Source organism: Bacillus carboniphilus (genome assembly GCF_020524035.2).
Taxonomy (GTDB): Bacteria; Bacillota; Bacilli; order Bacillales; family JAIVKR01; genus Bacillus_CC.
Window position 1 is genome coordinate 519,043 of sequence record NZ_CP129013.1, and the last position, 57,671, is coordinate 576,713.

The window sequence follows — 57,671 nt, forward strand, 5'->3', positions numbered from 1 at the left end:
GGCTAGAAATTAGTCTGCGGTTTCATCATTTGTGAATATTGTAAACAAGAGGTGGGTTTATGGTGAAAGATGATATAGGGAGAAAGAGGGTTTATTTTCTATTAGAGGTTGTTCAAAAAGTCCTACGATGGCCTGGATGGCCTAGCATCATCGTTAGCCACAGGACGTGGCGGTATTTAGTTGACGTTCCTTAAGTTCACCGCCTCGTTCTTCAGCGTCCTTTTTTCCCTACTTTTTGAACACGCACTATAATAAGTTCTGGAATTAAAGATATTTGCCTTTGTGCAATTAAAATTCGAGCTTGAGCAATAGTGATTCTTTGAGTAAGCTCTAAGAATCGTTGACTCACGTCATTTCCAAATAAAACTAAATTTTGATTGTGTGCGGTTGTGAGAATTCCTCGTACTTCTTGCAAAAATTCATACTCATTTGTGTCCAAGGTGATTCCTCCTTTCTCTATTAATTATTATATTATATGAAAGGAAAAGGAAATGTTCTCTAGGTATGTTCATTGTTTTTTGTCCATATACCTTAAGAGAAGGGATGGATGGCGAATGGATGCAGTGGTGTTTATAGGAATAAACGAACCCAGTAGACAAGCATGGAAAGAAGCTAACTTAATGGGCTATTATACGTTTATACTGTCTGACAAATACATAATTACTCGGCAGCGATATTTAAATCAATTCAAATGTGTTGATGTGAAAGATGAGAGTCAAATTAATGTTGCCTTATTCGAGATTCTACAGGTAGGGTTTACAATAAAAGCCATTGTGAGTCTATGTGAATCTACAATCATGATGGCTAGTAAATTACATCAAAAGTTTTGTCATTCTTTTTGGCCGGTTAAGCCTGTTTATAAAATGTCCAATAAGTATGAAACGAGAGAATGTTTAAGAGAAACAAAATACAATATAGAATATCAAAAATTGATTAAAGAGAATGATGGATTGGATGTAATTATCGGTTTTCCTCTCATCTTAAAATCAATTTACTCGAAAGGCTCTAAATATGTTCGAAAAATATTAAACCATAATCAATTATTAAAAGAAAGCGAGATTCTTTTTAAAGAAACGAGAGCAGAGGAATTACTAATTGAACAATTTGTGGAAGGAAGACAATTTTTAGTAGAGGTTATGGTATTTAATGGCTTTATTCAACTAGTGGCTATTTTCGAGCAAGAGGTCACTTATAATAGGAGGTTTATTGTAACTGGTTATGCCAGTATAAGTGAGAAAGCCGGAATATTTCAGATACTAAAAAATATAACAGAAACTATTGTTGACCGTTTTGGAATGAATTATGGTTCATGTCACCTTGAGTTGCGATATACGAAAAATGGATGGAAGCTTATTGAGATCAATCCTAGAATATCTGGTGGGGAAGTGCATAATATGATTAAAGCAGCATATGGTTTTTCTTATGTGCGAGAGATCTTAAAAGTTCATTTGAATGAGATGCCCAATTTACAAATGAAACATAATCAATTTGTCTATACTTTTTATTTTATTGCTAAAAGTGACGGTGTGATAAAGGAAATAAAAGGAGAACAAAAGGCACGATGTTGTGAAGGGGTTGTAAATGTAACATTTAAAAATAAAGTAGGGGATTATGTAAGAGAGCCTTTAAGTATGGGGGATCGATTAGGGTATGTTATGGCGGTAGGTGCTGGCAGGTCAGAAGCGAAACAACGAGCGTTACTAGCGGCAAGCTTTATTACTATTGATATTTGTTAGTTCTATTATACATCTTGAGATACATCTTAGAGGAGTGAGATGAGGTGACATTGATCGGTTTTTTACATCATAGAAAAGACCCTCAAACTGTCATAAAAGCATATGCATATGCTGTGATAGCTGCTGCTGAGGGTGCGACTATGCTTTATTTCTCACCAAATAATGTGAATGTGGTGGCAAAATCCATTCGAGGCTATGTTTATGAAAATGGCCAATGGGTTGAAAGGTTATCAAGGTATCCTGATGTGATCTATAATACGGGGAGCCCAGAGAAATTAGCCTTTTCACAATCCATTATTAATTCTTTAAAAAAAAGACATTCCTTTTACCACTCATTCCATCGGTAATAAATGGCGGGTGAATGAACGGTTAAAGAAGGCTAATGAGTTTACTCAATACTTAATTCCCTCTTATATTATTAGGACGATCGATTCGTTTTATTCTTTTTTACATGCTTTTCAAAAGTTAGTGATTAAGCCGATAGACGGTAGAAAAGGAAAAGGGATTTATTATATTGAAAAAAGAGAAGAAGAGTTTTATGTTTTACAAGATTCTTCTCTGATTCGATATCAACTTCAAGAAATGGAGGAGTTTTTAAATGAAACGATCTTAAAAGAAACCTTCATTTTACAGCCCTATATTGAATGTAAAACCCAATCTGGTCAAATATATGATTTTCGTTTACATACACAAAAAGACGGGGAGGGCAGGTGGGGAATTACCGCGATTTATCCTCGTTTAGCCCCAGACGGTTCGATCGTTGCTAATATTAATAATGGGGGCAGTACAAATTACTTAAGGCCTTTTTTAATGCAAGAATTTCAAGACCAAGCTTTTAACATAAAGAGAACTCTAGAATATTTTGCCCTCTCCCTTTCTTCTCATTTAGATGACCTGCAAATGTACTTATATGAAGAAGTGATTGATGAATTAGGAATCGATATTGCTTTAGATAAGGAAAATAAAATATGGATTTTTGAAGTAAATTGGCGTCCAGGCTGCCCGCCAACTTTTTACTTGGAAATGGATGTTGTAAAAAAAACAATCGAATATGCAAAATTTTTAGTAACGAGTCAACCCAAAATAAAGCAACATATTACAAGTGCAAAAAATAGATTGGCATCACAAAAGCCATCTATTCCCATAATTGCTATTACAGGTAGTGCAGGGAAAACAACCACAAAAGCGTTTATTGCTTCAATTTTACAAACAAGATGGAAAACATTCTCTTCTAAAGACTATTGGAACACAACTGAGCATACAAAAAAACATGCTGAACAATTAAGGCAAGAGCTTTATCAAGCGGCAGTATTAGAATATGGAATGGCCTATAAAGGGGTGATAACCGAGCATTGTTCGATTATTCAACCTAATATTAGTGTGGTAACGAATATTGGGCTAGCTCATGTAGGTAATTTTAATAGTGAAGTGAAAAATGTGGCCAAAGCAAAGTCAGAGCTGATTCATGGAATGAAACAAGACGGTGTGTTATTTATGAATAATGATGATGAAAACTCCCGGTTTTTAGAAATAGATCGCTTTAAAGGGAAGATTTACACAGTCGGTATCAAGAAGAAAGCAGATTATAGAGCCCATGACGTTCAATACGAAGAGGAAGGTATGAGCTTTAAAACCATTCTCAATGAAAAAGAGTATAAGCTATTCATACCTATTTTCGGAGAACACCACGTTTATAATGCTCTACATGCGATTGCAGTAGCTGACTACTTAGGTTTTTCCCCTGTAGAAATCATATCAGGTCTCCAATTCAAAAAGCCTCCTAGGAGATTAACAATCTATCATTGCAATAAAGATATTACCCTTATTGATGATACAGTTCATTCTCACCCACAAGGGGTAAAAGCGGCTATCGATGTGTTAGTCAATATTGCATATGAAAGAAAAATTGTCATCTTAGGCCAAATGCGCGAACTAGGCGACTTAAGGGACCAAGAATATCGTAAAGTCGGGCAGTATGTGGCTGAGATGAAGCTTGATTTGTTAATAACGTATGGATTTCGAACAGATATGATTGGCATAGGGGCAAAAGAAGCGAATTATCCTTCAACAAAGATTTTTCATTTCAAAAATAAAGGCCAAATGCATTCTTTTCTTGAAAAGGAGCTTGGAAATGGAGATACGGTGTTGGTGAAAGGAGCGAGTAAAACAAATATGTTTGAAACAATAAAATTTTTGGATGAAACATTTTCTTGAACAAGGTCAATTCGGTTCTTTTAACTTTTGGGCTAATTCAATCATGCTTTTACTCTTCATGGGTCCTTTTATCAATAGGATGGTGTCTTCATTTAATAAAGAAACTAATTGTTCAAATACACCTTCAGTTGTCTCGAAATGATTTACACTTCCTTTAAAACCATCCTCTATTGCTTGACTTGAAATGAATTGTGCCTTATCACCAATAGTAATTAAATAATCGACTGTGTACTCGCTAACAGCGGAGCCCACTTTTCTGTGATATTCTTCTTCATATGTTCCTAGACGATAAATATTACCTAGTAGAACGATTTTTCGTTTATGTTTGCCAAGGTTTTCAATTACTTGCAAGGCTGCTTCAATGGATAAAGGATTAATGGTCCACGTATCATCGATAATGGTACTTCCATTGATTCCATGCGATATTTCAAGGTGACGAGCCATATTTCGAAAAGATTTAAGCTGTTCAATGGCCGTATCAATACCAATTCCTAAAAGGTGTGCACAAGCAATTGAAAATAAAGCATTATATACTTGATGCTCTCCGTAACCAGGAACAAACGCATGAAATTGTCTATGATTTAGTTCAAAGTCAAACATCATCCCGTTAACGGCATATACGATATTTTTAGCATGATAGTCTGATGGCTGTTGAACTCCGATATAAAAAACGTTTCCTTTGAAATTTGAAATAGGTAACTTTTTTGTATTTTGATCATCAGCATTTAATAAGAGAATTCCAGGTTGTGTGATTCCATCTATTATCTCTCCTTTTGCCTGAATATAGCCCTCTATGCTGTTACATCCATCTAAATGGTGTTCTCTTATGTTAGTTATTATTCCGATCGTTGGTTTGAAAAGGTTACATTGGTGTTTAATATTTCCCGTATTACCTAACCCTAGTTCGAATACGGCCATATCGGTTTGTTTTGTGATACCCATTAAATATGGAAAAGAACGTCGTGGTTCGTTCTTACTACTCTCTGTTGCTTGAACATGGTGATCTTTTTGTAATATATGCTTAATCATCTCTTTTGTCGTTGACTTTCCACAAGTTCCTGTAATTGCTACAACCGGAATCTGAAATAAATTTCGGTAATAGTTTGTAAATTTCCAGTGAGCGTGAACGAGGTTGTTTACTTGAATGATTGTAACTCCTGGATAAAATTTCTTGATATCTTCTTCCTTTTTGTCTGTAACAACTAAACAAGGGGTAAACTTAGAAATATGACCCCAATAAATTTTTTGGCGCCTTCCAAGGAAGATCATCGTATGAGTATGTTCTAGTTTATGTCTTTTATGAAAGATGGCATGGTGGATAGACCAATCGTCATTCCCAAATAGGATACGTCCATTAAACAACTTGCAAAGATGATGAACAAATAGGGGCTCCATTGCAACCAATCCTCTCAATTTTTTGATTTATCATGGTGAACGGCTTGCTCCTTCATTATTTTTCTGTTCGCAAGAATACGCTTATAGATTGATTTATCTGGTAATAAACTAAAAGGTCCGACGCCAGGAACCTCGTTTACTTCAAAAATTTTTATAGTTTTCTTCTTGTTAATACCTAAATCAATACCGAATTCCTTTTTTGAAGAAACACGACTCATTATTTTAGATGTGAGAATAGATAAAGTTTCTATTGTTTTTATTGTTGTGAAGGAAGCTTGCGTATCCATTTGAAGAAGGTGAGTTAATAATGAATCAATTGAATAAACATCTGCCCCTTTATGGGTATTGACAATTCCATTTTCAACCGTTTCGCCTTTCGCCACTTTTCCATACATGCCGCTGATAGTCCAATCGTCATTCATTTTTTGCACATGAACACGAATGCTAAAGGGAACATTTTTTAGTGATTGAATTCCCTCTTGAATAATATAGGTTGGGAAATGATTTAGTTTATATTGAGGATATAGTATGGTGTGAAAACGATAAAAATCTTCTAATGAGTGAATTGTAAAAACCAACTGTTCTTTTCCTAATGTCGGGTATCCATTTACAATGATGTGGTCTTCAGAGGTCTTTTCGATTTTGAAAATCCCTCTTCCTTGTCCTGAAGTATTGTGTTTGACATAAATATAACGGAAACGTCTAGAAAAATAGATGAGTGTTGAAAGATCATAAATCGTCGTTTTTGGAATATGAGGATGAAGTGATTGATCAGATAACAACAATTGGTATTGATCCCATTTTGATAATGTCATAAATATCAGTCCTTATTTATAGAGGTTGTTCAAAAAGTCATGAAAAATTGCAGTCGAATAGCTTTGTTGTCTTGCTATTCCAAGCTCCGACGCCAGGATTGTCTAGCACGAGCGTTGTCCCTAGGATGGCGATGCACAGGATGTGCTAGCGCAGGCGTTGGTCACAGGACGTGACCGATGTTAGTTGACGTTCCTCCTTTAGCTCGTGATCCTTCCTTGACGTACACTGTGGTGCTTCGATGCCCAAGGACGGGCTAGCGCAGGCGTTGTCACAGGAAGTGACTGAACTTAGCCTGCGTTCCTTTAAGCAGTCGCCTCGTTCTTGTCTAGCTCTATCGCCTAGCCACTCGAGGTCATAAGCTACGATTTCATGAAAGGTAAAGAGCACCTTTCAAGGTAATCGCATCTTATGCTTGTCGTGGCTGATCAAGTCGATGACGCTTTTCTAATTCTCGGCCCTTTTCCCCCTCCTTTTTGAACGCCCCACTTATATAAAGAAATTGGTAGGTAAATTCTCTTAGCTATCATCATATTATGGTGTAGAGGTGAAATGGGTGAAGACGATTGTTTTTATTGAGACAAATAAATCAGGTTCTAGTCGTGAGGCACTGATAGCGGCAGAAAATTTGGGCTATTACATTGTTTTATTGACAAAAAATGAAAAGCACATATCTCAAAGAGAACAGTTTGTTGAGGTTCACTTTATGATAAAAGTGCGTTCACATACGGAAGAATTTTTGACAGTAGAGATAAAAAAGCTGCAAAGACGTGGCTGTATGATTGAGGCAGTCGTAAGTTTTATAGATTCATATGTTTCTATTGCGTCATTATTACATAATCAATTCAGCTTTAATTCCATAAATGTAAATTCCATCAAAGTGATGGAGAATAAATTATTAACGAGAGAGTATTTACAAAATACGAGGTTTTCAGTTCCTTATTCACCTATTGATAATCTAGATAGCTGGTTAAAAGAAAACCCGAAAGAGGATAGGAAATGGCCCATTTTTTTAAAATCTCCCGTTTCTACAGGTTCTAAAGATGTTGTGAAAATTCATAATTTAGGCATGTTAAGAAAAGAATATGATTCTTTAAAAAAGAAGGTGAAACAGAAAACGTTATTTGTTGAACCTTTTATAAAAGGACCACAGTACCTTGTAGAAGCCGTCATTTTTAAGGGGAACGTTTCTTGTGTAGCGGTTTTTAAGCAAGACATTTTAACAAAGCCACGAAATATCATCATTGGTTATTCCCATGTTGTAAATTTACAAACCAAGTTCATGCAACAATTAGTTCAAGCCACAGAGGAAATAGTAGACATTTTCGGGCTAGAAAATGGGGCTCTTCATCTTGAGATTCGCTATAGCAACAATAAATGGAACCTTATTGAAATCAACCCGCGAATTTCAGGAGGAGCAATGAATCAAATGGTTTTAGCAAGTACGGGAATTAATTTAGTAAAAGAGACGTTGAAGATTTTTTTAGAACAGTCTCCTGACTTGAAAATAGAAAAGCGTCGTTATGTATATACTCGATATAAGGTTGTAGACGAAGAAGGAGTGTTAGAAAAAATTACAGGGAAAACAAAAGCTTCTAAAATGAAGGGGGTGTATGAAGTTTATGTTAAGCCTAAGAAGGGTACAGTGCTTCGTCTTCCTTATTCAATGGGAAATCGTTATGCTTATGTTATTGCAATAGGTAATTCTGAACAAGAAGCAAAACAGAGAGCACTAGAAGCGATTAATACAATACAATTTCATATAAAAAAACAATAGTCTAAAAGTCAATGAATATAAAAAACTCATACTTTTAGGCTATTTTTAATCGCTTTAATTGACAATGATTATCATTAATAGTTATGATGTTAATAGTGGTTGAAAATGATAATTGTTATCATTTGTTATAGACAAGGGAAATTACATGGAACATATTAAAAATGTCTGATGGGAAGGGAGAATGGCATGTTAGAAACAACAGATCACCATGATATAGTCATTTATGATCATGAACTAGGGAAGGTTATCTCTTTTAGACCGGTGGACTATAACCGTGATTTACATACATTGCATGAATGGATGCATCAAAGACATATTGCACCCTTTTGGAAATTAGATGTTCCTCTAGAAGAGTTCAAAGAATATTTACAAAAGTCTCTTCAAGCAGAACATAAGAGGATTTTTATGGGCTTTATTAATGACGAACCTGTTTGTTATGTCATTGCTTATTCGGTAATGAAAGATCCAATAAAGGATTATTATGATGCAAGAGGAACGGATCTAGGGATGCATTTACTTGTTGGTTCTAGAAAGCACTTGAACCGTTTAGAAGCACCAGTGATTATTAGGTCAATGATTTTGTTTTTATTGGAAAGATTTTCTTGTGAGCGAATTATTGGGGAACCAGACATAAGAAATCGAATTGTCATTCCAATCTTAACTCAATATGGGGGGAGAGGTTGTGAAAGAAATTGAAATGCCACATAAAAAAGCAGCTTTGATATTAGGAAATCGAGAGACGTTTTTTGAAAAGTATCAAGCGCTAAACATAAAATATGAAACAAGAATGGAAAAAAGAAACAAGTTTGAACTTTTGGAGACGATTGGAGGCAAGTAAAACGTTGCTAGATCAAGAGCTTTTACTCTATTTTTGAAGCGTATTTCTAAACGAATGCAGGAATTAAACCATCCACCACTGGGTCAATTGAAAGCAAGTGATTCGAGGTTTTTCTTTAAAGAAGCACGTAAATTATATTCGTGTCTTTCATCAACTGGGATTGATGTGTTTGACCAAATGATACCGAAAAAGAACATTCCAATTCGAGTATATGTTCCTAAACAACGAACTGGTGAATTACCTGTAATGGTTTATTTTCATGGTGGGGGCTGGGTGTTAGGGGATTTAAATTCAAGCAACACGTTTTGTCAGTACTTAAGTGAAAAAGCCCAGTGCATCATTGTTTCAGTTGACTATCGGTTAGCCCCAGAACATAAGTACCCAGCGGCATTAGAGGATGCGATGGATGCTGTATTGTGGATTTATGAACATATTCATGAGTTTAATGGAGATAAAGAACGACTATCGATTGGCGGAGATTCCTCAGGAGCAAATATTGCAACGGTTACAGCTTATCGAATACATAAAGAGACACCTATATCGATAAACCATCAACTATTATTAGTACCGGTTACGTATTATAAATATCAATCTCCCTCTTACCTTGCAGATTATTCTTTTGGATTATCAAAGGAAACGATGGATTGGTTTTGGCAACATTATTTAAATGACGAAGAGGAAGGCTTAGATCCGTTTGTTTCGCCACTTTTAATAGAAGAGTTAGAAAAAATGCCTTCAACAACTATCGTAACCGCAGAATTTGATATTTTACGAGATGAAGGAAAAGCCTTCGCAAAAAAGCTAGAAGACAATGGGGTGCCAGTTCAATATCTTTATTATGAAGGGTTAGTTCACAATTTTCCCTTTATGATTGGTAATGTGAAATTGGCAAAAGAAGCAGTCGATGACTTAATAGGAAAATTGATTCCTTATTTCTAAGAATAAAAGAAGAAAGGTGATAAAAGGCATGCCAAACACAATGACACGAAACATCCAATATTTAGAGAGTCAAAATAAAAGAGAATCGAACGCAAGAAGTTACCCACGTAGAATTCCAATTGCAATCCAAAAAGCTAAAGGGGCCTATATAACGGATGTTGATGGAAAAGAATATTTAGATTGTTTAGCAGGGGCAGGAACGTTAGCGTTAGGACATAACCACCCTGTTGTTATTGAAGCCATTCAAAAGGCTCTTTCCGATGAATTACCTCTTCATACGTTAGATATTACCACTCCAGTTAAAGAAGAATTTATTGAAGAGCTTTATAGCATTCTTCCGAAAGAATTTTCTTCTCGTGCCAAAATTCAGTTTTGTGGACCATCTGGTTCCGATGCGATAGAAGCAGCCATTAAACTTGTAAAGACAGCCACGGGAAGAAAAAGCATGATTTCTTTCCCAAGGTGGCTATCATGGAATGACAAATGGAAGTTTAAGCTTGATGGGGAATCTTGGACCGAAAGAGAAAGTATCCAACTTAATGCCAGATGTTCACTTTATGCCTTATCCTTATTCTTACCGCTGTCCTTTCGGGTTAGGTGGAGAACAGACAGAGCAGGTAAGTAGTACCTATTTAAAGAGAACATTATTAGATCCAGAAAGCGGAATTGTTAAGCCGGCAGGACTGGTGATGGAAGTTCTTCAAGGAGAAGGGGGAGCGATTCCGGCACCAAACTCATTTGTACAAAATGTTCGTGAAATTACAAAAAGTGAAGATATTCCGTTTATTATTGATGAAGTACAATCAGGGTTTGCAAGAACTGGAAAAATGTTCGCTTTTGAACATGCCAATATTACTCCTGATGTTCTTGTTTTGTCTAAAGCAATTGGTGGAAGCTTACCGTTAGCTGTAGTTGTTTATGACGAGAAGCTCGATCAATGGTCTCCTGGTGCTCATACGGGTACATTTAGAGGGAATCAGTTAGCAATGGCAGCAGGTACTGCGACGATTCGCTATATTAAAGACAATCAACTAGATACCCATGCGAAGCAAATGGGCCAAAAGCTGATGTCGATGTTGAAAAATATTCAAGCAGAATCAAATGCAATAGGAGAAGTAAGAGGAAAAGGATTAATGATTGGAGTCGAAATTGTCAACAAGCAATTGCAGTCCGATCTTATTGGAAGCTATCCTAGCCATCCTGACCTTGCGAAAAAAATTCAACAAGAATGCTTTAAACGTGGATTAATTCTTGAATTAGGTGGACGTCATGGTAGTGTCATTCGTTTATTACCGCCTTTAATTATCACAGAACAGCAAATTGATGCAGTTGCGACCATATTCCATGAAGCTGTGAGAACAGCCGAAGCGCAAATCAATCGTTAGAGGACATTATTATGAATAAAAAATCATTTGACCATTTATTTATTAATCATGGAAGTATAAAAGATTATGAAAGCTATTTAAAAGAAACGGTTTCAAGGTTAGCCGAGGCTTTATCAATGCAACAAGGACCATTCAATGGAGCAAAACCTGCTGAGCTTATAAAGAAGATCGAGAAGGCGAGTACCTTTACGAATGAAAGTGAAGATTGGCTTGGAAAGGTAATGAAGACGGTGACAGAAGTTGTTGTTCCTTCTAGTTTTCAAGTTCATCATTCTAGATGCATGGCTCACCTCCATTGTCCCCCTTTAATTCCAGCGATTGCAGCGGAAATTATCTTATCGAGTTTGAATCAATCAATGGATTCGTGGGATCAAAGTGGTGTAGCAACTTTAATAGAAGAAGAAATGATTAGCTGGCTCACCGAACTATTTCACTTTCCAAATGGTGATGGGACGTTCACAAGTGGGGGAACACAATCAAATTTGATGGGAATTCTTCTTGCTCGTGAACATTTCTCTGCGAAAAACTGGAACTGGAACACGAGAAAACAAGGGATGCACCCAGAGGCTCATAAATTAAAGATCATATGTTCAGAACATGCGCACTTTACGGTCAAACAATCTGCAGCTCTTCTAGGAGTAGGAGAGGATGCAGTTGTCACCGTTCCAGTTGATGAAAACCAAAAAATGTCCCTAACCGATTTAGATGAAACAATTGCTCAATTAAAGGAAAGTGGTTCACTTCCTTTCGTAATCGTGGCAACCGCAGGTACGACCGATTATGGAAGTATTGATCCTATAGAGGACATTTCAAAACGAGCATCAAAAGAAGGGATTTGGCTACATGTCGATGCGCATACGGAGGGGCTCTTCAATTAAGTGAACAGCATAAAAATAAATTAACAGGAATAGATTTGGCGGACTCTGTAACCATTGATTTTCATAAACTGTTTTACCAACCCATTAGCTGCGGAGCATTTTTAGTAAAGGATCAAGAATCGTTTCAATACCTTTCCCTTCATGCAGATTACTTAAATCCTGAAGAAGATGATGAGGCAGGAATACCAAACCTAGTCAATAAATCCATTCAGACAACAAGAAGGTTCGATGCTTTTAAACTGTATGTCTCTCTTCAAGCAATTGGGATACAAACGTTTGCCGAGATGGTTGAAGGAACGATGTCCTTGGCTAAAGATGTGGCAACAAGGCTTAAAGAGGAACATTTTGAAGTGGTCAATCCAGATCCACAAATAAATGCCGTTGTGTTCCGTTACGTTTCAAACGGTGAAAATATTGATCTTATAAATGCATCTATACGAGATCAATTGTTAAACGAAGGAATAGCTGTCATTGCTAGAACAAAAATATGTGGTCAAACTTATTTGAAACTGACGCTATTAAACCCCTTAACAACGATGGAGGATATTAACTTCATTATTGAACAAATGAAAAAAATAACTCAAGAAACAATGAAAGAGGAGATCTATGTATGAACGCCTATAGCGTAGCTGAGCGAGCGACAATGCAAAGCTTTATGAATTGTTTTTTGCGGGAGGCAAAAGCTGTTGATCGTGCTCTTTACGATGAGAAAGAATTAATCATTTCGTTACAACATCAACAAGTTAAGCTTTTTATTCCTATTAAATATTGGTCTAAAACAGGGCGTCATCTTTTTGACTTTCCCGCTTTTTATCAACTATCTGAACAAGGGGAAAAGCTAGAATTAGATTTTAATACGCTCGTTTCACTTGTGAGTAAGGAGTTATCTCATCAATTTCAATCGAATAAAGAAAATCAAGTGGAGCTGATTGCTCGTGTGATTCAAAGCTATCAACTGATTGTTCAGATCATTGAAGAACGATTTGAAGATCAAGGAGAGTTATATGATGAGGATTTCACATTTATCGAGGCTGAACAGTCGCTGATCTTTGGGCATCTGCTCCATCCAACACCGAAGAGTCGTCAAGGCTTCTCAGAAGAAGATATCGAACATTACTCTCCGGAGTTAAAGGGAAGCTTTGCGCTCCATTATTTTCGAGTTCCGCTTTCATTAATAAAGGAAAGCTCTACACTAGAGAAAAACGCCAATCAGCTAATAAAAGACATGGTTCTTGAAGATCCTTTCATTGGAGAAGACTTTAAACATTTTTATGCTAAAGAAGACGAATATGCCCTTATCCCTCTTCATCCATGGCAAGCACAATATGTTAAGAAGAACCCGTACATAAACAAACTTATAACAGAGAATGTGATAGAGGACTTAGGTCAAGCAGGACGACCATTTTTTCCCACCTCCTCGCTTAGAACGGTTTATCACCCTGAAGTTCCGTTTATGTTTAAATTCTCTTTAAATATTAAAATTACAAACTCAGTAAGAGCAAATTTACTAAAAGAGCTTGAGCGGGGTGTAGAAGTAACGAAGTTAATGGAAGGAAACTTAGGCGGAGAAATTGAGCAGCGTTTTTCGAACTTCTCCATTGTTACAGACCCAGCCTATATTACTCTAAACCTAAAAGGCATGAAAGAAACGGGCTTTGAAGTCATTTTACGAGAAAATCCTTTTATGAATGAAGCAGCTTCGAAAGTCACTCCTATCGCGGCATTATGCCAAGATAAAATAGAGGGTCGAGGCTCGAGATTATCATCAATCATTCATGGAATTGCCGAGCAGGAAAATAAATCAGTAACTGAAATAAGCGAAGCTTGGTTTGAACAATATTTAGATATATCCTTTGAACCGATGATGTGGCTATATTTGCAAAGAGGAATTGCTCTTGAAGCTCATCAGCAAAATAGTGTGGTTTCCTTAACGGATGAAGGATATCCTAAACATTTTTATTATCGAGATAACCAAGGCTACTATTACTGTGAATCGAAGAAAGAGGAGCTTAAAAAGCTATTACCAAACATTAGTACCAAAAGTGAGACAATTTGTGCAGATCGTGTTGCAGATGAGAGATTAAGATATTATTTGTTTTATAACCATTTGTTTGGAATCATCAATGCTTTTGGTACGGGAAATCTTATAGAGGAAGAAAAATTATTAGTGATTTTAAAAAATCGCTTAAGCAAAATCTCTATTAATAAAAACCATCCATCTAACCTTGTGAATAGTTTGCTAAATGATGAGGAAATAGCCTGTAAAGCAAATCTTTTAACGAGATTTCATGATATGGACGAATTAGTGGGTGCGATGGAGACGCAGTCTGTCTATGTTCCAATCAAAAATCCACTTATCATTCGTTAAAGGAGGTTGAATGAAACGATGCTTTCGTTTCGAAGAGTGGACTTTGAAAAAGATGTAAAGAGGCTGCATGGATGGCACCATCAGCCTCACGTAATTCCTTTCTGGAACCAAAATTTTACGTTTGAAAAATATGCTGATTTCTTAACTAAGCTTCTAGATGATCAACATCAGACGTTATGGATTGGAATGGTTCATGAAGAGTCGATGAGCTATTTTGAAACGTATTGGGCAAAAGATGATGTGTTAGGAAAACATTATGACTGGAATGAGTTTGATCAAGGCATTCATTTATTAATTGGTGAACCTAGCTTTTTAGGTAAAGGCTACGCTGCTCCGTTTGTTAGCAAGATGGTCGAACAATTATTTCAAGAAGAGCGCACTTCACGAATCGTGACGGAACCAGATATTCGTAATGAAAAAATGATTCATATCTTTAAAAAAGTTGGATTTAAGCCTTATAAAGAATTGCAATTACCAGATAAAAAAGCTTTGATGATGATTTGTGAACGCTCTGATTTTAAGAAGGTGGTTGAATCATGATTTATGATGTTATAGGTGTGGGTCTAGGACCCTTTAATATAGGAATGGCTGCATTAACCGAAGAGTATGGAGAGTTGAAGACACTTTTTCTTGATAAAAAAGATTCTTTTGATTGGCACCCAGGACTATTGTTAGAAGGAACGACCCTTCAAGTTCCTTTCTTTGCTGACTTTGTCACAATGGTGAATCCAAAAAGTCAGTTTAGCTTTTTAAACTACTTACATGAAATGGGTAGGTTATATCATTTTTATTTTTTAGAAAAATTTTTAATTCCGAGAAGAGAATATAATCATTATTGTCAATGGGTTGTTAATCAGTTGCAAAACACTCGTTTTCAAACAGAAGTAGTCGATGTGAGTTGGGAAGGTCAGCACTATCAAGTAACGGTTGTCGATCAAAAAACAAAAGAACAATCAACTTTACTGGCTAGACATGTCGTTTTTGGTATGGGAAGTGAACCGACCGTGCCTGAGTGGACAGCGAAAGGAAATGAAAATATCATTCATTCCGCTCAATTTAAGCAACGACTAGAAGATTGCTCCCAGTCTAGTGATGTTACAGTTTTAGGATCTGGGCAAAGTGCAGCAGAAGTATTTTTACACTTATTAGCTCAACAAAAAAGAGTCAAAATACCAATTAAGTTGGTTTACACGTTCCAATGGGTTTTTCCCAATGGAATATTCAAAACTAGGTTTGGAACACTTCTCACCAGATTATACAAACTATTTCTATTCACTTGATCAAAATAAGAAAGATCAGGTTTTACCGAATCAAGACTTACTATATAAAGGAATTAGTGCGTCAACGATTGCTGATATTTACGACCTTCTTTATGAACGAACAGTAGGTGGAGGGGAAGTTCCTGCTTCTTTAATGGCAAAAACAGAAATTAAAGAGGTTGAAGAGAAAAATGGGAAACTCATCCTCTCCTGTTATCAATGGGAGCAGAATCGTCACTTTACGCATGAAACTGATTTTGTCATTTCCGCAACAGGTTATAAAGGAGCAAGTTTATCTCGTTTTAAAGGGTTAAAAGAGTTACTTGATTGGGATGACGAAATGCGTCCAAAAATTTCATCGAACTATCAGTTGATTGAAAAGGAAAACCACCAAGGAAGTCTGTTTATTCAAAATGGAGAAAAACACACTCACGGGGTAGGGGCACCTGACTTAGGATTAGGAGCCTATCGAAATGCGGTCATTATTAATCAAATTGCTGGTAAAGAAGTTTATCGAGTTTCTGATAAAAATGTGTTCCAACAATTCGGTGCTAAACAACAAGTGAAAGAACCGATATTCAGTTAAGGGGGTTTTGCGATGAAAACGAAAGAAGATGTAATGACACATGAAAGGTGGACACTTGCCAATAAACGGCTTCTGGCAAAAATGGTTCGAGAGTTTAGCTATGAAGATATCATTGCACCTGTTCTTGAGAAAATAGAAGATCGAACAAAAAAAATGATTCTCACACTAGATGGAAATATACAGTATCGCTATCGTTGTGAAGAAAGAATGATGGATAGTATTTATGTGGATGAAAACTCCATTGAACGGTTTGATGGGAACATATGGGTTGAGGCGACAGATGCAATTCAATTTTTACTTGATATTCAAGTGACAGCAAAGATCAAACCTGATACAGCGGCTTACTTAATAAAAGAATATAATCATACTCTATTAGCAGACGTTCATATTTTATCTCAAAAAGAGAATCGTCATGCAAGTGATCTAATAGGAATGGACTATTCAGAGCTCGAAGGCGAAATGGATGGACACCCTTGGATTACTTATAATAAAGGGAGAATTGGTTTTTCTTATGATGACTATCTCAAGTATACTCCTGAAATGAAACAATTGACTACGATAAGGTGGATTGCGGTTCATCACGATGTGGCTACTTTTCATTCCATCTCTGGTTTAGATCAAAAACAGGTGATAAAACATGAGCTTTCAGAGGCTGAAATCACTTCTTTTTATGAGGTATTAGAGCGTAAAGGGGTTAATCAAGAAGATTACATGCTCTTGCCAATTCATATTTGGCAATGGAATCAAATGGTTATCCCATTGTATAGCTCTTTTGTATCAGCGAAGAAAATTATTGATTTAGGAGAAGGGAAAGATCGTTATCTTCCTCAGCAGTCAGTTCGAACGTTTGTTAATAAAGATCATCAACATAAGTATCATGTAAAGTTACCGATGAGCATATTAAATACACTTGTGTATAGAGGGCTACCGAGTGAACGAACCGTAATTGCTCCGCAAATTACCGAATTTATAAAAAGTATTTACGATCAAGATCCTTTCTTACGTGATCAATGTCGTGTAATTCTTCCTGGTGAAGTCGCTAGTATCAATGTAAACCAACCGCAATTTCATGATTTACCAGGAACCCCTTATCAATTTTTAGAAATGTTAGGCGTGATTTGGCGAGAGAGCATATACTCATATTTAGATGTGGATGAACAAGCGGTTACGTTAGCTGCTCTTTTATATGAAGATGAATATGGTTCTTCTTATATAGGTGAACTTATTGAGCGTTCAGGATTGTCTGCGAAAGAATGGGTAGCACAATTGTTTGAAGTCATTTTACCACCTTTACTCCATTTCTTATATAAATATGGGACGGTTTTCTCTCCTCATGGTCAAAATACAGTGATCGTGTTGAAAAACCATCGCCCACATAGGTTAGCTGTAAAAGACTTTGTAGATGATGTTAATGTAAGTGATCAACCGATTCCATACTTAGATAAACTGTCTGAACCGCTTAAGAAAGTCTTACGTAGTGAACCACCTGAAGGATTGTGTCAATTTATATTCACTGGCTTATTCGTTTGTCACAATCGTTATTTAGCCGATCTTTTAGAACGATCTGGACTCCTTTCAGAGAGCGAGTTTTGGCTAGTTATAAGAGAAACAATCCTATCATATCAAGCGAAGTTCCCGGAGTTAAAAGGTCGATTTGAGCTATTTGATATGTTAAGACCTTCTTTTACAAAGCTTTGCTTAAACCGTAATCGAATGATTGATTATGGGTATGAAGATGGTGATGACAGACCACATGCTTCTGAACATGGGAAGGTAAATAACCCTCTTTATATTGTAGAACAAATGAAGGCAAAAATAAAATAGAGTCACCATAAACAACCAACTTCCCATCGGAAGTTGGTTGTTTTAATCTATATTCCCATCAATGAATTCATGTTCTGGGAGAAGTTCTGACAATAACACAGGTGTTGCCTTTTTTTTGTATTTTGGCAAGAACTGTTTTAAAACAGAAACCATGACGGGTCCAGAAATACCAACATGACCAATAGCGACCAAATCCTTCTCTGTTTGTAATCGTTTCTCTAATAGATTCGCTTGTTTCGTAATGTGGCTCTTTGTATATAAATGATCAAAGAATAGCTTATTTTCCAAGTAAGGAACCCCTAGTTCCGAGGCAACTTCTGAAATAACAGATTTGCTTGTTGTTTTGCTATCTAAATAATAGAGACCATTTTTTTTACATTCTTCCAAAACGATTCTCATAACACGCTTATTAGCTGTTGCTTTCGATCCCATATGATGATTCATCCCAACTGCATGTGGAACTTGATCGATGGCTTTTCTCACACGGGATCTTATTTCTTGGTCACTTAAACTTGTTGTAATCGCCCCAGGACCTAACCAGCTAACTTTCCCTGAATTGGGTTCCATTGGCATATGAATAATCACTTCATGACCGTACCGATGAGCTGTTTTAGCATCTTTAAGAGTAGAGGGCATAAATGGCATGATGGCGACTGTTAATGATACTGGTAACTTCAGCATTTCCTCAGTCCCTTTCATGTTATTTCCTAAATCATCAATCACAATGGCAAATTCTTTTTTTTGTTCCTCTGCGAAGATTGGACTTGAATAAAAAAAATGTAGGCAAAAACAAACGATTAAAATTCGTAGCAACAAGTTTATTTCCCTTCTTTCAATAGAATGAAAAGATGAATGTTGTTTTTATGTTGTCCAATTTGTCCAAATTATTGTATTAGAGGTTGTTCAAAAAGTCCTAAAAAAATGTCGGTTGAATAACTTTGTTGGTTTGCTTTTCCGACACTCCGACGCCAGGATTGGCTAGCACGGGCATTGTCCCTAAGATGGGGACGTTCTTAGCCCGTGAACCATACTGTACGTACACTGTGAGTGCTCAAAGCTACACCGCCTCGTTCTCCAGCGTCCTTTTTTCCCTACTTTTTGAACACGCACTATTAGAAAATAGGTAATGCCAAAAAACGTTCATAAAAATTTGTCTAGTTTTGCGATTGTATTTACAATATCAAAAAAACTTGTAATAATTCACAAGTATAGAAATCAGTTTTGTAAAAGAAAAGCGGAAGCGCCCGTTTAACGACGAAGGGGCTTGAGAACTTCGTATGAGATAAAGGAAACACGAAAAGCCGTAGGCTTCGATGTTGACTTATCATAAGGAGAAGAGCGAAAACTTACGAGTCGTTGGGAGCTGGAGCTAGACAAAAAGAAAAGCGGAAGCGCTTTGAACAGCAAGTAATATTGGGGAATTATTTAGAAAAAGTTGAACATCTTTTAGAAAAGGGGTTGCGTTATGGATCATAACGACAATGTTCAATTAGAAATTTTAATGAAGCGAGAGGAACTATTTAAGATAGCTGAAAGAAAGGGATTAACAAATGAGAAGACAGTGAAATGCTCTCAAGAATTAGACGAAATATTAAATAAATGTCAATTTCAGAATTTTACGCAGTTTAGTATGTTGTAAAGATTGTATAAATATTAACAATCTAAACAAGAATTCAATCCTCTTTTGATAGCCTTTTTATTTTGTAAATATGATATAGTATATAAGTCTAGAAATGTATCTGTATCTATTTATGGGAACTATAGGAGGATTATCCATGAAAGAAGTCATTTTAGTCATTGCTGATATTGTTAATCAGCTTCATGATGTGATTATTGAATTAAGTCAGCTATTAGGGTTGAATCTTACAGATAAAGAGCTACACTTTTGGGTAATTGGTCTAGTAGGTTTATTTCTTTTTGCACCCACGCAATATGTTTTTAAGAAACTAGCAAAATTAAGTATTACATCTATATCGTTCATTTACACATTCACGATACTGGTTGTAATTGTGTTTGCAATTGAAATTCAACAAAAAATAATGGACTCTGGAAATATGGAGTTTGACGATGCTGTTTTAGGCTTATGGGGATTTATTGTTATGTTTTTTGTTTGTTATTTCTTCGTTTTAATGACAAGAGGTGTGAAGAGATTTATTTTAAAACAAAAAAGAGGACGTCCTTCAAAAAAGAACGGTTCATCTAGAATGTCTAAACATAAAACAATGTGAGGAGAATTATTCCTCACATTGTTGGTAATGAAACAGTTACCGTTGTACCTTTATTTTCTTCACTTTCAATAAAGATGCTCCCATCATATAGTTGAACAATTCGTTTGCATACTACTAATCCAAGTCCGTTTCCTTTTTCTTTTAAAGTGAAAAAGGGTTTGAATAATTGACTTATCTGCTCCTCTGAAATCCCTTTCCCATTGTCAATTACTTTGATTTCAATATGTTTATCTGTCTTTCTAGTTAAAACTTTTACTTTTCCGCCTTCTGAAATAGCGTCTAGGGAATTTTTAACGAGGTTTAAAATTACTTGTTTAATATGTGCCTTTGTACAATAAATAGGGAGTTCGTCTGCAAATGAATGCTCAATATCGAGTTTAACATTGTACATATTGGCTTCTGAATGAAGGATAGGAGCTATTTCATCGATCATTTGTTTTAGGTCATGTTTCATATGCTGATGCACCGTAGGCTTTCCCAACATTAAAAATTCACTAACAATTTCATTAATTCTTTCTATTTCTTCATCGATAATTTTAAAATACTGCTGATCTTCATCTTTTTTGTATTTTTCCTTTAAAAGGTGAAGAAACCCTTTAATTCCCGTTAATGGATTCCTTATTTCATGAGCTGTGCTCGCTGCTAAAGTACCAATTAACTCTAGTTTTTGTGCTTCATTTTCAGCTTGCTCTTTTTTGGCTCTTCTTTTTAAACTGATATAATGGAAAAAAACATAAAAAATATTGAGCAAAAGAAAAGTTAAGAAGCTGTATAAAATGGTGCTACCGATAAAGTCTTTAATAGGAACTATTTTTGGATAAGCTTCCATTTTCCAAGAAAGGTAGTCTACAGTCTCTGATACAGGGTCTAAATATTGTTCTTTACTTCCGATCTCTCTAGTTTTGAATATTTCATCACCCTTTTCCGCACTTTTTGCGATAATAGGGTATTCTGGATGTAAAATCAAAATCTTGTTTTTTAAATAGTCCACTCGAATTGTCGCAACTAAGATGTTTTCTACGTTGTTATCATCATCTAAAATAGGAGTAGCTAATGCAACGATATGTCTATCTGTCATAGGCCCTTGAAAAGCTTCTGATATGGATGTGCTTTTTGTCTCTTTAGCCTCAATAAAGTAATCACGATGAGCAATATTTCTTTTCCTTTTTACAATAGTTTCATCGCTATGATGAATAAAGTCCCCTTCTAGGTTGACAATATAAAAGCCAGAAAGTAGTTTATTATCTTGTTTTAAAACGTCCTGTAGATATGGTTCAATGTTTTCACTAGCCATGTTACTTAAAAAGATGCTCATTGTTTCAATTTTTGTTATTGTTTTATAAACAAATTGTTCGGTATCTTTTTTGTTTGTTTCAAGCCACATAGAGGCATTGTTTCGAGCGGAATCAGTAGCTGAATCCTTTTGATAATCAACTATCATTGTTGATAATATTAAGGCAGGAATAATAACGAATAATATATAAATAAAAAAACTATTTCTTACTAGATTTCTAAACATATGGATTCCTTTCATACCTGTAAATAGTGCTGTTAGTATTATAGCATAAGTCAACATACGTGAAATAGATTATTCTCTATTGTAAGTACTCTAGTAAAGAATAGATAGAATAATAATAGAGTGGGAAGGCTAGTTGAATCGTTAATCCCGTTTTGATAATGAAAATGTAATAACTTTTACTTTCTGTAATAGAGATCAATAAAAGACCAAAACCAATAATAAAATAGTTGAATACAAAGGCAAGAGAAAAGGTAAAATGTTCAGATGAATAAATAAATCCTAGCCCACTTCCAGCGTACAATAAGCATAAGAATGAAAGATAATGATAGTATAAGGAACCTCTGTCCATGGAATCACCTCTATAAAGAATATGATGGGTAGAAATAAGATATTCATAGTCTACCTTCAAATAGAAAGGAGAGTTTTGATGGATCGAATCGCAATTATTTCCGACATCCATGGTAATTTACCTGCTTTAACAAGTGTACTCAATGATATACGAGCAAAAGATATCGAGACAATCTATTGCTTAGGAGATATAGTTGGAAAAGGGCCAAATCCAAAACAAGCGATAAAAGAAGTGCAAAAAAATGCTTCGAAAATTGTTCAAGGAAATTGGGATGACATGATGACAATGGATATTGAAGATACAGCTATTAAATGGCAACAATCACAACTTTCTATAGAAGAAAGACAATGGTTGAAAAGTTTACCATTTTCAATTGAGCTATGGATCAGTGGGAACTTGATGCGTCTGTTTCACGCTTCTCCCTTTAGTGTGCATAAGAGAATACAACCTTGGGATTCAATAGAAAAAAGATTATCAATGTTTAATCAAACAGACAAAACGGTTAATCATTTTGGGGTTCCAAATGTAATTGGATATGGTGACGTTCATAATGCATATTTACAAAACTTTTCTCATAAGTCATTATTTAATGTAGGGAGCGTTGGAAACCCTCTTGAAATCCCTCAAGCATCCTATTGTATTGTAGAGGGAGCATACCAATCTAGGAAGAATGATTCTTTTTCAATACAATTCATTCGTGTTCCTTATCCAATAGAGGAAACGATCCAATTAACAAAGGCATCAGACATGCCGGAAAAAGAAAAAGAGGCTTTTATTAAAGAGTTGAAGACTGCAAAGTATCGAGGATTAAAATGATTTTACAAAGGGTATGGTGGAGAAGACATGAAGCGAAACTATATATTGTTAGGGATATTTTTAATTCTTATCGGGGGTATTTTTTTTAGCTGATGGTTGGGGATGGATCGATCGTTTTTGGATTTTCTCTTGGCCAGTTATTGTGCTCTTAATAGGAGTGGTATTTCATCTAGCCTATTTTTTTTCTTCAAAGGAACAAAGAAATGCGGGTTTACTTGTTCCAGGTGGAATCTTAACTTCCATCGGATTCATTCTTTTATTTGAAGAATGGAGCCATTGGTCATACGCAGCGGTAACTGAACCGTTATATATATTTGCTGTTGTGATTGGTTTATTTGAGTTGTGGTTTTTTGGTGAACGAAATAAAGGACTATTAGTCCCGATATTTATTTTAAGTTTAATAGGATTTTATTTGTTTTTTTCTGCATTTTTTACACTTGGTGAAGAGCAAATATGGCCTGTCATATTGATTATTATTGGAATTTTTGTCTTTTTCAAAGGATTGAAGAAAAATTCACATAAAACAACGAAAGAAAAGAAGAATACTTATTGAATGACCTATTTAAGAAAAGCGCAAGCGCCCGTCTAGCAACGAAGGTGAAAAGGAACGTCAACTAAGTACAGTCACGTCCTGTGACTAACGTTGACGCTAGAACCTCCTGTTCATCGCCGTATGAGATAAAGGAAACACGAAAAGCCCTAAAGCAGAGGATCTACTAACTACTGCCACGTCCTGTGGCAACGTAGATCCACCTCCATCCTGGAGGCGTCTCCGTTGACTTATGGAACATCATCTACACAAAGGATCATCAACTAAGTTCAGCCACATCCTGTGACTAACGTTGACGCTAGCACATCGTGTGCGTCGGAGTTGCTGGGCGCTGGAGCTAGACAACGATGAAAGCACTTTCTTATAAAAGACAAAGTTTATACATTCTTATCTTTTAAGAAAGGAGTGAAACAGGTGTCCCAATCAAAACATGAAAAAGAGCGTCAGTGGAATGTTAGAAAAGGGGCTCAACATGAGCACGGAAAAGTGAAGAGCTTTGACCAGATTGAAAAGGAAACAAGTAAGAAGCAAAAATAGTAAATATCCTCTAACAAGCTAATTCCTCTTATAAATGAGGTGTTAGCTTTTTAATTAGTGCTTTATAAATTTATTTAGGAATAATTGTTGATATTTTTCACATATTAAAACAAAATGATTGCAGTCGAAAGGAACGAAATAAAAAATGAAAGAAGCTGAAAATTACCAAGCATTTATGAGTAACTTTTCCATCAATATGGTCCATTTAAGATCTCCGTGGATCGTAGCTTGGTGGTCAGCCGCTTTCCCTGGATTTGGTCATCTTTTACTTGGTAATTATGTGATAGGGTTCTTTTTGATGATATGGGAATTACTAGTTAACAACTTATCCCATTTAAACACGGCCATTACGCTTAGTTTAATTGGTGACTTCGAGAAGGCAAAAGCAATATTAAGTATAGAATGGATGTGGCTTTACGTTACGGTTTACGTTTTTACTATTTGGGATAGTTATCAAAAAACCATTCAATATAATCAGCATTATTCGTTGGTTCAAAAGGGGACCATAAAAGTCAGCACGGATTCGGCTTTAACTCTCAACCTTTTAGAAAAAAGAAAACCGATTATGTCAATTATTTGGTCATTGTTTACACCTGGATTAGGAAATTTTTACTTAAATAGAATTCCTGCTACAATAATAGGAATTGTTTTATGGGTTTCAGTTGGATATTATTCAAATCTATTTGAAGGCTTATACTATACTATGACTGGAAATTTCAAAGAAGTGACAAAGGTATTGGATGCACAGTGGATTTTGTTTGTGCCATCCATTTATATTTTTAGTGTGTATGATGCTTATATTCACTGTATTGAATATAATAAACTATTCGATCAAGCTCAAAAAAATAAACTAATGGAATCGTATCATTGCCCTACATTTAAAATGCCACTTAAGAGGGTTTAACCAATGTACATTCTTTCACTTTTTCCGTATTCAACCTCATTGGAAATTGCCCTTGCCGAACTCGAAGAAATAGGGATACATAACGATCAGGTGTTAGTTGTTCCATTACATAATAAAAAAGCTAGAATGGTTACGTTTGATTCTATTCATTATTCAGATGGTGTTAGTCATGTAGACCTTGCTTCGGTTCTTGGAACGGTTGGAATGATCTTAGGGACGATTTATGGTTTTGTTCTATCTCTTGGTCCTATTATAGGGGGAACAATAGGGTTAGCAAGTGGACTTTTTCTAGGCTATAGTATTAGTGTATTTTTGATGAAAAGAAAAGTATCTTTATTTAATCGTATTCAAGGGTGTGATGTCATCGTGATGGTTTCATTTGAAGAGAGTAAGCAGAAGAAAGTAGAAAAAATACTACTTAAAAATCATGCTCAAAAGATTGGCTATTATTATGAAACACAAGGTTGTGAATAACCTGTAAAAATAAAAAGATTGGCAAGAAAACTCGAAAATGATATAGTAAGAAACGTGAAACGTCAGACAACATAATGATTCCCGACTTTTCGGGAGAGGTTCTAGCGAAACCCTCTATAAAAAACTAGGTATACTTCTTATTTCGCTAGACACCTCATATAGGTGTCTTTTTTGTGTCTTAAATGGATAACTTTTATATATTGAAAGAAGGAATTAGTATTATGAGTAATTTCCAATCAAAAGCAATTGTTGTCTTCAGCGGAGGGCAAGATAGTACAACATGTTTGTTTTGGGCGAAAAAGATGTTTGATGAAGTTGAAGCTGTGACATTTAATTATCAACAACGTCATAGCCTTGAAATTGATGTAGCGAAAAAAATTGCTAAAGAACTGGACATAAAACATCACCTCCTTGATATGTCTTTGTTAAACCAACTTGCCCCTACTGCATTAACGCGGGAAAATATTGATATAGAGTTAAAGGAAGGGGGGCTGCCTTCCACATTTGTTCCAGGAAGAAACTTATTGTTTTTAACCTTTGCTTCTGTTTTAGCAAAGCAATTAAATGCCAAACATATTGTTACGGGTGTTTGTGAAACAGACTTTAGCGGTTATCCGGATTGTCGAGATGTTTTTATAAAGTCAGCTAATGTGACTATTAATTTAGCACTGGATGAGGAAATGGTCATTCATACGCCATTGATGTGGCTTAATAAAATGGAAACATGGAAGCTTGCTGACGAATTAAATGGATTTGATTTTATTAAAAATAAGACGTTAACGTGCTATAACGGAATTCTTGCTGAGGGTTGTGGAGTTTGCCCAGCTTGTGAGCTCAGAAAAAAAAGGCCTAGACGACTATTTGAAAGTTAGGAAAGGAAAATAATTATGCTTCAACAGTTTTATCCACAAGTACATCATTCTTATCAATATGAATTAAATAAAGATATGCAATTTGCTGCTGCTCATTTCGTTCCAAACGAAAAAGCAGGAAAATGTAAAAACGTGCACGGTCATACTTATTTTGTTAACGTTACGATTGCTGGGGACGAGCTCGATGATTGTGGTTTTTTAGTTGATTTCTCTTTAATAAAAAAAATGGTACATGATGAATTCGATCATTCACTATTAAATTGATTATCATAGCTTTAGTCAAATTAATCCAAATGATTATCCCACAACAGAAGTTGTTGCAAGAAAAATATATGAAATGATTCAAGGGAATTTAGATCAATTACAGAATTATCCTCATTGTCTTCAAGTACTGGTAAGGGAAACACCTACTAGTTATGTTGTTTATCGCCCTAAAAAGGTGGGGGAAAATGAGTAAAAACAAGATTCCTGTTTTAGAGATTTTTGGTCCAACCATACAAGGAGAAGGGATGGTCGTTGGACAAAAAACAATGTTTGTGCGAACCGCTGGATGCGACTACTCATGCTCTTGGTGTGATTCTGCATTCACATGGGATGGATCAGCTAAAAATGATATTAAAAGGATGGACCCTTCTGAAATAGTGGAAAGGCTTATTGAAATAGGAGGAAAGAATTTTACCCACGTAACCATTTCAGGAGGGAATCCAGCTCTTCTCTCTCAATTAGATTTGTTAATAGATCTACTCCATCAAAATGATTTGCAAGTAGCTGTAGAAACACAAGGAACGAAATATCAAGAATGGTTTTTGAAAATTGACCAATTAACGATATCACCTAAACCCCCTAGTTCAAACATGGAAACAAACTATGAAAAACTAGACATTATTATAGAAAAGTTAATAAAAAAAAATAGGCTATTATCGACCAGTTTAAAAGTTGTTATTTTTAATCAAGAAGATTTACAGTATGCAACAATGATCCATGAGCGATATCCAACTGTCCCCTTTTATTTGCAAGTTGGAAATCCAATTATAATTGAGGAAGATAGGGAACTACTTGTCTCAAAATTGTTAGTGAAGTATGAGTGGTTAATTAATGAAGTTTTATCAAACCCAAAGTTAAATAACGCAAAGGTTCTTCCTCAACTTCATACACTTGTGTGGGGAAATAAGCGAGGAGTGTAAAATGAATAGTTTTGCGTGAAATTCATGTATTGGAGTTGAAATGAAGTGTCAGGACGAAAAGAACGAGAACTAAATGGGGTTACTTTATTAGGTAATCAAGGAACTGAGTATCCTACAGATTACTCTTCTAATATATTGGAAGCATTTGATAACAAGCATAGAGCTAGGGATTATTTTGTTAAATTTAATTGTCCTGAATTTACAAGTCTATGTCCGAAAACAGGTCAACCGGATTTTGCAACCATTTATATTAGTTATATTCCTGATGAAAAGATGGTTGAAAGTAAGTCCTTAAAGTTATATTTGTTTAGTTTTCGAAATCATGGAGATTTTCATGAGGATTGCATGAATATTATCATGAACGATTTAATCGAATTGATGAATCCTCGCTATATTGAGGTTTGGGGAAAGTTTACTCCAAGAGGTGGAATTTCGATCGATCCATACGTTAATTACGGAATACCTGGAACAAAATATGAAAAGATGGCTGAACATCGTTTGTTGAATCATGATTTATATCCAGAGAAAATCGATAATCGTTAATAAAAAGTATTACTTTTGTAGCCGTCCATGAACGAAAGTTGTTCATAGACGGCTTATTTTTACAGAGTAAGAAAGTATAAAAATCTGTCCTTATTCGGATGGTGCTTTTCTTATTGTCTAGCTCCAGCGCCTAGCCAGGAGACGCCTCAGGAGGGAGGTGGATCTACGTTTGCCACAGGACGTGGCTGTTTTTAGTAGATCTTCCGCTTTCAGGCTTTTCGTGTTTCCTTTATCTCATGCGGCGATGAACAGGAGGTTCTAGCGTCAACGTTAGTCACAGGACGTGACTGTACTTAGTTGACGTTCCTTTGCATCTGCGTCGCTAGAGGGGCGCCCTAAGCTTTTCTTATTCCGAAATGATTTTGTAGTTTTTATGATTCACTACTGTTTTTCTTTCTAGTTCTAATTCTTGAAAGTTTTCCATGTAAGTTAAATCGACAATGACGGAGTTTTCATTTACTTTTTCAACAATTCCTTTGTATCCACCTTTAAATTCGATTACATTACCAACTTCAGCAATTTTCATATCAAATATCTCCTTTAAAACCTTTATGTCTTTTCTTTGCGTAGCCATACTGCTTTCGCTTTTCTTCTTATTCTGCCGTATTTTTACCAAAATGTAAAGTGTATTGCTGAGTATTGCCGTATGGTTAAGAAAGTGTTCTTAGTTTCATTAAGGCACGTTTTCTCCAACTTTTTACGGCAGCTTCTGTCGTATTTAATAATTTGGCAATATCTTTAGGTCCTTTTCCTTCTAACACATAAAAATGAAGCCACAAATACTGATTCTCTGTTAAAAGAGGCTTCACGGAGCATAAATAATTTTCAAGCTCAACCATGTAGGTATCATACATGGTTACTTCATTTACAACCGTTTGCTGAGAACATTCTACCTGCATCTTATTTTGTCTAGTCAATTCATTTAGAAGTTCCCCTTTTATCGTTTTATATGCAAAGCTTGAAAACTTTCCTTTACGTTCATCAAATCTATTATAAGCTTTCCATAAAGCAATATAGCCTATCTGTATATAATCCTCTCTATTTTTGTATATATTTAACTCATTCACAATTGATAGGACAAGAGGAAAATTGAGATCGTATACCTTATCGAAATCTTTCAACTTCGTTTCCTTTCCAAAAGCATGCTTTCTTAGTAATTCCGCGGTATTTAAACTATATATGTAAAAAAACATAGGGTAAAAAAGGAAAGTAAGCCATTCCTGTCACATTTCAAGGGAAAAATACCCATGTTTATTAATAATACTTTTCAATTCTATTACTCAAATATTTCTAAAAACAACTATTCTATTACAATTAAAGAAATTATACGCAAATGGAAAGAGAGGAAAAAATATAGTAGTGAGAGAGTGCTAGATACTTGTTACAGTGGTATTAGGTTAGATAAAAGGAGGACATCAAAAATGAAAAATTGCTTAAAAGTTGTCGGAGCTCTATGTTTTGGTTTTGTCGCTGCCAGCTTGTTTCCTAATTCTACTGAAGCAGCTCAGACCCACACAATTGAAGAAGGGGACACACTTTATCAATTAGGAATTCAATATGGTGTTCCTACTAATGATATTATTGAAGAAAACAACTTAACTAGTGATGTAATTTATATTGGTGATACTCTAGTAATCCCTGGTTCTATTATTTCTCAAAGTGAGAAACAGCTACTGGCTCAACTAATTCATGCTGAAGCCGAAAGTGAACCGTATGCAGGAAAGGTTGCGGTTGGGACAGTAGTATTAAACCGAGTAGACAGTTCTGAGTTCCCAAATTCGATTTCAGATGTAATCTATGATAAATCTTATGGTTACTATGCATTTTCACCTGTAGAAAATGGTCGTATTAATAACTCACCAAATAGTGATTCCGTAAAAGCAGCAGAGGAAGCAATCTCATTCCGTGGACAAGGAAGTGGCTCACTATACTTCTATAATCCAGATACGGCTACGAATAATTGGATTGCAAATAATAAGCAACAAACAATTAAAATTGGAAGCCATGTTTTTGCTAAATAAGAAATAAAAAAGACCCTGTGAATGATATCTCAGGGTCTTTTTTATTTCTTAGGAAAGGTTTGTCCTTTTTTCTCATATAGTGATATGAACACTAGAAGAGGAGAATATAGATGAAAACTTTTTTAAGAGGAACACTTCTATTAACAATAGCCGCATTTATAGGAGAATGTATTGAATTTTTTATCAACATGATTTTGGCTAGAGAGCTTCAAGAGTCAGGAATGGGCCATTACATGTCGATATTACCGATTATATATTTCTTAGCTATAATCGCTAGCTTTGAGTTACCCATTTCTATTTCAAAATATGTAGCAGAGAATAAGTCTGTCTATCATAAGCAATTCCTTACCTATTCTCTAAAAATTGCCTTCATGGTTTCTGTAATCATTAGCGGTTTAGCTATGGTTGTTTTATCTAATCTTTCCTTTATGACATTTTATCATCCTCACACGATATGGTTATTAATTGTTATGATTCCGCTTTTATCATTTTCTTCTGTGGCGAGAGGTTATTTTATGGGAACTCATCAAATGGGGAAGATTGCTTTTGCTAATGGCAGTAGAAAAGCGTTTCAATTGATTCTCTTGCTCCTTTTATTCCAAACGCTTATAAAGAATCAACAACACGCGCTATTAATGGCTTTAGCTGCCTTTGTTGTCAGTGAAGTGATGATGGTGGTTTATTTAATGGTCGCATTTTATTTACAAATGAAAGGGTTAAAACAAAAACAAAGTCATTCTCATTCGTCCTCGTTTATACAAAAACAATTGTTCAGCATCTCTATTCCAACAACTGGTTTGCGTTTGTTTCATTCATTTACACATGTGCTACAACCGTTTCTTATTAAAATATCATTAGTGAATGCTGGTTATACGAAGATAGCTGCTAATGAACATTTCGGGTTATTAAGTGGTGTAGCCATATCTATAGGCTTTTTTCCTGCTTTTATCGCTCATTCTTTGTTAGTCGCCTTAATTCCTTCAGTCTCAGAAGCTAAAGCTAAAAATGATCAAGTGATGCTAATCAATTTGTTAAGAAGAGTTTGTGTCATCACGCTAGGGTATGGGATTCCGGCTATCTTCATCATTTATTGGTTTGCTGAACCTTTAACTTATTTATTCTTTGACTCTACCTCCGCCGTTCAATATTTAATTCTTTTACTTCCCTATTTCTTTTTTCATTACTTAGTGGTTCCTTTGCAAGCTTATTTAATCGGCCTTCATTTAATAAAACCCGCTTTCATGCAAACAGTGTGGTCCCATCTCGTTATGTTTATTTTGATGTATTTATTAGGGTCTCAATCAGAATGGCATATGACAGGGGTTATTCTTTCGATGAATATAGGTGCGGTAGTACAATTTCTTCTCCATTACTTCACCATTTGTAAAAAGATTGGTTTTAGTTTTCGGAAGCACATCCTAATTAACTGAGTGAGGATGACTAAAATTAACTAAGCTAGAGTATTTATTACTGTTTTGCTTGAATTCCTCCACAAGAGACGTTCTGCGTTTAGAGATTTTCCATTACTATGTGATAACAATTGGAAAAGCGGGAACCATAAAGAAAAATAAGCTTAATTTGTAGGTGAAGAAATGTTTCTGCGTCGAAAGAAAATCAAGCTTAAAACTCAAGAGCGTTGGGAAGAGTTAACATCTTCAAAGGAACAAGAAAAAACATTACCAACAACTAGTGCCGAGGAATTAACGAAACTGTTGAAAGATGAGCTAGGCAACTACGAGGACTTTGTTTCTCGAAAGGTCGAGACCCAAGGTCAAGTCATTATGGTGTATTATCTTTCTCTTTTAGTTGAGACCGATATTGTGAATGAAGATATTCTTAGGTCCATTATTCGATCGGAAAAAGTAATAGAAGAGGTCTCTGATTTATTTAGTGTCATTACTTCTAATAAGCTGAGCGTAGAAAAAGATTATAAAAAGATTGTTTCTTCCATAAGAAAAGGATTTTCGTTTGTTTTTTTGTGATGGACAAGAAGCCGGGATGCTTGTTAATACTGCCAAAAGGGATAGTCGTTCAGTAGAAACGGCGGAAATCGAATCAACTGTTTATGGACCGAAGATCGCGTTCACCGAACATATTGATACAAACTTGAACATTATTAAACATCGTATCGATGATGATAAACTTCGAATCGATTCGCTTTCTGTGGGGGATCGAGTTCATACGGATGTGAAAATCGTTTATATTGAAGATGTGACGGATAAAAAACTTGTCGATACAATTAAAAAACGTCTCAATGACTTAACAGTGGATGATGTCTTGGATAGTTCCCTTTTAGTACAGATGATTGAAGATAACTCGTGGACCATTTTTCCTCAGTTTTTAATAACCGAGTTGCCTGACCGCTTCAGTATGTCTTTATTGAGAGGGAAAATTGGCATTTTAGTTGATAAAAGCTCGATGTCGATTATTTGTCCCTCTTCCTTCCTCAGTTTTTTTGAATCGATGGAAGACCTGTATATGCACTGGAGTATGGCAACGTTTATTCGATGGGTTAGAATTGTTTTCAATGTTTATTTCTGTCATTTTAACTCCTGCCTATGTGGCTGCCTTAACGTATCATTACGAGGTAATTCCGCAAGCGCTATTAATTTCTTTAGGACAGTCAAGAGCAAATGTCCCCTTTCCCCCCGTTTTTGAGGCGATTTTATTAGAGTTTACGATTGAACTCTTAAGGGAGTCGGGAGCAAGACTACCCACTAAGGTAGGTCAAACGTTAGGTATTGTTGGGGGGATTGTTGTTGGAACTGCTGCGGTACAAGCTGGCTTTACAAGCAACATTTTAATTATCATCATCGCACTAAGTGCTTTAGGTTCATTTACTGCACCTAGCTATATGATGGGAACAGCCATCAGGATTATCCGGTTTCCAATGATCCTTTTAGCAGGCTTTTTAGGCATCATCGGGATTATGTTTGGAGTATGTTTTTTTTATGATTCATTTGTTAAGAATTACGAGTCTGGATACCCCCTATATGGCACCTATATATCCCTTTCGATGGGAAGACTTAAAATATTCATTATTTCGTCTTCCAGAGCAACTGAATCAAAAGCGGCCAATTAGTAATCGACCATTGGATAAACAGAAAGAACAAGTGAAAAATTGATTTCATCATAGTGAGTAGGGAATCGTTATGGAAAATAAGGATCAAAACAACCTATTTAATGCACCTATGCTTATTTTTATTGTGATCTCTACGCAAGTGGGTGTTGGAGTAGCCGGTTTTCAAAGAATTATCTTTCAGGAGGCTAAACAAGACTCTTGGATATCGATCGTAATAGCCGGAATCACCATCAATTTAATTATCTGGGTTATTGTCCGCACAGTTCAAGCATATGATGGGAAAGATTTGTTTGAAATCCATCACCATGTTTTTGGAAAGATAATTGGCCGCATTTTCAATATCATTTTTTGTATTTACTTATTGTCAGCCTACTTAGTGATCGTTTTAGACTATATTTTGATTGTGAGGGTATGGGTTTTCCCCACATTACAAAACTGGATTATTGGTCTTCTGTTGTTGTTTTTAACAATCTATGGTCTACTGGGTGGTTTGAGATTGATTGTTGGAATTGCCTTTACTGTTTTTTTTAGTACGATATGGATGCTGTTTTTGTTATTAGAACCAGTTAATTATATTGATGTCCGTAATTTATTGCCTGTTTTTGAAGCGAGTCCAAAGCAACTAATAATAGGTACTTATCGTATGACCTTAACGGTTTTAGGATTTGAAATTCTTTATTTTGTTTTACCCTATGTGAAAGAAAAAAATAAGTCTATGTGGTTCGCCCAAATTGGAGCAGTCGTAACCACCCTTATTTACATCATTGTCATGGTGATTTCCATCGCTTATTTTTCACCAAAGCAGTTAGATCGAACTGTTTGGGCTACGTTAACAATGTTTAAGATTGTTCGTTTTCCCAACTTAGAAAGGTTTGAAATTGTGGCTGTTTCTATGTGGATGATTGTAATTCTACCCAATTTATTAATTTACATGTGGTCGGCTATCAAGGGGTTAAAAAGAGTGTTTACGTTTTCGACAAGAAAGGCAATTTATTTAACGTTTCCAATCATATTTATGGGTATTTTATCTTTTACGACGACGGAAGAAATTATTATGATAACCGATAAGGTCAGTCATCTCGGGTTCGCTCTTGCATTTGTCTATCCATTATTTTTAGGAATGATTACTTTATTAAAAATAAGATATAAAGAAAAGGTTGTTAAAAAATGAAGAAAATATGTCTCCTGTTATTTATTTGCTTGCTTCTTCTAACCTCATGTTTACAAGTAAGCTATATAGAGAAAGTAGGCGTCGTTACGACTTTTGGATATGATCTGATGGAAGATGGGGAAAGGCTTAGAGGGACGGCTGTTACTTTTCAATTTGATCCCACAAGGCAAGACATATCTCAAACACTTTTTGGAATGGCGAACACAAGTAAAGGTGTTAGGGAAATGATGAATGCGAGTACAAGCTACCGTTTAGTACCAGGTCAATTACAAGTTGTTATCTTTGGTCAGCCGCTTGCAGAGGAAGGAGTATTTGAACTAGTAGATACTGAAATAAGAGATGCGAAGGTAGGTACAACAATTCATTTATCAGTGAGTGAGACCAGTGCAGAAAACATATTAACAACAAAGGTCATGGGTAGTTCAATTAATATTGGTGAATATATTAATCGACTACTCGAGCAAAATATAAAAATTGAAAATGTCATTTCTTCAACTTTACATGAATTTTTACAAAACTATTACACTGTCGGTATTGATCCTACTATGCCTATTCTGTCAACTGATAAAGAGGTTATTAAGTTTGTTGGAACCGCTCTTTTTAAAAAAGATCAATTCGTTAGTAGTATTGATTCAAGACAAAGCTTGTATTTGAAAATGTTAAAAAAGCCATTGAAATCTGGCACGATCGAAGTCGTCATTCCTAGAGAAAAACTTAAATCGATTATAACGAGTCAAGGAGAGGAAGAAGAAAATGTGAATATTACCCTTGCGAATGAAAAGAGTAAAACAAAAATAAAGGTGAAAAAACAACAAACGCCTGCATTTGAACTCCAAACATCATTAAGGGCAAGGTTAATTGAAATATCGGCTGAATTAGACGTTTCAAACCCCAAGACCATTCCAACTCTTCAAAAAGAGATTTCGAAAGCTGTTAAAAAACAATTAACTGAAACGATAAAAATTGTTCAGGAATCGAATACCGATCCTGTTGGATTTGGTATTCACTATAAAAGTGATACGCGTAATGTTAATTTAACAGAAAAAGAATGGAGAAGCCTTTATGAAGACGCTTCTTTCTCTACTTCAGTGAAGCTTGAGATAGATAGTACAGGGGTTATCGATTAATAATAAGGAGAGGAACAAAAGTGAGAAAAAAAATCTCTATCATTTTAGTGTTTTTGTTTAGTGGTTCGTTTCTCATCTTACTTGGTCAATTGAATAGTGAAGGACCAAATAATGATATCTTCCTAAGTGATCAACGCGGGAAACAAACAAATCTTTTGGAAAATAGTGGAGGGAAAAGAGTGATCAATTTGTGGACCAGTTGGTGTGAGTATTGTCAAGAAGAGCTCATGGAAATACAACATTTTGTTGAAAATAATAAGGTTTATAGTGAACAAGTATTTTCCATTAATTTAACAAAAAACGAGAAAAGTGAAAAGGTAGTGGTTGAATTTTTACAAAACAATCCAGTTTCATACCCAGTTTTATTCGATAAAAAAGGGGAAGCTGAAAAATACTTTGATGTATTTGTTATTCCAACAACCGTAATACTTGATGAGAACGGAGATATTATAAATAGAGTGGAAGGACCTGTATCAGAAGATCAACTTAAAGATTTTTTAGAGGTGGAAAACTAAATTTTTGGGCGAAGCAAATTCACTGTTTAAATTTTTGAATACTTTTCGTTTTAAATGTTTTACTAGCAACTTTACCAACTCCTTTACATGCTTCGCATTTTATAGAAAATGGTAATAATGATAAAGCTTTTATTTTTCCGCTACCACTACATTTTTTACATACGATATAAATAGCCATCCAATCACTCCCTACTTAATTTATATGTCAACTCTTATTATACAGAATATTTAGAAATTTTAACACTAGTTGAGAATGAGAATCCTTATTAATAATAATTATAAAATTAAAATTATTTTAATTTATTACTTCCTTTTTATATGAAATAATTATATAATAAGAATATATAAGATCTTCTTCATACTAGTGTTGAAGTTGTTTTGCTGCCTAATGGCAGCTTTTCGTATTTTAATAATCTTATTGATTTGTATTCTCAATTAGATTAGAGGAGAGTGTTGGTAATGGAATTACAATTGAGAAAAGATAAAATTAGTAGCGAAAGTGAAAATGAAAAATTTCGTTTTTTAGAGAAAATAAAACCACATGGTGAATTAATAGCAGCCTTATTCTCTGGAGTGATGATTTTAGTAGCTTTTCTAGTTGAAAGACAAGATATAACAACTCTTTCATCCGTTTTGTTTTTAATTGCGTTTTTAATTGGTGGCTTTGCTAAAGCGAAAGAAGGCATTGAGGAAACGATCCAAGAGAAAACGTTAAATGTAGAGTTGTTAATGGTATTTGCTTGCTATAGGCTCTGCATTGATTGGATATTGGATGGAGGGCGCTATCCTTATTTTTATATTCTCGTTAAGTGGTGCACTTGAAACATATACAATGAATAAAAGTAAAAAAGAACTGTCTTCACTCTTGCAGTTACAACCTGAAAAGGCGGTTCTTTATCGAGATGGACATGAAACGATTGTTCACATTTCTGAACTTGAAAAAGGAGATCATATTATTGTTCGTGCGGGTGAAAGAATGCCTGCTGATGGAACTTTATTAAAGGGTCAAACAACTGTTGACGAATCCGCCATAACTGGTGAATCCATTCCTGTTGAAAAGGTGAAAGGAGAGCCTATATTTGCAGGTACGGTTAATATAAATGGATCTATCACCGTAGAAGTTACAAAAAAGTCAGATCAATCTCTTTTTCAAAAGATTGTAAACCTTGTTCAGTCTGCTCAAGCAGAAACATCACCTTCTCAGCAGTTTATCGAAAAATTTGAAGGGACTTATGTAAAAGGGGTGCTTGTTGCAACAGGGTTAATGATGTTCTTACCCCATTTTACATTAGGGTGGAGTTGGAGTGAGACCTTTTATCGTGCAATGGTATTAATGGTTGTTGCCTCTCCTTGTGCTCTTGTAGCTTCGATCATGCCTGCTACACTTTCAGCTATTTCAAACGGTGCTAAAAATGGATTGCTTTTTAAAGGTGGAGTTCATTTAGAACGTTTGAATAAAACGAAGGTCTTAGCATTTGATAAGACAGGGACGTTAACAAAAGGTGAACCAGAAGTGACTAGAGTTGTCATGCGCGATGGCTTGAATAGAGTGGATTTCTTACAAATGGTGTACATGATTGAAAAACAGTCTAATCATCCTTTAGCAAAAGCAATTGTAGAATTCATTGAAAAGGAAGACATTGAAATAAAAGACTGGGTATCCGTAAATGAGCGCTCAGGTTATGGGGTTGAAGCAAATATCAACGGAAAAGAGTGGCTAGTTGGAAAAGCAGAACTTGTAGGTAAAGACGAGGCTATCAGTTTTCAAGGTGGAATTAGTCTGGAATTAGCAAAACAAGGGAACACCATTGTTTATGTTAAAGATGACAGTGGAGTCATAGGCTTATTTGCATTAAAAGATGTGTTGAGAAAAGAATCGATAGAGGCTATATCTAACCTACGTAAGCAAGGAATTTACACGGTCATGATAACTGGCGATAGTGAACAAACGGCATTAGCTATAGCTAATGAAGTGAACGTTGATGAATTCATTAGTGAGTGTTTGCCAGAAGAAAAGGTTAAACAAATTAAAAAACTAAAAGAAAAGTACGGAGAAGTAACGATGATAGGCGATGGGATCAATGATGCTCCTGCACTTGCAACAGCAGACGTTGGAATTGCAATGGGAGAAGGAACAGATGTAGCATTAGAAACGGCGGAAATCGTTTTAATGAAAAATGATCTATTAAAAGTAACCAAAGCTATGGATATATCAACTAAAATGAATCGAATTGTTAAACAAAACATCGCTTTCTCATTGTCAGTTATATGTTTATTAATTTGTAGCAATTTTTTGCAAATTCTTGACTTGCCTTTAGGTGTTATTGGACATGAAGGAAGTACAATATTAGTTATCTTAAATGGACTAAGATTGTTAAAAGGGTAAAAAGAAAAGCGAAAGCTCCCGTCTTAAAGAATGTAAATAAAAAACCAGGTGGGATTTTCCTTACACCTGGTTTTTTATATGTGATTTACTGACTGTTTTTTCTTTGTCTGGTCGAGAAAGAACAACGAATTCAGCCATAATGATAAATCCTAAGCCAACAAACCAACTGATTACCGAACTATAGTAGTAATAATCAATTAGCAGCATTCCGACAATCGGACACATTAAACCTATAAGACTTAAGATTAAGATGATGTGTTTTTTTATGAAAGACATTTAATGTGCCTCCTGATTTTCCATAAACTTAATGATAATAGAATTTTAACAGTAAAAATTGTTTTTTAAAAGTGCACTTTATATAAATTCGTCTTAATAATATTTTGTTTTTTATGTTATAGTATGTTCTACATATTATAGAACAGAGGTGTAAAATATGAAACAACGTATATTAAATGTACAACAATGGTTATCTACAAACCATTTAGATTTAGCCTTTATTTCTTCGTCTGAAAATGTTTTTTATTTATCAGGGTTTCTTTGTGAACCGCATGAACGTTTGCTAGGTATCTTTGTTTTTTCGTCAGGCGATCCTTTTCTAGTGTGTCCAACGATGGAAGTATCACAAGCCAAAGAGGCTGGTTGGGACTTTTCGATCGTTTCTTATACAGATCATCAAGATCCATGGGAGCTTATTCGACTTAAAATGAGTGAAAAAGAGATAAACAGCCCTACAAAAATGGCTATAGAGAAAGAGTTTCTTACATACAAAAGAACAGAAGAAATATCTGCAATTTTTAATGAAGTGTCAATCTCATCTATTGACGAGAAGATGAATGAACTAAGAGTAATAAAAAGTGAAGAAGAGCTAACCATATTACGAAAGGCTGCTTATTTTGCTGACTTAGGGATAAAAATCGGACAAGATGCCCTTAAAGAAAATATAACAGAATTAGAGGTGATCGCCTCTATAGAGTATGAGCTAAAAAAACAAGGTATTCGTGAAATGTCTTTTTCTACCTTAGTTCTTTTTGGTGAAAAGTCAGGTCAACCACATGGAAATCCTGGGAACCGTAAGCTAAGAAAAGGAGATTTTGTTTTATTTGATTTAGGTGTCGTCTATCAAGGGTATTGCTCAGATATTTCTAGAACGGTTGTATTTGATGAAGCAAATGATCAGCAAAAAAAGATTTATGATACTGTTTATAAGGCACAACTTGAAGCGTTAAATGTCTGTAAACCAGGTGCTAAAATTGGTGATATTGACCGTGCAGCAAGAAAATTCATTGGTAATGCTGGTTTTGGAGAATTATTTCCTCACCGTATTGGTCATGGTTTAGGGTTAAATGTACATGAGTTCCCATCCTTAAATGAAAGTAATCTTGATGTCCTTAAAGAAGGAATGGTGTTTACCGTCGAACCAGGAATTTATGATGAGCAGCTCGGCGGCGTTCGCATTGAAGACGATGTAGTGATAACAGCGAACGGAAATGAGTTGTTAACAAAATCGTCCAAGGAATTTCAAGTGATTAAGAAGTAAACCAATAAGAAAATAATTTATCGTGTTTTTGGTTGGTTGTGGATTCCTTGGGTAATCTATTAACAGAAAGAAAGTATCATGTTTTGAGGTGAAATAGTGAATAATATAGCTGTGTTAACAAGTGGTGGAGATTCACCAGGAATGAATGCTGCCATAAGAGCAGTCGTTAGAAAAGGGATTTATGAAGGACTGAATGTTTGGGGTGTCTATCAAGGTTATAATGGATTAATGGAAGGAAAGATGGAGCCTTTACAGTTAGGTTCGGTAGCAGATATCATTCAACGGGGAGGTACATTTTTACGTTCCGCACGCTCAGAAAAATTTAAAACAAATGAAGGACAAAACCAAGCGATCGCACAAATGAGAAATAAAGGGATCGACGGTTTAGTAGTCATCGGGGGCGACGGCTCGTACCAAGGAGCGCTAAATTAACAGAAAAGGGTTACCCTTGTATAGGTTTACCTGGAACGATCGATAATGATATACCTGGAACGGATTATACAATTGGCTTTGACACGGCCTTTAATACGGTTGTGAGAGCGATTGACCAAATTAGAGACACGGCTACTTCTCATGATCGAACATTTATAATCGAAGTGATGGGAAGGCATGCAGGAGATATTGCTTTATGGTCAGGAGTGGCTGCAGGTGCTGAAACGATTATGATACCAGAAAAGAGATACAACATAAATGAGATCGTTGATCGGTTAAATCATGGGGTTAGGCGAGGAAAAAAAACACTCGATCATCGTTTTAGCTGAGGGGGTTAGAAAGGCAGACGATTTAGCGAAAGAGTTAAAAGATTCCTTTCAATTAGAAACTCGAATATCCGTTTTAGGGCACATTCAACGGGGAGGATCACCTACAGGGTTTGATCGTGTGCTTGCTTCTCGACTAGGAGCGAGGGCTATTGAATTGCTTTTAGAAGGAAAAGGTGGAAGAGCAGTAGGGATGATCAAGGGACAATTGGTTGATCATGATATAATTGAAATTTTAAAGAATAAAGATCGAATGGTTGATGATCTTTATGATTTGTCTCAACAATTGTCTATATAAGTTTTGAAGAGTCTTTTTTGAAAAGGCTCTTTTTTTAAGGAAATTAGCTGAGGTAGTTAATATGTTCTTTATTTTAATATGGAATTGTGCACTTTTTAAGTGTAAGATAATATCAAAACGTATGTTGTAAGGGCGGAATAGCAGTGGTTAATTTTAAAAGGGTGTTCAATAGGTTAGGTTCTTTTTTGAACACAAGGATGAAGATAGGGGTTTTATTTGGATGCATATTATTTCTGACAGGTTGTTTCTTAAGAGAAGCTCCCACCTCTTTAATCCAAGAACCAACAATACCTGAAGAACAACAACGAATGATTACGCAAATTAAAAAAGGATTACCTGAAGGTGTAGAACTTTTAACAGCTAATAAAGACCCATACCCGAAAACGTACTATTCCTTTGATCTTAATGGAGATAAACGTAACGAAGTACTGGTGTTCTATAGGGTGAATAAGCCTGATGAACCTTCCATTAATATGGCGATTTTTGAAAATTCTTTAGAGCGCCGTTGGGTTATGAAAGAAAAAATAACATTTAAGGGAACAGATTTAGATTATGTAGAAGTAAAACAGCTTAAACCAAGCAATAGTGGGCAAAATATCCCTCAACTAATTATTGGTACAAAAAAAGCTGGTCTTGGAAGCTTGTATATTTTTAAGTCTGTTGATGGTGTACTTAAAAATATTGTGATTAACCAATCATATGATCATTTTTTAGTGGATGATCTTAATCGAGATAATGTGCTAGAGCTACATGTGGTGGAAGGTCAAAAATTAAAGATGTATCAATTAAACGATCAAAATCAGTTAGTCGTTTTGTCGGAAGTTTTTTTAGACCCTAATGTCATTTATGAAAAAATGACAATTGGACAAGTGGTTAAGGGTGTAAAAGCAATCTTTTTGGATGTGAAAGATAGTGAAAAGAGGTTTTACACACAAGTAGTGACTTTAACAGATCAACAACTTGTAAAAAGAATACCTGAGAGTCATAAAAAAAACACTTATAAGGATAGATTAATTACTTCAAAGGATATAGATAATGATGGAATAATTGAAATTGCCTCGACCAAACCATTTAAAAGCGAACAAGAAGGTTTGGAAGGTCATTACTATGAAACATATATGAAATTAACCCCTGAATACTCATCATTTGAAGAAGTGGATAGACGTTACCTAAATTTAAATAAAGGATTTTACATAATAATAAATGATGAATGGGTAGGTGAATTAAAAATAACCGAAAAGTCTAATTTTGTTGTAATTGAAAATCAAGAGGGATGGAAAACTTCGATTGAATGGAGAAGTAATAAATTAGAAGGTGCTCAACTTCCTGGTACTTTAATCGGGGAGTCAGAAGAATGGCGCTTTTATATTCAAAAGGACGCTGGAGTTCCTGATTTAATGGAAAGTTTCCATTTAATGTCGGAAGATATATGAGGTGTAGAAAATGTGTAGGGTCTTAGTAGTTGAAGATGAACTATCTATTAGAAGTTTTATTTCTTTAAATATAAAAAAACAAGGGATCACAGTTTTGGAAGCTGAAACGGGCGAAAAGGCTCTGGATTTGATTACAAGAGAATCCATCGATATTATTCTTTTAGACTTAATGCTTCCAGGAATAAGCGGAATAGAGGTTTGTGAGCACATTCGTCAATATAATTCTAGTATCGGGATTATTATGTTGACAGCAAAAGGACAAGAGCAAGATAAAATTATCGGTCTTTCGAGTGGTGCTGACGATTATTTAGTTAAACCATTTAGTGTGGGAGAATTAATAGCAAGAATTCAGTCGTTATGGCGAAGGATATCAGCAATTAAAGATACTGGTCAAGGGATGAATCAATTTGAACAACAACAAAGGATTATTCTTGACCTCGATGAGGAAGTGGTTAAAAAAGATGGCGAAACGATTTCCTTAACACCGACGGAATTTTTAATTATGAAGTATTTTTATGAATATCCTAACTCACTTGTAACAAGAGATGAGCTATTGAACTTTGTATGGGGAAAAGAGTATGTTGGAGACTATAAAGTTGTCGATGTTAATATAAGAAGGCTTAGACAAAAATTAGAGGAAAATCCATCAAAACCAGAACACCTACAGACTGTATGGGGAAGAGGATATATATGGAAAGGTGAGAGCTATGAATCGTCGAGTCGTCTTTCAATTCATGTTTGTCATATTTTTAATGCTCTTTTTAATCGTTAGTATATTTCAACTAACGGCCAAGCAATATTATTATAATGGCATTTCACAAACAATTATTACTCATTCTCAATCAGTTATAAAATACACAAGCTTTCATGACTATTCTTTAGAAGATGGTCTTAGTAGTGAAACGATCAGTGAACTGACTTCAAAGATGCAATATGAAGGAGCAATTCTTCATATAGTAAATAAAGATGGTCAAATTATTCAATCTTCAACAGGTCTTCCTCAAGATGGGAGGGAAGAAGACTTAATATTAGTAGAACAAGGAATACCATATGACCCTTTTTATCAAGTTGAGAGAAGGAAAGACGAGAAAGTACTCATTGTCTATTCCCCATTAAAACTAGATGGACAAACGGTCGCTTATTTAAGGTATACTACTTCTCTAGAAGGAGTAAATCAAGTCTTGTTTTCCTTAAATATAGCCGCATTTATTATTGGAGTATTAGTGTCGGTCATTGTATTCTTTGTTAGTTTAAAGCTTGCTAATTCAATCACACAACCTATTAAAGAGATTATTCATGTATCTTCAAAAATGGCTCAAGGACAATTTAATGTTAGGGTAAAAGAATCGTATAAAGATGAACTAGGGACATTAGCACGGACGCTAAATTATTTAGCTGAAGAAATTGTTCGTACAGAAGAGATGAAAAATCAATTTATTTCCTCTATTTCTCATGAACTACGAACACCACTTACTGGAATTAAAGGGTGGTCTGAAACGTTGCTTCCTTCCAATGACATATCTAAGGAAGAATTAAAACAGGGATTGCAGTTGATCTCTTCTGAAACGGATCGGCTAATATTGCTAGTCGAAGAGTTACTTGACTTTTCACGCTTTCAAAATGATAAGATCGCTTTACATAAAGAGGAAATTGATATTGAAGAATTGTTAAATGACGTCCTACTGCAAACGACTTCAAAGGCGGAGAACAAACAGCTCTCTCTTGTTTTCGAGGTGCCATCGTATAAGGTAGAAGTGGATGTTAATAGAATGAAGCAAGTGTTTCTAAATTTGATTGACAACGCGATTAAGTTTTCTCATGAAAAAGGAACAATTTATATTAAAAGTAAGCAAGGAAGTCGTTTTTTTCATTTATTTATTCAAGATGAAGGGATTGGAATAAATGAAAAGCATATTCCTTATTTAACGAGGCCTTTCTACCAAGTATCCCATCAACAAGGAACTGGATTAGGATTGGCGATTTCTGCTAAAATCATAGAATTACATGGTGGACATTTGATTATAAATAGTCAACAAGGTAGGGGAACGGTGGTTACCATTACACTTCCTAAGTAAAAAGTCTTTTGGAGTAATCTCCAAAAGACTTTTTATTTTTTTTCAGAAGGCTACTTCTAGACGCTATAGTCTTATAGTTAAAGTGAAGGAGGTGATAAACATGGCAAATTCAACAATAACAAGTAGCCAGCTAAGATTGATTTTTGAAGAGGGATTAGATGAGCAAGGGAAAACAGTTTTTTCGTATAAAAGCTACAACAATGTCAAAGCTGAGGCAACTGCTGAACAGTTGTTTGCTGTTGCGAACAAGCTAGTATCCCTACAAACAAAACCATTATTTGAAGTAGAAAGGAACGACTCATCATTAATTGAAGAATAAGAAAGGAGTGGACTAAATGTCAAAAAAATTAGAAATGAAATTTTTAAACGAAACTGGGAAAACGATTACCATTACTGTAGATGAACCTAAGGGAGCCCTACCAGTTGAAGAGGTTGATGATGCGATGGATACCATCCTAACAAATGATATCTTCTTCGCAAATGGAGGGAAGTTAGTGAGTAAGAAGGAAGCGAGAATTGTTGAGAGAAATGTGAATACCATTTTTAGTGAATAGTTGAGGTAAGGAGGTTAGCAAATGTATCGCTAACCTCTTTTGATAGCGAAATTGAAAAAATATGTGAAAGGGGGGCATGATGATGGCTGGTTGGATACAACTAATAAGCGAGGTTGGATTTCCTATTGTAGTCACTTTATATTTGCTACAAAGAATTGAAACGAAGCTTGATCAACTGAATCAATCCATTAAAATGCTGCCTGAACAACTGAAAAATTAAAGGTGAATAATTTTTACAGGGCTGTCGCTAAAATATTGTGGACAAAAAAATGACGATAATTCTTTCGTTTGAAGCAATAGGCGGAAATATACGGAGAGTCTATTGACTTAACAACAATAGTTCTTTTTGTTATGGATCCGCTTTTGCTTTGATAAATAATTTTAATTGGCTTTTGTTCTTCAAAACTTAAACGAAGGAGATAATCCACAATAAGCCTCCTAAACAAACGTATGTTTTCTTTTGCATCTTATTCAAAACAGTTGAATTTTATACTAAAAGGGAGGTTTTATTGTATAACGAAGAGAATACCTATAGTGTATGAGGCAATAAAATCTATTCGTAAGGTGGTAATGATGATGGACAAATATGAAAATGCTCACCTTATAAGAAAATTATCTAACGAAATTACGAAAGCAATCATTCACGATGATTTTAAATCTTCAAATGAACAGTTGAAAAGAAGTATCGAATTACTTTCGCAAACCATTTACGATTTTACAATATTATATGACGATGAAACGAAAAATGATGAGGAAACCATAAAAGGAATTCAAGCGAAAATGACCATAGCTTTAAATGCACTGAAACAAAACTCAAGCCAGTAACATATCCATTAGTGTATTTGTTGCATACAAATCAAAGATGAAAGACTCCATTACCTTGATGAGTTAATGAAATCAAGACTCACGCTAGCTAAGTAAGATAATCAATATGAGGGACGTATGAGAAGGCTTACTAGTTTTTCTGCGAGTTTCCCTTTAAAATTACTTTCACAGAAAAGCTCAGTAAGGACATCAGAATTAGGACAAAGCTTATATTTTTTTAAAAAAAGGGGTATCCAGTAAAATTGCCTGGATACCCCTTATATGTAGTGCTTATTTAGGTTTCTTAGTTTTCGTTTTTGATTCGCTCATCTCTTTAGCGAATTCTGTATCTTGCTTTTGTTCAGATGGACTTTTCATTCCTTTTTTCTTAGCCACTTCTATTCAGCCCCCTTTCTATTTAACCTAGGATTAGTTTATACATTTTAAAAAGATTTAAACAAAAAATAAGGAAGAAAAAAATAATTGACGAATAATGTCGATTTATGTACGATGTTGAGTGAGTAATGAAAAAGGAGACTGCGGTTGTGAATGAAAATGTGATCGTTAAAAAAGTTTTAAACAACAATGTAATAATAGCTGAACATCAACTACTTTCAGAAGTCGTTTTAATAGGGAAAGGAATAGGGTTTGGAAAAAAGAAAGATGATCTTATTGCAGATGAAGCCATTGAGAAAATGTTCGTTTTGAAAAATAAACAACAACAAGAACAGTACAAACTACTACTTCCTTTTGTTGACGAAGAAATGATTGAAGTAATCTATGATATTATTACTTACATATCTGTAAAAATGTCACTACCGTTAAATGATCATATACACATTTCGTTAACGGATCACATTTCTTTTGCGATAAAGAGATTACAAAAAGGAATGGATATAAAAAATCCTTTTTTAAAAGAAACAAAGCTTCTATATCCTAAAGAGTATGAAGTAGCAACAGATGTTGTAGAGTTATTAAATGAACGGTTAAATATTTATTTACCTGAAGGGGAAATCGGCTTTATCGCTCTACATATTCATAGTGCCACCTCAAACACAACTATTTCCGAGATTAATCAATTTTCACAATTAATAAATAAATTGATCGTTGTCATCGAAGATAGTATGGGGATTTCCATCGACAGAAATAGCATTCATTACTCCAGATTAATACGTCATCTTCGCTATACAATTGATCGAGTAAAAAACGGGGAAACAGTGGAAGAACCAAAAAAGTTGAAAAGTTTATTGAAAGAAGAATATCCATTATGCTATAATACTGCATGGAAGATGGTTAAAGTATTAGAAAAATCATTACAATTAAACGTATTCGATGCGGAAGTTGTTTATTTAACGATGCATCTGTATCGAATTAACAATAAAACATTATAACGTTAAGTACATACGTGTTACTGATACGATCAGGCATGAGTATAGATAAGGTGCATTAGTTGCATCCTATTTTACTCATGCCTTTTTGTTTTTTTATTCGTTTGTTGTAAGCGATATCTTGAATGATGTTTGAAATACTTTTCCTTATTTCCCCATGTACTTTAACTTTCTTTGAGTATCTTTTCATTTAGGAGACAAACTAACAAAAAAAGGAGGGTTTAAAGATGTTTAAACAATCATTTGGAGTCCTGCAAAAAATCGGTAAGTCGTTAATGTTACCTGTAGCATTATTACCTGCTGCAGGAATCTTATTGGCTTTCGGTAATGCGATGCAAAATCCAGATCTAATCGAATATTTACCGTTCCTAGAGAATAATGTATTTATTTTAGTGGCAAGTGTAATGGAGCAATCCGGTGGAATCATTTTTTCAAACCTTCCATTACTTTTTGCTGTAGGGGTTGCGATTGGTCTAGCAAAAGGGGATGGAGTGGCTGGATTAGCTGGAATCGTAGGGTTCTTAATTATGAATGCGACCATCAGTCAAATCTTAATCTACAATAATGATCTTCCAAGTGATTCTGTTGAATTAGCTGAATTTTTAAAGGCAGGCCATCCAGAGTTTGCCCAAGTTTTAGGGATCCCTACTCTTCAAACAGGGGTGTTTGGCGGTATCATCGTTGGTATTTTAGCAGCTTACATGTACAATAAGTTTTTTGATATTGAATTACCTCAATACTTAGGATTTTTTGCAGGAAAACGGTTTGTGCCGATTGTCACAGCTGCATCAGCCGTTTTACTAGGGATTATAATGTACTTTATTTGGCCGCCTGTTCAAGGAGTTTAAATAGCTTTTCAGAAGGATTGTTACAACAAAATTTAACTTTGGCAGCCTTCGTCTTTGGTGTCATTGAAAGAGCGCTCATACCATTTGGTTTACATCATATTTTTTACGCACCGTTTTGGTTCGAATTTGGCTCTTATACGAATGTCGCTGGGGAAATCGTCCGAGGCGATCAAAGGATTTTTATGGAACAAATAAAAGATGGGGTAGAATTAACTGCGGGAACGTTCATGACAGGAAAATTCCCATTTATGATGTTTGGCTTACCAGCAGCTGCTCTAGCTATTTATCAAGAAGCGAAACCAGAGAATAAAAAATATGTAGCGGGTATTATGGGTTCTGCAGCCATTAACTTCTTTCTTAACAGGAATTACGGAACCAATTGAGTTTAGCTTCTTATTCGTTGCACCCGTGTTATTCGGTATTCATACGATATTTGCTGGCTTATCCTTTATGACAATGCATTTACTCAATGTTAAAATAGGTATGACCTTCTCAGGTGGTGTCATTGACTATCTCCTATTCGGAGTTCTTCCAAACCGAACAGCATGGTGGCTTGTGATTCCAGTTGGTCTTGTCATAGCTATGATCTACTATTTTGGTTTTAGATTTGCCATTCGAAAGTTTAACTTAAAAACTCCAGGTCGTGAAGATGAAACGCAAGAAGAAACGAGCTCAGCAACAAGTAAATCAGAATTGCCAATGAATATTTTAAAAGCGCTAGGGGGAAAAGATAATATTTCACACCTAGATGCCTGTATTACACGTTTGCGAGTTTCTGTAGTTGAAGTTAAACAAGTAGATAAGAACCGTTTGAAAAAACTAGGGGCTTCGGGAGTCTTGGAAGTAGGAAACAACATACAAGCCATTTTTGGTCCGAGATCAGATGGATTAAAAACACAAATTCAAGCCATTATGGATGATGAACCTGTTCCTACTGTTGAGGGGCAGTCAATGGAAGAAGAAGTAGAGCAACAAATAGAAGAGGTTATGCCGAAATCTATCCAAAAAGAAAGTGATATTGATATTGATTTTGTTTCACCAATAAAAGGAGAAATAAAATCAATTACGGAAGTGCCCGATCAAGTATTCTCATCAAAAATGATGGGAGATGGATTTGCCATATTACCTGAAGAAGGAACTGTTGTCTCGCCAGTTGATGGTGAAATCATCAATATATTTAAAACAAAGCATGCAGTTGCCATAAAATCAAAAGATGGAAAAGAAATCTTAATTCATATTGGGATTGATACGGTACAACTTGATGGAAAAGGGTTTGAAACGTTTGTAACAGACGGTGATAAAGTTAAACAAGGACAGCGTTTATTGGAAGTGGATCTTGATTATGTAAAAGAACATGCCCCGTCCATCATGACGCCAATTATTTTTACGAACTTAGATGAACGTGTAAAAGTGAATGTAAGCGAGGGGAAAGTTGAACGACAAGATAAGCTTGACTTGTTTTAGAAAAAGACAAACGTATTTAATAAATAAATATTAAAAAAATTGTAGGAGTGAATATAATGGTAGAAAAAACATTTGAAATTATAGCAGATACTGGAGTTCACGCAAGACCAGCAGCAATCTTAGTAAAGAAAGCATCCACTTTTAATTCAGATATAAACTTAGAACATAACGGCAAAACCGTTAATCTTAAGTCCATTATGGGTGTTATGTCTCTTGGAATCTCTAAAGGAGCAACGATAAAAGTGACTGCCGATGGTTCGGATGAGCAAGAAGCGATCACTGGAATAGAGACCACTATGAAAGAAGAAGGCTTAAGCAAATGATCACGTTAAGCGGGATCGGTGCCTCTAGTGGTATCGTGATGGCAAAAGCATACTTACTAGAAGAACCTAACTTAGAAATTGAAGAAAAAACAATTAAGGATACTAAGGAAGAAATATTTAGATTGGAAGAAGCTATTCGTTCTTCTAAAAAAGAATTAGAAAAAATTCGTGACCATGCGAAAAAAGAGCTTGGTGACGAAAAGGCAGAAATCTTTGAAGCCCATTTATTAGTGCTTGAGGATCCTGAACTAATCAATCCAATAAAAGAAGCAATCGAAAATCAAAAACAAAATGCTGAATTCGCTTTGAAAGAAACGGCAACTATGTTTATAAACATGTTTGAATCTATGGATAATGATTATATGAAAGAGCGGGCTGCTGATATAAAAGATGTGACAAAAAGAGTGACAGGTCACTTGTTAGGCGTTTCGCTTCCGAATCCTAGCTTAATATCAGATGAAGTGATTATCGTGGCAGATGATTTAACACCTTCTGATACGGCTCAGCTGAATCGTCAATATGTTCAAGGATTTACGACGAACATTGGTGGACGCACATCTCACTCAGCTATTATGGCTCGTTCAATGGAAATACCAGCCGTAGTTGGAACAAAAGAAGCAACGGAAAAAATAGAAAATGGAATGATGGTTATTGTTGATGGACTTGATGGAACAGTTATTGCTAATCCAACAAATGAGCAATTGTCTTCTTATAAAAATAAACAACAACAATACATTGAACAGCGAGCAGAATGGGCTAAACTTGTTGATAAAGCGACTGTGACAGAAGATGGACATCATGTAGAATTAGCTGCTAACATAGGAACGCCTCAAGATATAGAAAGAGTTTTAGAAAATGGCGGTGAGGGAGTAGGGCTATACCGTACAGAGTTTTTGTATATGGGTCGTGACGAGCTTCCTACAGAAGAAGAACAGTATGAGGCTTATAAAGCAGTTTTGGAAAGAATGGGTGAAAAGCCTGTCGTTGTCAGGACACTTGATATTGGTGGAGATAAAGAGCTTTCATACTTACAATTACCTAAGGAGTTAAATCCATTTTTAGGATTTAGAGCCATTCGCCTTTGCTTAGAAGAGCAATCGATTTTCCGTACTCAATTACGTGCTCTACTTCGTGCTAGTCCTTATGGAAATTTAAAAGTTATGTTTCCTATGATTGCAACCATTGATGAGTTTTTAAAAGCAAAACAAATGTTGTTAGATGAAAAAGAAGCTCTTCAAAATGAAGGGGTGAAAGTAGCAGATGATATTGAAGTTGGCATGATGGTTGAAATTCCTGCCGCAGCAATTATGGCAGATCAGTTTGCTAATCATGTTGATTTCTTTAGTGTAGGAACTAATGATTTAATTCAATATACGCTGGCTGCTGATCGAATGAATGAACGCGTATCCTATTTATATCAACCTTATAATCCAGCGATTCTTAAGCTCGTATCTCATGTCATTGATGGCTGCACACGCTAAAGGAAAATGGGTAGGAATGTGCGGAGAAATGGCAGGCGATTCATTAGCCATTCCTCTATTACTTGGACTAGGACTTGATGAATTTTCGATGAGCGCTACATCCATTTTGCCTGCAAGAGCACAATTAAAGAAACTATCGAAACAAAATGCAGCATCCTTTAAAGAAATGGTTTTAAAAATGAACACAAATGAAGAGGTTATCGCTTTTGTAAAGAAAACATTTGAAAGTTGATCTAAAAGGTTCTAAGTCTTTTATGGCTTAGAACCTTTTTAGAATTATTAAATCCTTGGATTGTTTTACAATTTTTTCGTTCCCGTTATCATTCATAATAAAAGGGGAATAGGTCAAAATAAAATAACGAAGAAAAGGAGTTGATCAAATGGAAAAAAAGGATGTTCAACCAGGAGATGAGGTGTATGTCATTTATAGAAACCCACATACACCTAATGTGGCGAATATACAACAAGCAGAGGTTGTTCCTCATCCAAAAAACGGCGAGGATGTCGCCTTATTTTTACACGAGTCTTATCACTTATTAAGTGAAGATGATGCCATATTCCCTTCTTATGATGAGGCTGAACAAATGTACAACTCCATTTTTGACTATAATCAAAAATAATTTTTAAAGATAATTCCTTCATATATACTCCAAAATTTAGCTGTTTAGACAACTGAGCTAGTGCACACCTTAATGGTATACAATGAATTGGAGGAAGTGTCTTCTATGGTCAAACCATTCATGCCGCAACTTGTTTATTACGAACCAAGGGCTCTTGAATATGAGTTAGGAGAAGAGCTATTAGATAAATTTACCGATTTAGGGGTTGAAATTCGTAAAACTACCTCCCATAACCAAGTAAGAAATATTCCAGGTGATACAGATTTTCAGAAATATCGTGTTTCAAAATCAACGCTAGTTATTGGTGTAAGAAAAACATTGAAATTTGATTCATCTAAACCATCTGCAGAATATGCTATTCCATTAGCGACGGGGTGTATGGGGCATTGTCATTATTGTTATTTGCAAACGACAATGGGGAGTAAGCCCTATATTCGTACCTACGTAAATGTAGATGAAATTTTAGATCAAGCAACAGATTATATGAAAGAACGTTCTCCAGATGAAACACGGTTCGAAGCTTCTTGTACTTCTGATATTGTTGGAATTGACCACTTAACGCATACGTTAAAGAAAACGATTGAATATTTTGGAGAAACCGATTTAGGAAAGCTACGGTTTGTAACAAAATTTTCTCACGTTGATCATTTACTGGACGCAAAACATAATGGAAAGACGAGGTTTCGTTTCAGCATTAACGCGGATTATGTCATAAAAAATTTTGAACCAGGAACTTCTCCTTTGAAAGAAAGAATAGAAGCAGCAAGTAAAGTGGCTAAAGCTGGTTACCCATTAGGGTTTATTGTTGCTCCTATTTATATACATGAAAATTGGCAGGAAGGGTATCGAAATTTATTTATGAAGCTAGACAAACAGCTTCCGAAAGAAGAACGTCAAGATATTACGTTTGAAATGATTCAACATCGTTTCACAAAACCTGCAAAACGGGTCATCCAAAAAAACTATCCAAAGTCAAAACTAGAAATGGATGAAGAGGAAAGAAGATATAAATGGGGAAGGTATGGAATTGGCAAATATATATATCCAAAAGATGAAGAACAGCAATTACGTGAATCGCTGGAAAGTTATGTTAATGAGTTTTTTCCTGATGCGAAAATCGAGTATTTTACTTGATTAAAAAATGGTGTCATTAAATAGGCACCATTTTTATATTGCCATATCTTACTTTGAGAAATCATCATTATTTAGTATGGTTTTGTTAAGTTGAATAATTCATATTGTCGTGCTATTTTTTATGAGAGGAGTGATTATGATGAAAAAAATCGGTTTTATTGGTACCGGAGTGATGGGGAAAAGTATGGTCTCTCATTTATTGAAGGCAGGTTATACGGTCAATATACATACGAGAACAAAGAGTAAGGCTCAAGAGCTTATTGATAAAGGAGCAATATGGAAGGATACTGTCGCTGAAATAGCACAAACAAGTGAGCTTGTCATGACGATGGTTGGCTATCCAAAAGATGTGGAAGAAATTTATTTAGGCTCAAAAGGGCTCATTGAAAATCTACTTCCTGAAGCCATCTGTATTGATTTAACGACTTCAAAGCCATCCCTTGCTAAGAAACTTTCTGAAATAGCAAAAGAGCAACATGTATCCATTTTAGACGCACCAGTATCAGGAGGAGATATAGGAGCTAAAAATGGCACATTAACCGTTATGGTTGGGGGGGAAGAAAAGGTTTTTCAAGAAGTAAAACCGATTTTAGAGTACTTTGGGGAAAATATCATTTTGCAAGGTCCACATGGTGCTGGTCAGCATACGAAGATGTGCAATCAAATTGCTATTGCTTCTGGAATGATAGGTGTTTGTGAAGCGATGGCTTATGCAGAAAAATCAGGTTTAGATCCTAAGCAAGTTCTTGAGAGCATTACTGGAGGAGCGGCAGGTAGTTGGTCACTTTCTCATTTAGCCCCCCGAATGTTGGAAGAAAACTATGATCCGGGGTTTTATATTAAACATTTTATTAAAGATATCGAAATTGCGATTGAAGAAGCAGACGCGATGGAATTATTTATTCCAGGTTTAACGTTAGCCAAGCAATTATATGAAAAGCTGAGCCATCAAGGAGATGAAGACTTAGGAACTCAAGCATTATATAAACTATTTAATTGAAGCCGTTTCATTTGAATAGCAAAAAGTAAATAACGAAAACCAAGAATGTTAAAAAACTAGCATTCTTGGTTTTTATACAATAGTATTTAAGTTTTAAACTTATTTACCGATAAATAGCTGAGTCCAATAATGACCATCTTCTACATATCCTACGCCGATATGTGTGAAATTTTCACTCAAGATATTTTGTCTATGACCCTCACTATTCATCCAAGCCTCTACTACTTGTTCAGGAGACTGTTGACCCATCGCTATATTTTCACCTGCTGCACGATAATCTATACCGAATTCATTCATCATATCAAAAGGCGATCCATAGGTAGGACTGTTGTGAGAGAAATAATTATTTTGTTGCATGTCCAACGATTTTTCTCTAGCGACCTTGTTTAGTTCTTCATCTAGTTGTAATGCTGATAATCCATACTTTGCTCTCTCTACATTGGTTAATTCAATCACTTCCTCTTCGAATGCATGAAGAGAAGTTGTGACTTTAGTATCTTCTTCTTCGATAAGATCTTCATCTACGCTATCATTTTCTTCTACGCTATCATTTTCTTCTACAGGAGTTGCTTCTTCTGAAGTCTCACTTTGTTCAGTGTTTGTATCTTCACTTGAATTACTTTCGTTTGCATCCGATTGTTTGGCTTTTTCACTATCTTCTTTATCGGGAAGACTTTGTTGCTGTTCCTTTTGTTTTTTCTGTTTTTGATTTTTAGATTGTTTTTCTTGTTCGTTTGAAGCATTTTCTTTTTCTGATTGTTGTTTTGTTTCATCTAGTCTTTCTTTAAGAGGTCCACATGAGAAAGCATCTGTATTAAAGGATTGCTTTACATTCATAAGATTACTCATCTCAAGTAGATCCATATTTTGAGCAATTTTCTTTAAAGAAAATTTTTGATTATCTTGTGTTTCTTGTGCTGAAGCGCTATTTGTAGGTTGTAAGACAAATAATGATGCAGCTATAGCCATTGTCCCTATAACAGTTTTTTTCATTTGAATAACTCCTCCTTGTTGTGATTTCAGTAAAATCATATCATATGGTTTTTGTCATATTTACGGTCCTTGTTTCCAGAAAAGGTGGTAAAGAATAGATCTTCGTTTGAATGATTTGAAAAGTCGCATTTTTAGTGGTTGTTTGTTTTTGAAGGAAAGGTAAATATATAGAAAATAAGAATATATTACTAGGAAATAGATATTGACAGAAGAGATGATGAGAAGGCTTTTTAACAAGTTTTACGTTGGTATGACAACTTTTTCATTAACAGGAGTATTTACTTCTGGATATAGAATAGATATAAAATTTTTAAGAATCTATCTAATATCCACCTCTTAGAGTAATATGATAGCCATCATCATACTACCATAATAATCTCGTCATCTAATGGGCAAAACGAACTGTTTATTTAGTAACATTTCCTCCTTAGTTAAATTTATAATATACCAAGTTTTAATAGTGAATAATTTAGGGGAAATAATTCAAATAAACGCAATTAATAGTAGAAAACTAGGTGATAGGAATGGTATAGTAGGAGAGAAATATCATCAATATAAAAAAATTCAAATTTACTAGGCATTTCATCCTTAAAAGGTGAATAAGAGTAATTTATATGAGTGAAAGTGATAAAGGAGTAGTATCGAATGACGGAACAACCATTACAACAATCAAAAAATGACTTAAAAAAGATGAAAAAGTCACGTGTTTTTAGAGTGAATTTTTTCTTCTTTATTATTTTTCTTTTATTTGTATTATTAATAATTAAGTTAGGTTATGTTCAGCTTATTGAAGGAGAGAGCTATGCGAAGGAAGTGAATCGTACAGAAAGGCAGATTTCCTCTTTCCCAGCTCCTCGAGGGAAAATGTATGATCGTTACGGACGGGTAATCGTAGACAATGAAGGAATTCCGGCCATTATGTTTACTCAAGATGGAAAAACAGATGCTGAAGACAAAATAAAAACGGCTAAAAAGCTAGGTGAAATTATTGAGTTTAATTACAGTGAGGAAGAATGGGAGAAACAGCTTAAAGACCGGGATTATAAGGATTATTGGATTGCAGCACATTTGAAAGAAGCAGAAAAACTTGTGAGTGACAAAGAAGCAAAAGGATTGGAAAACGGTGAAGTCTATCAACTTCAAGTCAATCGTGTCAAAGAAAAAGACTGGAAGGCAATAAAAGCTGATGAAAAAGAGCGTGAATTAGCCTTATTATATAAACGGTTCTCCGGCTATCGTTATCAACCTCAAATTGTTAAAACGAAGGCAGAAGCAAAAACAGAGAAAGAAAAAGAACAGTTTGAAAAAGAGTTAGCAGAAGTTTCTGAAAAACTAGAAGAATTAGAGGGGATTGATATCGCCTCCGATTGGAAACGTAGCTATCCTTATGAGGATACGTTTCGAACAATTTTAGGAAGTGTAACGGATAATGGCATATTGGAAGAGCGTGAGGATTTTTATTTAGCGAGAGACTATTCTCGAGCGGACCGTGTAGGAAAAAGTCAACTTGAATATCAATACGAAGAATACCTTCATCCAGAAAAGAGAACTTATGAGTATATTACCGATCGTGATGGAAATACAATTGAGAAGAGACTTGTCGATGAAGGCAGGAGAGGCTATGATCTTGTAACGACGGTGGATATTTTATTTCAACAAAAAGTGGATGAAATACTACTAAAAAACTTAAAAGCTGCAAGGGCTAGCGGGAATTATAATGTTGACCGCTTATATGCAGTCGTTATGGACCCAAATGATGGCAGTGTCTTGGCCATGTCGGGTGTTTATTATAATAAGGAATCGGGCGAATATGAAGATAGATCGTTTGGAACGTTTACCGAACAGTTTGAATATGGTTCTGCCGTAAAAGGGGCAACTGTATTGGCGGGATATCAAGAAGGGTTAAAAATAAATACAACTTTCATTGATAAAAAGTTGTATTTTGCTGGTAATGTAGAGAAAGCATCTTATAATCGTGGTGGTTTAGGTGCTGTAAATGATCTGGTTGCTTTGCAAAAAAGTTCAAATGTTTATATGTATCATATTGGTTTATTATATTTAGGAAAGACTTATTACCCTAATATGCCATTACCAAAAGATCAAACAGCTCTACAGAATTTTAGAAATGCATTTAGTCAGTTTGGACTTGGGGTGAAAACAGGTATTGACCTTCCTTATGAATCAAATGGATTGCAAAATGATATTGTTGACTCAGGTAATTTTCTAGATTTAACAATCGGTCAGTTTGATACCTATACACCTTTACAAATGGCTCAATATGTTTCTACTATTGCCAATGGTGGATATAGAATTAAACCACAATTAGTAAAGTCTATTCATCATTCACATACAGATAAAACAATTGGTCCAGTAGTAACACAAAATTCAAAAAAAATCATAAGTAAAGTTAATAACAATGAAATTGAGATTGATAGGGTGCAAACAGGTTTCAAAAGAGTAGTTAGTTCAGGGACAGCTGCTGGAAAATTTGAAGGTTATGATGTTGCTGGAAAAACTGGAACGGCACAAAAAGCTATAGGAAGTGGAAAGGTTAATAGTACTTTTGTAGGCTATTTTCCTAGTAATGACCCTGAAATTTCTTTCAGTGTAATTGTACCTGACCAAAATTCAAAAGGTGGAGGAGATTTTAATAAAATAATATCTAAAGAAA

Annotated in this window: 53 protein-coding genes, 10 pseudogenes and 1 riboswitch (1 of these 64 running past the window's edge); of the genes and pseudogenes, 51 read left to right on the forward strand and 12 right to left on the reverse strand. The window is 35.1% G+C overall.

The window, feature by feature from the left end:
• Nucleotides 1-211 precede the first annotated feature (211 nt).
• Nucleotides 212-439 carry a hypothetical protein gene (locus LC087_RS02640; protein WP_226538948.1) on the reverse strand — a complete coding sequence of 76 codons (228 nt, stop codon included), beginning with the start codon at nt 437-439 and terminating at the stop codon, nt 212-214.
• 115 nt (nt 440-554) lie between these two features.
• Between LC087_RS02640 and LC087_RS02645 the strand changes: the two genes are divergently transcribed.
• From LC087_RS02645 to LC087_RS02655, 3 genes are read left to right on the forward strand one after another with little or no spacing between them, the layout of a single operon-like run.
• Nucleotides 555-1,736 (forward strand): ATP-grasp domain-containing protein, encoded by a 1,182-nt coding sequence (locus LC087_RS02645; RefSeq protein WP_226538949.1) that lies wholly within the window; start codon nt 555-557, stop codon nt 1,734-1,736.
• A 44-nt stretch (nt 1,737-1,780) separates the two neighbouring features.
• Complete coding sequence (locus LC087_RS02650; protein WP_306019918.1) at nt 1,781-2,083, forward strand: hypothetical protein; 303 nt, start codon at nt 1,781-1,783, stop codon at nt 2,081-2,083.
• A gap of 10 nt (nt 2,084-2,093) precedes the next feature.
• Nucleotides 2,094-3,950, forward strand: coding sequence for a YheC/YheD family protein (locus tag LC087_RS02655; RefSeq protein WP_306019920.1), 1,857 nt, complete (start codon nt 2,094-2,096; stop codon nt 3,948-3,950).
• Between the two features lie 6 nt (nt 3,951-3,956).
• Here the strand turns inward: LC087_RS02655 and LC087_RS02660 are convergent, their stop codons facing one another.
• Both LC087_RS02660 and LC087_RS02665 read right to left on the reverse strand, forming a co-directional pair.
• On the reverse strand, nt 3,957-5,345 hold the full coding sequence (locus LC087_RS02660) for a UDP-N-acetylmuramoyl-tripeptide--D-alanyl-D-alanine ligase (protein WP_226538951.1): 1,389 nt from the start codon (nt 5,343-5,345) through the stop codon (nt 3,957-3,959).
• Between the two features lie 14 nt (nt 5,346-5,359).
• Nucleotides 5,360-6,160 (reverse strand): YheC/YheD family protein, encoded by an 801-nt coding sequence (locus LC087_RS02665; protein ID WP_226538952.1) that lies wholly within the window; start codon nt 6,158-6,160, stop codon nt 5,360-5,362.
• A 554-nt stretch (nt 6,161-6,714) separates the two neighbouring features.
• Here LC087_RS02665 and LC087_RS02670 point away from each other — a divergent pair.
• The 10 genes and pseudogenes from LC087_RS02670 (at nt 6,715) to LC087_RS02720 (ending at nt 18,012) form a co-directional block, all read left to right on the forward strand.
• Nucleotides 6,715-7,935: an ATP-grasp domain-containing protein gene (locus LC087_RS02670; protein ID WP_226538953.1), complete on the forward strand. Its 1,221-nt coding sequence runs from the start codon at nt 6,715-6,717 to the stop codon at nt 7,933-7,935.
• A 186-nt stretch (nt 7,936-8,121) separates the two neighbouring features.
• Nucleotides 8,122-8,631 (forward strand): GNAT family N-acetyltransferase, encoded by a 510-nt coding sequence (locus LC087_RS02675; protein ID WP_306019924.1) that lies wholly within the window; start codon nt 8,122-8,124, stop codon nt 8,629-8,631.
• Complete coding sequence (locus tag LC087_RS02680; protein ID WP_306019926.1) at nt 8,618-8,773, forward strand: hypothetical protein; 156 nt, start codon at nt 8,618-8,620, stop codon at nt 8,771-8,773. The genes LC087_RS02675 and LC087_RS02680 overlap by 14 nt, the downstream gene beginning before the upstream one ends.
• 54 nt (nt 8,774-8,827) lie before the next feature.
• Complete coding sequence (locus tag LC087_RS02685) at nt 8,828-9,712, forward strand: alpha/beta hydrolase fold domain-containing protein (protein WP_306019928.1); 885 nt, start codon at nt 8,828-8,830, stop codon at nt 9,710-9,712.
• Between the two features lie 28 nt (nt 9,713-9,740).
• Nucleotides 9,741-11,097, forward strand: a pseudogene (locus tag LC087_RS02690) (aspartate aminotransferase family protein).
• Between the two features lie 221 nt (nt 11,098-11,318).
• Nucleotides 11,319-12,589, forward strand: a pseudogene (locus tag LC087_RS19550) (pyridoxal phosphate-dependent decarboxylase family protein).
• Complete coding sequence (locus tag LC087_RS02705) at nt 12,586-14,343, forward strand: IucA/IucC family protein (RefSeq protein WP_226538958.1); 1,758 nt, start codon at nt 12,586-12,588, stop codon at nt 14,341-14,343. Before LC087_RS19550 ends, LC087_RS02705 begins: the two are co-directional and overlap by 4 nt.
• An 18-nt stretch (nt 14,344-14,361) precedes the next feature.
• Nucleotides 14,362-14,883, forward strand: a complete 522-nt coding sequence (locus LC087_RS02710) for a GNAT family N-acetyltransferase (RefSeq protein ID WP_226538959.1) — start codon at nt 14,362-14,364, stop codon at nt 14,881-14,883.
• Nucleotides 14,880-16,188, forward strand: a pseudogene (locus LC087_RS02715) (lysine N(6)-hydroxylase/L-ornithine N(5)-oxygenase family protein). Before LC087_RS02710 ends, LC087_RS02715 begins: the two are co-directional and overlap by 4 nt.
• A 12-nt stretch (nt 16,189-16,200) precedes the next feature.
• The gene (locus tag LC087_RS02720; protein WP_226538961.1) at nt 16,201-18,012 is read left to right on the forward strand and encodes an IucA/IucC family protein; all 1,812 of its coding nucleotides are present in this window, start codon (nt 16,201-16,203) and stop codon (nt 18,010-18,012) included.
• Nucleotides 18,013-18,054: 42 nt separating this feature from the next.
• On the opposite strand, the gene LC087_RS02725 is transcribed toward LC087_RS02720, so the two are convergent.
• Nucleotides 18,055-18,834 carry a divergent polysaccharide deacetylase family protein gene (locus LC087_RS02725; RefSeq protein WP_371932675.1) on the reverse strand — a complete coding sequence of 260 codons (780 nt, stop codon included), beginning with the start codon at nt 18,832-18,834 and terminating at the stop codon, nt 18,055-18,057.
• A 643-nt stretch (nt 18,835-19,477) separates the two neighbouring features.
• Here LC087_RS02725 and LC087_RS02730 point away from each other — a divergent pair.
• On the forward strand, nt 19,478-19,651 hold the full coding sequence (locus LC087_RS02730) for an aspartyl-phosphate phosphatase Spo0E family protein (RefSeq protein ID WP_226538962.1): 174 nt from the start codon (nt 19,478-19,480) through the stop codon (nt 19,649-19,651).
• A gap of 136 nt (nt 19,652-19,787) precedes the next feature.
• Complete coding sequence (locus LC087_RS02735) at nt 19,788-20,240, forward strand: hypothetical protein (RefSeq protein WP_226538963.1); 453 nt, start codon at nt 19,788-19,790, stop codon at nt 20,238-20,240.
• Between the two features lie 13 nt (nt 20,241-20,253).
• Here LC087_RS02735 and LC087_RS02740 read toward each other — a convergent pair whose 3' ends face one another.
• Entirely contained in the window at nt 20,254-21,759 is a 1,506-nt protein-coding gene (locus LC087_RS02740) for an ATP-binding protein (RefSeq protein WP_226538964.1), read from the reverse strand.
• 76 nt (nt 21,760-21,835) lie between these two features.
• Entirely contained in the window at nt 21,836-22,108 is a 273-nt protein-coding gene (locus tag LC087_RS02745) for a hypothetical protein (RefSeq protein WP_226538965.1), read from the reverse strand.
• A 78-nt stretch (nt 22,109-22,186) separates the two neighbouring features.
• Here LC087_RS02745 and LC087_RS02750 point away from each other — a divergent pair, with 78 nt between their 5' ends.
• The 9 genes and pseudogenes from LC087_RS02750 to queF all read left to right on the forward strand — a co-directional run bounded on the left by LC087_RS02750 (nt 22,187) and on the right by queF (nt 27,988).
• The gene (locus tag LC087_RS02750) at nt 22,187-22,924 is read left to right on the forward strand and encodes a metallophosphoesterase family protein (protein WP_226538966.1); all 738 of its coding nucleotides are present in this window, start codon (nt 22,187-22,189) and stop codon (nt 22,922-22,924) included.
• Nucleotides 22,925-23,081: 157 nt separating this feature from the next.
• Nucleotides 23,082-23,477, forward strand: coding sequence for a hypothetical protein (locus LC087_RS02755; protein WP_306019938.1), 396 nt, complete (start codon nt 23,082-23,084; stop codon nt 23,475-23,477).
• Nucleotides 23,478-23,888: 411 nt separating this feature from the next.
• Nucleotides 23,889-24,011: a DUF6254 family protein gene (locus LC087_RS02760; protein ID WP_226538968.1), complete on the forward strand. Its 123-nt coding sequence runs from the start codon at nt 23,889-23,891 to the stop codon at nt 24,009-24,011.
• A 145-nt stretch (nt 24,012-24,156) separates the two neighbouring features.
• Complete coding sequence (locus tag LC087_RS02765) at nt 24,157-24,915, forward strand: hypothetical protein (protein ID WP_226538969.1); 759 nt, start codon at nt 24,157-24,159, stop codon at nt 24,913-24,915.
• A gap of 3 nt (nt 24,916-24,918) precedes the next feature.
• Nucleotides 24,919-25,389, forward strand: a complete 471-nt coding sequence (locus LC087_RS02770) for a hypothetical protein (RefSeq protein ID WP_226538970.1) — start codon at nt 24,919-24,921, stop codon at nt 25,387-25,389.
• An 89-nt stretch (nt 25,390-25,478) separates the two neighbouring features.
• A riboswitch (PreQ1 riboswitch) is annotated at nt 25,479-25,523 on the forward strand.
• Nucleotides 25,524-25,610: 87 nt separating this feature from the next.
• Nucleotides 25,611-26,274, forward strand: a pseudogene (queC, locus tag LC087_RS02775) (7-cyano-7-deazaguanine synthase QueC).
• Nucleotides 26,275-26,276: 2 nt separating this feature from the next.
• Nucleotides 26,277-26,718, forward strand: a pseudogene (gene queD / locus LC087_RS02780) (6-carboxytetrahydropterin synthase QueD).
• Nucleotides 26,711-27,445: a 7-carboxy-7-deazaguanine synthase QueE gene (queE, locus tag LC087_RS02785; RefSeq protein WP_226538973.1), complete on the forward strand. Its 735-nt coding sequence runs from the start codon at nt 26,711-26,713 to the stop codon at nt 27,443-27,445. Before queD ends, queE begins: the two are co-directional and overlap by 8 nt.
• Nucleotides 27,446-27,490: 45 nt before the next feature.
• Nucleotides 27,491-27,988 carry a preQ(1) synthase gene (gene queF / locus LC087_RS02790; protein WP_226538974.1) on the forward strand — a complete coding sequence of 166 codons (498 nt, stop codon included), beginning with the start codon at nt 27,491-27,493 and terminating at the stop codon, nt 27,986-27,988.
• 346 nt (nt 27,989-28,334) lie between these two features.
• Here queF and LC087_RS02795 read toward each other — a convergent pair whose 3' ends face one another.
• Nucleotides 28,335-28,514 carry a YkvS family protein gene (locus LC087_RS02795; RefSeq protein WP_226538975.1) on the reverse strand — a complete coding sequence of 60 codons (180 nt, stop codon included), beginning with the start codon at nt 28,512-28,514 and terminating at the stop codon, nt 28,335-28,337.
• Nucleotides 28,515-28,638: 124 nt separating this feature from the next.
• Entirely contained in the window at nt 28,639-29,109 is a 471-nt protein-coding gene (locus tag LC087_RS02800; protein ID WP_226538976.1) for a sigma-70 family RNA polymerase sigma factor, read from the reverse strand.
• Nucleotides 29,110-29,409: 300 nt separating this feature from the next.
• Here LC087_RS02800 and LC087_RS02805 point away from each other — a divergent pair, with 300 nt between their 5' ends.
• From LC087_RS02805 to LC087_RS02845, 9 genes and pseudogenes are all read left to right on the forward strand, one after another.
• Nucleotides 29,410-30,009: a cell wall hydrolase gene (locus tag LC087_RS02805; protein ID WP_226538977.1), complete on the forward strand. Its 600-nt coding sequence runs from the start codon at nt 29,410-29,412 to the stop codon at nt 30,007-30,009.
• Between the two features lie 110 nt (nt 30,010-30,119).
• The gene (locus tag LC087_RS02810) at nt 30,120-31,439 is read left to right on the forward strand and encodes an oligosaccharide flippase family protein (protein WP_226538978.1); all 1,320 of its coding nucleotides are present in this window, start codon (nt 30,120-30,122) and stop codon (nt 31,437-31,439) included.
• Nucleotides 31,440-31,601: 162 nt separating this feature from the next.
• Entirely contained in the window at nt 31,602-31,991 is a 390-nt protein-coding gene (locus LC087_RS02815; protein WP_306019946.1) for a spore germination protein, read from the forward strand.
• Nucleotides 31,992-32,007: 16 nt separating this feature from the next.
• Nucleotides 32,008-32,667 carry a spore germination protein gene (locus LC087_RS02820; RefSeq protein ID WP_306020749.1) on the forward strand — a complete coding sequence of 220 codons (660 nt, stop codon included), beginning with the start codon at nt 32,008-32,010 and terminating at the stop codon, nt 32,665-32,667.
• Nucleotides 32,570-32,872: pseudogene (locus LC087_RS02825) on the forward strand (spore germination protein); the annotation flags it as partial. The gene LC087_RS02820 and the pseudogene LC087_RS02825, both read left to right, overlap by 98 nt.
• An 88-nt stretch (nt 32,873-32,960) precedes the next feature.
• Nucleotides 32,961-33,134 carry a spore germination protein gene (locus LC087_RS02830; protein ID WP_306019947.1) on the forward strand — a complete coding sequence of 58 codons (174 nt, stop codon included), beginning with the start codon at nt 32,961-32,963 and terminating at the stop codon, nt 33,132-33,134.
• A 27-nt stretch (nt 33,135-33,161) separates the two neighbouring features.
• Nucleotides 33,162-34,262: a GerAB/ArcD/ProY family transporter gene (locus LC087_RS02835; RefSeq protein ID WP_226538980.1), complete on the forward strand. Its 1,101-nt coding sequence runs from the start codon at nt 33,162-33,164 to the stop codon at nt 34,260-34,262.
• Nucleotides 34,259-35,389: a Ger(x)C family spore germination protein gene (locus tag LC087_RS02840; protein ID WP_226538981.1), complete on the forward strand. Its 1,131-nt coding sequence runs from the start codon at nt 34,259-34,261 to the stop codon at nt 35,387-35,389. The genes LC087_RS02835 and LC087_RS02840 overlap by 4 nt, the downstream gene beginning before the upstream one ends.
• A 20-nt stretch (nt 35,390-35,409) precedes the next feature.
• The gene (locus tag LC087_RS02845; RefSeq protein ID WP_226538982.1) at nt 35,410-35,904 is read left to right on the forward strand and encodes a TlpA family protein disulfide reductase; all 495 of its coding nucleotides are present in this window, start codon (nt 35,410-35,412) and stop codon (nt 35,902-35,904) included.
• 19 nt (nt 35,905-35,923) lie between these two features.
• On the opposite strand, the gene LC087_RS02850 is transcribed toward LC087_RS02845, so the two are convergent.
• Nucleotides 35,924-36,082 carry a hypothetical protein gene (locus LC087_RS02850; protein WP_226538983.1) on the reverse strand — a complete coding sequence of 53 codons (159 nt, stop codon included), beginning with the start codon at nt 36,080-36,082 and terminating at the stop codon, nt 35,924-35,926.
• Between the two features lie 281 nt (nt 36,083-36,363).
• On the opposite strand from LC087_RS02850, the pseudogene LC087_RS02855 reads away from it, so the two are divergent.
• Nucleotides 36,364-38,290 (forward strand): annotated as a pseudogene (locus LC087_RS02855) (heavy metal translocating P-type ATPase).
• Between the two features lie 60 nt (nt 38,291-38,350).
• On the opposite strand, the gene LC087_RS02860 reads toward LC087_RS02855, so the two are convergent.
• Nucleotides 38,351-38,566: a hypothetical protein gene (locus LC087_RS02860; RefSeq protein WP_226538985.1), complete on the reverse strand. Its 216-nt coding sequence runs from the start codon at nt 38,564-38,566 to the stop codon at nt 38,351-38,353.
• Nucleotides 38,567-38,723: 157 nt separating this feature from the next.
• Between LC087_RS02860 and LC087_RS02865 the strand changes: the two genes are divergently transcribed.
• The 8 genes and pseudogenes from LC087_RS02865 to LC087_RS02900 all read left to right on the forward strand — a co-directional run bounded on the left by LC087_RS02865 (nt 38,724) and on the right by LC087_RS02900 (nt 45,165).
• On the forward strand, nt 38,724-39,827 hold the full coding sequence (locus tag LC087_RS02865; protein ID WP_226538986.1) for a M24 family metallopeptidase: 1,104 nt from the start codon (nt 38,724-38,726) through the stop codon (nt 39,825-39,827).
• Between the two features lie 96 nt (nt 39,828-39,923).
• Nucleotides 39,924-40,883 (forward strand): annotated as a pseudogene (pfkA, locus tag LC087_RS02870) (6-phosphofructokinase).
• A 143-nt stretch (nt 40,884-41,026) separates the two neighbouring features.
• On the forward strand, nt 41,027-42,316 hold the full coding sequence (locus LC087_RS02875; protein WP_226538988.1) for a hypothetical protein: 1,290 nt from the start codon (nt 41,027-41,029) through the stop codon (nt 42,314-42,316).
• Nucleotides 42,317-42,326: 10 nt separating this feature from the next.
• A complete protein-coding gene (locus tag LC087_RS02880) occupies nt 42,327-43,088 on the forward strand; it encodes a response regulator transcription factor (protein WP_306019953.1) in 762 nt (253 codons plus the stop codon).
• Complete coding sequence (locus LC087_RS02885; protein ID WP_226538990.1) at nt 43,024-44,391, forward strand: sensor histidine kinase; 1,368 nt, start codon at nt 43,024-43,026, stop codon at nt 44,389-44,391. The genes LC087_RS02880 and LC087_RS02885 overlap by 65 nt, the downstream gene beginning before the upstream one ends.
• 100 nt (nt 44,392-44,491) lie before the next feature.
• Complete coding sequence (locus tag LC087_RS02890) at nt 44,492-44,710, forward strand: DUF1659 domain-containing protein (protein WP_226538991.1); 219 nt, start codon at nt 44,492-44,494, stop codon at nt 44,708-44,710.
• A gap of 16 nt (nt 44,711-44,726) precedes the next feature.
• Complete coding sequence (locus tag LC087_RS02895; protein ID WP_226538992.1) at nt 44,727-44,945, forward strand: DUF2922 domain-containing protein; 219 nt, start codon at nt 44,727-44,729, stop codon at nt 44,943-44,945.
• 82 nt (nt 44,946-45,027) lie between these two features.
• Nucleotides 45,028-45,165 (forward strand): YvrJ family protein, encoded by a 138-nt coding sequence (locus LC087_RS02900; protein WP_226538993.1) that lies wholly within the window; start codon nt 45,028-45,030, stop codon nt 45,163-45,165.
• Nucleotides 45,166-45,178: 13 nt separating this feature from the next.
• Here LC087_RS02900 and LC087_RS19880 read toward each other — a convergent pair whose 3' ends face one another.
• On the reverse strand, nt 45,179-45,373 hold the full coding sequence (locus LC087_RS19880; RefSeq protein ID WP_443111812.1) for a WYL domain-containing protein: 195 nt from the start codon (nt 45,371-45,373) through the stop codon (nt 45,179-45,181).
• A gap of 148 nt (nt 45,374-45,521) precedes the next feature.
• Between LC087_RS19880 and LC087_RS02905 the strand changes: the two genes are divergently transcribed.
• The 8 genes and pseudogenes from LC087_RS02905 to LC087_RS02940 all read left to right on the forward strand — a co-directional run bounded on the left by LC087_RS02905 (nt 45,522) and on the right by LC087_RS02940 (nt 54,007).
• A complete protein-coding gene (locus tag LC087_RS02905; RefSeq protein ID WP_226538994.1) occupies nt 45,522-45,770 on the forward strand; it encodes a hypothetical protein in 249 nt (82 codons plus the stop codon).
• Nucleotides 45,771-46,273: 503 nt separating this feature from the next.
• Nucleotides 46,274-47,140, forward strand: a complete 867-nt coding sequence (gene glcT / locus LC087_RS02910) for a glucose PTS transporter transcription antiterminator GlcT (protein ID WP_264189799.1) — start codon at nt 46,274-46,276, stop codon at nt 47,138-47,140.
• A 224-nt stretch (nt 47,141-47,364) separates the two neighbouring features.
• A pseudogene (gene ptsG / locus LC087_RS02915) lies at nt 47,365-49,449 on the forward strand (glucose-specific PTS transporter subunit IIBC).
• Nucleotides 49,450-49,505: 56 nt separating this feature from the next.
• Complete coding sequence (locus tag LC087_RS02920) at nt 49,506-49,772, forward strand: phosphocarrier protein HPr (RefSeq protein WP_226538996.1); 267 nt, start codon at nt 49,506-49,508, stop codon at nt 49,770-49,772.
• A pseudogene (gene ptsP, locus LC087_RS02925) lies at nt 49,769-51,485 on the forward strand (phosphoenolpyruvate--protein phosphotransferase). The gene LC087_RS02920 and the pseudogene ptsP overlap by 4 nt, the downstream one beginning before the upstream one ends.
• Before the next feature lie 148 nt (nt 51,486-51,633).
• Entirely contained in the window at nt 51,634-51,873 is a 240-nt protein-coding gene (locus LC087_RS02930) for a transcriptional regulator SplA domain-containing protein (protein ID WP_226538998.1), read from the forward strand.
• Between the two features lie 105 nt (nt 51,874-51,978).
• Nucleotides 51,979-53,007: a spore photoproduct lyase gene (gene splB / locus LC087_RS02935; protein WP_226538999.1), complete on the forward strand. Its 1,029-nt coding sequence runs from the start codon at nt 51,979-51,981 to the stop codon at nt 53,005-53,007.
• Between the two features lie 136 nt (nt 53,008-53,143).
• Nucleotides 53,144-54,007 carry an NAD(P)-dependent oxidoreductase gene (locus LC087_RS02940; protein ID WP_226539000.1) on the forward strand — a complete coding sequence of 288 codons (864 nt, stop codon included), beginning with the start codon at nt 53,144-53,146 and terminating at the stop codon, nt 54,005-54,007.
• A gap of 99 nt (nt 54,008-54,106) precedes the next feature.
• Here the strand turns inward: LC087_RS02940 and LC087_RS02945 are convergent, their stop codons facing one another.
• Nucleotides 54,107-55,000, reverse strand: a complete 894-nt coding sequence (locus tag LC087_RS02945) for a CAP domain-containing protein (RefSeq protein ID WP_226539001.1) — start codon at nt 54,998-55,000, stop codon at nt 54,107-54,109.
• 645 nt (nt 55,001-55,645) lie between these two features.
• On the opposite strand from LC087_RS02945, the gene LC087_RS02950 reads away from it, so the two are divergent.
• Nucleotides 55,646-57,671 carry the 5' portion of a peptidoglycan D,D-transpeptidase FtsI family protein gene (locus tag LC087_RS02950; protein WP_226539002.1) on the forward strand. 137 nt of this gene lie beyond the right edge of the window, so only the first 2,026 of its 2,163 coding nucleotides appear in the window; the start codon lies at nt 55,646-55,648; its stop codon lies beyond the right edge, outside the window.

Excerpts from the sequence above, each read along its gene's own strand:
- LC087_RS02645 (WP_226538949.1), top strand. The coding sequence starts at position 555 with ATGGATGCAGTGGTGTTTATAGGAATAAACGAACCCAGTAGACAAGCA.
- LC087_RS02660 (WP_226538951.1), bottom strand. The coding sequence starts at position 5,345 with ATGGAGCCCCTATTTGTTCATCATCTTTGCAAGTTGTTTAATGGACGT.
- LC087_RS02665 (WP_226538952.1), bottom strand. The coding sequence starts at position 6,160 with ATGACATTATCAAAATGGGATCAATACCAATTGTTGTTATCTGATCAA.
- LC087_RS02675 (WP_306019924.1), top strand. The coding sequence starts at position 8,122 with ATGTTAGAAACAACAGATCACCATGATATAGTCATTTATGATCATGAA.
- LC087_RS02685 (WP_306019928.1), top strand. The coding sequence starts at position 8,828 with ATGCAGGAATTAAACCATCCACCACTGGGTCAATTGAAAGCAAGTGAT.
- LC087_RS02705 (WP_226538958.1), top strand. The coding sequence starts at position 12,586 with ATGAACGCCTATAGCGTAGCTGAGCGAGCGACAATGCAAAGCTTTATG.
- LC087_RS02710 (WP_226538959.1), top strand. The coding sequence starts at position 14,362 with ATGCTTTCGTTTCGAAGAGTGGACTTTGAAAAAGATGTAAAGAGGCTG.
- LC087_RS02720 (WP_226538961.1), top strand. The coding sequence starts at position 16,201 with ATGAAAACGAAAGAAGATGTAATGACACATGAAAGGTGGACACTTGCC.
- LC087_RS02730 (WP_226538962.1), top strand. The coding sequence starts at position 19,478 with ATGGATCATAACGACAATGTTCAATTAGAAATTTTAATGAAGCGAGAG.
- LC087_RS02735 (WP_226538963.1), top strand. The coding sequence starts at position 19,788 with ATGAAAGAAGTCATTTTAGTCATTGCTGATATTGTTAATCAGCTTCAT.
- LC087_RS02740 (WP_226538964.1), bottom strand. The coding sequence starts at position 21,759 with ATGTTTAGAAATCTAGTAAGAAATAGTTTTTTTATTTATATATTATTC.
- LC087_RS02745 (WP_226538965.1), bottom strand. The coding sequence starts at position 22,108 with ATGGACAGAGGTTCCTTATACTATCATTATCTTTCATTCTTATGCTTA.
- LC087_RS02750 (WP_226538966.1), top strand. The coding sequence starts at position 22,187 with ATGGATCGAATCGCAATTATTTCCGACATCCATGGTAATTTACCTGCT.
- LC087_RS02765 (WP_226538969.1), top strand. The coding sequence starts at position 24,157 with ATGAAAGAAGCTGAAAATTACCAAGCATTTATGAGTAACTTTTCCATC.
- LC087_RS02770 (WP_226538970.1), top strand. The coding sequence starts at position 24,919 with ATGTACATTCTTTCACTTTTTCCGTATTCAACCTCATTGGAAATTGCC.
- queE (WP_226538973.1), top strand. The coding sequence starts at position 26,711 with ATGAGTAAAAACAAGATTCCTGTTTTAGAGATTTTTGGTCCAACCATA.
- LC087_RS02795 (WP_226538975.1), bottom strand. The coding sequence starts at position 28,514 with ATGAAAATTGCTGAAGTTGGTAATGTAATCGAATTTAAAGGTGGATAC.
- LC087_RS02805 (WP_226538977.1), top strand. The coding sequence starts at position 29,410 with ATGAAAAATTGCTTAAAAGTTGTCGGAGCTCTATGTTTTGGTTTTGTC.
- LC087_RS02810 (WP_226538978.1), top strand. The coding sequence starts at position 30,120 with ATGAAAACTTTTTTAAGAGGAACACTTCTATTAACAATAGCCGCATTT.
- LC087_RS02815 (WP_306019946.1), top strand. The coding sequence starts at position 31,602 with ATGTTTCTGCGTCGAAAGAAAATCAAGCTTAAAACTCAAGAGCGTTGG.
- LC087_RS02820 (WP_306020749.1), top strand. The coding sequence starts at position 32,008 with ATGCTTGTTAATACTGCCAAAAGGGATAGTCGTTCAGTAGAAACGGCG.
- LC087_RS02830 (WP_306019947.1), top strand. The coding sequence starts at position 32,961 with ATGATTCATTTGTTAAGAATTACGAGTCTGGATACCCCCTATATGGCA.
- LC087_RS02835 (WP_226538980.1), top strand. The coding sequence starts at position 33,162 with ATGGAAAATAAGGATCAAAACAACCTATTTAATGCACCTATGCTTATT.
- LC087_RS02840 (WP_226538981.1), top strand. The coding sequence starts at position 34,259 with ATGAAGAAAATATGTCTCCTGTTATTTATTTGCTTGCTTCTTCTAACC.
- LC087_RS02850 (WP_226538983.1), bottom strand. The coding sequence starts at position 36,082 with ATGGCTATTTATATCGTATGTAAAAAATGTAGTGGTAGCGGAAAAATA.
- LC087_RS02860 (WP_226538985.1), bottom strand. The coding sequence starts at position 38,566 with ATGTCTTTCATAAAAAAACACATCATCTTAATCTTAAGTCTTATAGGT.
- LC087_RS02865 (WP_226538986.1), top strand. The coding sequence starts at position 38,724 with ATGAAACAACGTATATTAAATGTACAACAATGGTTATCTACAAACCAT.
- LC087_RS02880 (WP_306019953.1), top strand. The coding sequence starts at position 42,327 with ATGTGTAGGGTCTTAGTAGTTGAAGATGAACTATCTATTAGAAGTTTT.
- LC087_RS02885 (WP_226538990.1), top strand. The coding sequence starts at position 43,024 with ATGAATCGTCGAGTCGTCTTTCAATTCATGTTTGTCATATTTTTAATG.
- LC087_RS02890 (WP_226538991.1), top strand. The coding sequence starts at position 44,492 with ATGGCAAATTCAACAATAACAAGTAGCCAGCTAAGATTGATTTTTGAA.
- LC087_RS02895 (WP_226538992.1), top strand. The coding sequence starts at position 44,727 with ATGTCAAAAAAATTAGAAATGAAATTTTTAAACGAAACTGGGAAAACG.
- LC087_RS02900 (WP_226538993.1), top strand. The coding sequence starts at position 45,028 with ATGGCTGGTTGGATACAACTAATAAGCGAGGTTGGATTTCCTATTGTA.
- LC087_RS02905 (WP_226538994.1), top strand. The coding sequence starts at position 45,522 with ATGGACAAATATGAAAATGCTCACCTTATAAGAAAATTATCTAACGAA.
- glcT (WP_264189799.1), top strand. The coding sequence starts at position 46,274 with ATGAAAAAGGAGACTGCGGTTGTGAATGAAAATGTGATCGTTAAAAAA.
- LC087_RS02920 (WP_226538996.1), top strand. The coding sequence starts at position 49,506 with ATGGTAGAAAAAACATTTGAAATTATAGCAGATACTGGAGTTCACGCA.
- LC087_RS02930 (WP_226538998.1), top strand. The coding sequence starts at position 51,634 with ATGGAAAAAAAGGATGTTCAACCAGGAGATGAGGTGTATGTCATTTAT.
- splB (WP_226538999.1), top strand. The coding sequence starts at position 51,979 with ATGGTCAAACCATTCATGCCGCAACTTGTTTATTACGAACCAAGGGCT.
- LC087_RS02940 (WP_226539000.1), top strand. The coding sequence starts at position 53,144 with ATGATGAAAAAAATCGGTTTTATTGGTACCGGAGTGATGGGGAAAAGT.
- LC087_RS02945 (WP_226539001.1), bottom strand. The coding sequence starts at position 55,000 with ATGAAAAAAACTGTTATAGGGACAATGGCTATAGCTGCATCATTATTT.